45 protein-coding genes and 3 pseudogenes (2 of these 48 cut by a window edge) are annotated in these 57,671 nt (G+C 50.8%); 18 read left to right on the plus strand and 30 right to left on the minus strand.

What is annotated here, in order from left to right:
- Positions 1-1,022: the 5' portion of an isochorismate synthase gene (locus tag NDI52_RS11220; protein ID WP_190775885.1), read on the minus strand. It extends 385 nt beyond the left edge of the window; 1,022 of the gene's 1,407 nt are visible here — the first part of the coding sequence; it begins with the start codon at positions 1,020-1,022; the stop codon falls past the left edge of the window.
- Between the two features lie 387 nt (positions 1,023-1,409).
- Between NDI52_RS11220 and menA the strand changes: the two genes are divergently transcribed.
- Positions 1,410-2,279: a 2-carboxy-1,4-naphthoquinone phytyltransferase gene (gene menA / locus NDI52_RS11225; RefSeq protein ID WP_277874386.1), complete on the plus strand. Its 870-nt coding sequence runs from the start codon at positions 1,410-1,412 to the stop codon at positions 2,277-2,279.
- Positions 2,280-2,415: 136 nt separating this feature from the next.
- Here menA and NDI52_RS11230 read toward each other — a convergent pair whose 3' ends face one another.
- Both NDI52_RS11230 and NDI52_RS11235 read right to left on the minus strand, forming a co-directional pair.
- Positions 2,416-3,159 (minus strand): DUF561 domain-containing protein, encoded by a 744-nt coding sequence (locus tag NDI52_RS11230; RefSeq protein WP_190775887.1) that lies wholly within the window; start codon positions 3,157-3,159, stop codon positions 2,416-2,418.
- A gap of 312 nt (positions 3,160-3,471) precedes the next feature.
- Positions 3,472-4,059, minus strand: coding sequence for a chromophore lyase CpcT/CpeT (locus NDI52_RS11235; RefSeq protein WP_190775888.1), 588 nt, complete (start codon positions 4,057-4,059; stop codon positions 3,472-3,474).
- A 602-nt stretch (positions 4,060-4,661) separates the two neighbouring features.
- Here NDI52_RS11235 and ppk1 point away from each other — a divergent pair.
- Positions 4,662-6,803 (plus strand): polyphosphate kinase 1, encoded by a 2,142-nt coding sequence (gene ppk1 / locus NDI52_RS11240; RefSeq protein WP_190775889.1) that lies wholly within the window; start codon positions 4,662-4,664, stop codon positions 6,801-6,803.
- A gap of 104 nt (positions 6,804-6,907) precedes the next feature.
- Here the strand turns inward: ppk1 and NDI52_RS11245 are convergent, their stop codons facing one another.
- The gene (locus NDI52_RS11245) at positions 6,908-9,919 is read right to left on the minus strand and encodes an EAL domain-containing protein (RefSeq protein WP_190775890.1); all 3,012 of its coding nucleotides are present in this window, start codon (positions 9,917-9,919) and stop codon (positions 6,908-6,910) included.
- Between the two features lie 464 nt (positions 9,920-10,383).
- Here NDI52_RS11245 and NDI52_RS11250 point away from each other — a divergent pair, with 464 nt between their 5' ends.
- The 3 genes from NDI52_RS11250 to NDI52_RS11260 all read left to right on the plus strand — a co-directional run bounded on the left by NDI52_RS11250 (position 10,384) and on the right by NDI52_RS11260 (position 14,425).
- Entirely contained in the window at positions 10,384-11,208 is an 825-nt protein-coding gene (locus tag NDI52_RS11250) for a HEAT repeat domain-containing protein (protein ID WP_190775891.1), read from the plus strand.
- Positions 11,209-11,652: 444 nt separating this feature from the next.
- Complete coding sequence (locus NDI52_RS11255) at positions 11,653-12,438, plus strand: HEAT repeat domain-containing protein (protein WP_190775892.1); 786 nt, start codon at positions 11,653-11,655, stop codon at positions 12,436-12,438.
- Between the two features lie 316 nt (positions 12,439-12,754).
- A complete protein-coding gene (locus tag NDI52_RS11260; RefSeq protein ID WP_190775893.1) occupies positions 12,755-14,425 on the plus strand; it encodes a hypothetical protein in 1,671 nt (556 codons plus the stop codon).
- A gap of 125 nt (positions 14,426-14,550) precedes the next feature.
- Here the strand turns inward: NDI52_RS11260 and NDI52_RS11265 are convergent, their stop codons facing one another.
- Complete coding sequence (locus NDI52_RS11265; protein WP_190775894.1) at positions 14,551-15,174, minus strand: MarC family protein; 624 nt, start codon at positions 15,172-15,174, stop codon at positions 14,551-14,553.
- A 113-nt stretch (positions 15,175-15,287) separates the two neighbouring features.
- On the opposite strand from NDI52_RS11265, the gene gcvT reads away from it, so the two are divergent.
- Positions 15,288-16,391 (plus strand): glycine cleavage system aminomethyltransferase GcvT, encoded by a 1,104-nt coding sequence (gene gcvT, locus NDI52_RS11270; protein ID WP_190775895.1) that lies wholly within the window; start codon positions 15,288-15,290, stop codon positions 16,389-16,391.
- Positions 16,392-16,555: 164 nt separating this feature from the next.
- Entirely contained in the window at positions 16,556-16,945 is a 390-nt protein-coding gene (gcvH, locus tag NDI52_RS11275) for a glycine cleavage system protein GcvH (RefSeq protein WP_190775896.1), read from the plus strand.
- Positions 16,946-17,082: 137 nt separating this feature from the next.
- On the opposite strand, the gene NDI52_RS11280 is transcribed toward gcvH, so the two are convergent.
- The 4 genes from NDI52_RS11280 to NDI52_RS11295 form a co-directional block, all read right to left on the minus strand.
- Positions 17,083-18,897: a hypothetical protein gene (locus tag NDI52_RS11280; protein ID WP_190775897.1), complete on the minus strand. Its 1,815-nt coding sequence runs from the start codon at positions 18,895-18,897 to the stop codon at positions 17,083-17,085.
- 331 nt (positions 18,898-19,228) lie between these two features.
- Positions 19,229-20,014, minus strand: a complete 786-nt coding sequence (locus NDI52_RS11285; protein ID WP_190770322.1) for a methyltransferase domain-containing protein — start codon at positions 20,012-20,014, stop codon at positions 19,229-19,231.
- The gene (gene cbiT / locus NDI52_RS11290; RefSeq protein ID WP_190770323.1) at positions 20,011-20,613 is read right to left on the minus strand and encodes a precorrin-6Y C5,15-methyltransferase subunit CbiT; all 603 of its coding nucleotides are present in this window, start codon (positions 20,611-20,613) and stop codon (positions 20,011-20,013) included. Before cbiT ends, NDI52_RS11285 begins: the two co-directional genes overlap by 4 nt.
- 163 nt (positions 20,614-20,776) lie before the next feature.
- Positions 20,777-22,252 carry an aminotransferase class I/II-fold pyridoxal phosphate-dependent enzyme gene (locus tag NDI52_RS11295; protein WP_190770324.1) on the minus strand — a complete coding sequence of 492 codons (1,476 nt, stop codon included), beginning with the start codon at positions 22,250-22,252 and terminating at the stop codon, positions 20,777-20,779.
- Positions 22,253-23,394: 1,142 nt separating this feature from the next.
- Between NDI52_RS11295 and NDI52_RS11300 the strand changes: the two genes are divergently transcribed.
- Positions 23,395-25,038, plus strand: a complete 1,644-nt coding sequence (locus tag NDI52_RS11300) for a sialate O-acetylesterase (protein WP_190770325.1) — start codon at positions 23,395-23,397, stop codon at positions 25,036-25,038.
- Positions 25,039-25,191: 153 nt separating this feature from the next.
- On the plus strand, positions 25,192-26,835 hold the full coding sequence (locus NDI52_RS11305; protein ID WP_242035762.1) for an adenylate/guanylate cyclase domain-containing protein: 1,644 nt from the start codon (positions 25,192-25,194) through the stop codon (positions 26,833-26,835).
- A gap of 141 nt (positions 26,836-26,976) precedes the next feature.
- Here NDI52_RS11305 and NDI52_RS11310 read toward each other — a convergent pair whose 3' ends face one another.
- The 6 genes from NDI52_RS11310 to NDI52_RS11335 form a co-directional block, all read right to left on the minus strand.
- Positions 26,977-28,047 (minus strand): type I phosphomannose isomerase catalytic subunit, encoded by a 1,071-nt coding sequence (locus NDI52_RS11310; protein ID WP_190770326.1) that lies wholly within the window; start codon positions 28,045-28,047, stop codon positions 26,977-26,979.
- 199 nt (positions 28,048-28,246) lie between these two features.
- Positions 28,247-29,248 (minus strand): ribose ABC transporter permease, encoded by a 1,002-nt coding sequence (locus tag NDI52_RS11315; RefSeq protein ID WP_190770327.1) that lies wholly within the window; start codon positions 29,246-29,248, stop codon positions 28,247-28,249.
- On the minus strand, positions 29,245-30,795 hold the full coding sequence (locus tag NDI52_RS11320) for a sugar ABC transporter ATP-binding protein (RefSeq protein ID WP_190770328.1): 1,551 nt from the start codon (positions 30,793-30,795) through the stop codon (positions 29,245-29,247). Before NDI52_RS11320 ends, NDI52_RS11315 begins: the two co-directional genes overlap by 4 nt.
- Before the next feature lie 86 nt (positions 30,796-30,881).
- Entirely contained in the window at positions 30,882-31,895 is a 1,014-nt protein-coding gene (locus tag NDI52_RS11325) for an ABC transporter substrate-binding protein (protein ID WP_347280034.1), read from the minus strand.
- Positions 31,896-32,743: 848 nt separating this feature from the next.
- Positions 32,744-34,999 carry an FdhF/YdeP family oxidoreductase gene (locus NDI52_RS11330; protein WP_190770329.1) on the minus strand — a complete coding sequence of 752 codons (2,256 nt, stop codon included), beginning with the start codon at positions 34,997-34,999 and terminating at the stop codon, positions 32,744-32,746.
- Between the two features lie 101 nt (positions 35,000-35,100).
- Positions 35,101-35,784, minus strand: a complete 684-nt coding sequence (locus NDI52_RS11335; RefSeq protein ID WP_190770330.1) for an N-acetyltransferase — start codon at positions 35,782-35,784, stop codon at positions 35,101-35,103.
- 534 nt (positions 35,785-36,318) lie between these two features.
- Between NDI52_RS11335 and NDI52_RS11340 the strand changes: the two are divergent.
- Together NDI52_RS11340 and NDI52_RS11345 are read left to right on the plus strand one after the other, a co-directional pair.
- A pseudogene (locus NDI52_RS11340) lies at positions 36,319-36,413 on the plus strand (family 1 glycosylhydrolase); the annotation flags it as partial.
- Entirely contained in the window at positions 36,411-36,773 is a 363-nt protein-coding gene (locus NDI52_RS11345; protein WP_242035767.1) for a family 1 glycosylhydrolase, read from the plus strand. The pseudogene NDI52_RS11340 and the gene NDI52_RS11345, both read left to right, overlap by 3 nt.
- Positions 36,774-36,797: 24 nt before the next feature.
- On the opposite strand, the gene NDI52_RS11350 is transcribed toward NDI52_RS11345, so the two are convergent.
- Positions 36,798-37,625: an alpha/beta hydrolase gene (locus NDI52_RS11350; protein ID WP_190770331.1), complete on the minus strand. Its 828-nt coding sequence runs from the start codon at positions 37,623-37,625 to the stop codon at positions 36,798-36,800.
- 253 nt (positions 37,626-37,878) lie between these two features.
- Between NDI52_RS11350 and nth the strand changes: the two genes are divergently transcribed.
- Positions 37,879-38,544, plus strand: a complete 666-nt coding sequence (nth, locus tag NDI52_RS11355) for an endonuclease III (RefSeq protein ID WP_190770332.1) — start codon at positions 37,879-37,881, stop codon at positions 38,542-38,544.
- Between the two features lie 254 nt (positions 38,545-38,798).
- On the opposite strand, the gene NDI52_RS11360 is transcribed toward nth, so the two are convergent.
- From NDI52_RS11360 to NDI52_RS11385, 6 genes are all read right to left on the minus strand, one after another.
- Entirely contained in the window at positions 38,799-39,773 is a 975-nt protein-coding gene (locus NDI52_RS11360; protein ID WP_190770333.1) for an aldo/keto reductase, read from the minus strand.
- A gap of 279 nt (positions 39,774-40,052) precedes the next feature.
- Positions 40,053-40,439 (minus strand): type II toxin-antitoxin system death-on-curing family toxin, encoded by a 387-nt coding sequence (locus NDI52_RS11365; protein WP_190770334.1) that lies wholly within the window; start codon positions 40,437-40,439, stop codon positions 40,053-40,055.
- Positions 40,436-40,633: a DNA-binding protein gene (locus NDI52_RS11370; protein ID WP_190770335.1), complete on the minus strand. Its 198-nt coding sequence runs from the start codon at positions 40,631-40,633 to the stop codon at positions 40,436-40,438. Before NDI52_RS11370 ends, NDI52_RS11365 begins: the two co-directional genes overlap by 4 nt.
- A 93-nt stretch (positions 40,634-40,726) precedes the next feature.
- Positions 40,727-40,900: a hypothetical protein gene (locus NDI52_RS11375; RefSeq protein ID WP_190770336.1), complete on the minus strand. Its 174-nt coding sequence runs from the start codon at positions 40,898-40,900 to the stop codon at positions 40,727-40,729.
- A gap of 79 nt (positions 40,901-40,979) precedes the next feature.
- Positions 40,980-41,477: a DUF3368 domain-containing protein gene (locus NDI52_RS11380; protein WP_190770337.1), complete on the minus strand. Its 498-nt coding sequence runs from the start codon at positions 41,475-41,477 to the stop codon at positions 40,980-40,982.
- A complete protein-coding gene (locus NDI52_RS11385) occupies positions 41,474-41,722 on the minus strand; it encodes a UPF0175 family protein (protein WP_190770338.1) in 249 nt (82 codons plus the stop codon). The genes NDI52_RS11380 and NDI52_RS11385 overlap by 4 nt, the downstream gene beginning before the upstream one ends.
- A gap of 55 nt (positions 41,723-41,777) precedes the next feature.
- Here NDI52_RS11385 and NDI52_RS11390 point away from each other — a divergent pair, with 55 nt between their 5' ends.
- Entirely contained in the window at positions 41,778-41,969 is a 192-nt protein-coding gene (locus NDI52_RS11390) for a hypothetical protein (protein WP_190770339.1), read from the plus strand.
- Positions 41,970-41,981: 12 nt separating this feature from the next.
- Here NDI52_RS11390 and NDI52_RS11395 read toward each other — a convergent pair whose 3' ends face one another.
- The 5 genes from NDI52_RS11395 to adhE all read right to left on the minus strand — a co-directional run bounded on the left by NDI52_RS11395 (position 41,982) and on the right by adhE (position 50,087).
- Positions 41,982-42,740 (minus strand): hypothetical protein, encoded by a 759-nt coding sequence (locus tag NDI52_RS11395; protein WP_348256397.1) that lies wholly within the window; start codon positions 42,738-42,740, stop codon positions 41,982-41,984.
- Positions 42,741-42,790: 50 nt separating this feature from the next.
- Positions 42,791-43,048 (minus strand): hypothetical protein, encoded by a 258-nt coding sequence (locus NDI52_RS11400; RefSeq protein WP_190770341.1) that lies wholly within the window; start codon positions 43,046-43,048, stop codon positions 42,791-42,793.
- 340 nt (positions 43,049-43,388) lie between these two features.
- Entirely contained in the window at positions 43,389-44,522 is a 1,134-nt protein-coding gene (locus NDI52_RS11405) for an ATP-dependent 6-phosphofructokinase (RefSeq protein ID WP_190770342.1), read from the minus strand.
- A 22-nt stretch (positions 44,523-44,544) separates the two neighbouring features.
- Positions 44,545-47,319 (minus strand): acetate--CoA ligase alpha subunit, encoded by a 2,775-nt coding sequence (gene acs, locus NDI52_RS11410; protein ID WP_190770358.1) that lies wholly within the window; start codon positions 47,317-47,319, stop codon positions 44,545-44,547.
- A 110-nt stretch (positions 47,320-47,429) separates the two neighbouring features.
- Complete coding sequence (gene adhE / locus NDI52_RS11415; RefSeq protein WP_190770359.1) at positions 47,430-50,087, minus strand: bifunctional acetaldehyde-CoA/alcohol dehydrogenase; 2,658 nt, start codon at positions 50,085-50,087, stop codon at positions 47,430-47,432.
- 318 nt (positions 50,088-50,405) lie between these two features.
- Between adhE and NDI52_RS11420 the strand changes: the two are divergent.
- Positions 50,406-50,712 (plus strand): annotated as a pseudogene (locus tag NDI52_RS11420) (dihydroorotate dehydrogenase-like protein); the annotation flags it as partial.
- 62 nt (positions 50,713-50,774) lie between these two features.
- Positions 50,775-50,833: pseudogene (locus NDI52_RS11425) on the plus strand (hypothetical protein); the annotation flags it as partial.
- A 46-nt stretch (positions 50,834-50,879) separates the two neighbouring features.
- Here the strand turns inward: NDI52_RS11425 and NDI52_RS11430 are convergent.
- From NDI52_RS11430 to NDI52_RS11440, 3 genes are all read right to left on the minus strand, one after another.
- Positions 50,880-51,095 carry a hypothetical protein gene (locus NDI52_RS11430; protein ID WP_190770344.1) on the minus strand — a complete coding sequence of 72 codons (216 nt, stop codon included), beginning with the start codon at positions 51,093-51,095 and terminating at the stop codon, positions 50,880-50,882.
- A 166-nt stretch (positions 51,096-51,261) separates the two neighbouring features.
- Positions 51,262-52,686: a LuxR C-terminal-related transcriptional regulator gene (locus tag NDI52_RS11435; protein ID WP_190770345.1), complete on the minus strand. Its 1,425-nt coding sequence runs from the start codon at positions 52,684-52,686 to the stop codon at positions 51,262-51,264.
- Between the two features lie 156 nt (positions 52,687-52,842).
- Positions 52,843-53,043 carry a hypothetical protein gene (locus tag NDI52_RS11440; RefSeq protein WP_190770346.1) on the minus strand — a complete coding sequence of 67 codons (201 nt, stop codon included), beginning with the start codon at positions 53,041-53,043 and terminating at the stop codon, positions 52,843-52,845.
- Between the two features lie 229 nt (positions 53,044-53,272).
- Here NDI52_RS11440 and NDI52_RS11445 point away from each other — a divergent pair, with 229 nt between their 5' ends.
- The 3 genes from NDI52_RS11445 to NDI52_RS11455 form a co-directional block, all read left to right on the plus strand.
- Positions 53,273-54,133, plus strand: coding sequence for a pentapeptide repeat-containing protein (locus NDI52_RS11445; RefSeq protein WP_190770347.1), 861 nt, complete (start codon positions 53,273-53,275; stop codon positions 54,131-54,133).
- 232 nt (positions 54,134-54,365) lie between these two features.
- Positions 54,366-55,838 carry a CheR family methyltransferase gene (locus NDI52_RS11450; protein ID WP_206758163.1) on the plus strand — a complete coding sequence of 491 codons (1,473 nt, stop codon included), beginning with the start codon at positions 54,366-54,368 and terminating at the stop codon, positions 55,836-55,838.
- 879 nt (positions 55,839-56,717) lie between these two features.
- Positions 56,718-57,671, plus strand: partial view of a chemotaxis protein CheW gene (locus tag NDI52_RS11455; RefSeq protein ID WP_190770349.1) — the 5' portion only. It continues 84 nt past the right edge of the window; only the first 954 of its 1,038 coding nucleotides appear in the window; it begins with the start codon at positions 56,718-56,720; its stop codon lies off the right edge, out of view.

Below are 57,671 nucleotides of genomic sequence, written 5' to 3' on the forward strand. Positions count from 1 at the left end.
CCCTGAGGCGTGATAGTGAGTTGGGTCAGGCGATCGCTCAAAAAATCCACCACAATCTGATGCTCATGGCGTTCCTTCGGACTGTGCAGCAGTTGTTGCCCTAGAGCTGCATCTTCAATAAGGGTACGCCCTCGGGCAGCAGAACCAGCCAGTGCATCAGTCATCAGCCGCCCTTCACGAATGCGTACCAAGGTTTCAGGACTGGCCCCCAGAAATGTCGTACTCCCCCCGTGGTTTACGGAGAACACCCGGCAGTCGGGATGCAACTGCCGCAAATTTTGCAACGACTGCACAGCATCAAACGGGATGGGAGAAAACACATCCAAGGCATGGGCCAACACCAACTTATGTACCTGGTTCTGCTGGATTGCCTGGAGAGCTGACACGACAGCGCTGGGGAAGCTCTGCAATTCATCCGTCTGCCAGAACTGACTTAGAGGCGCAATACCAGGAGTCAGGCTGGGCCGTAACTCGGCCTGAATGATAGTTTGAAACTGATGCCAGAGCGTTTCGGTCAGCGGTTCCAGGTTGCCATAGGCCGGTTGAGGCAAGTGGGCGATCGCCTGGTACTGATTCTGCCGCCGAATAACCTGCCACTGGGGCAAGACCAGTTCCCCTGGCAGAAACCCATACTCTGGCGCGTCATTCTGATCAAAAAAAGTAAAACTGCCCAGGAAATATTGATGCTTTAAAGCCTCGGGCGATCGCACTGCTGCATTCCAGGCAGTTAACTGGCGTTGTATGGTTCGGAAACGCTGAGGACCGTCAGCCGTTATCCGGTGGGCAACCCCAAAACTGGCGATCGCCTCATGGGTAGATGGTTTTTCTAGATAGAAGTGAGCCGTACCATTTTGAATCGCAGTTTGGATCACCGCCAGGGGGTCGACCGGGTCAATGTCAAACACGACCGTTGTAATCGCTGGGGTATCAGTACTGAATCGTGATTGCTGAAACTCAGAAAGGAAACAATGGAGCGTTTTAAGGTCTTTGAAAGGATGTGTTTTATTGGGGAGAACTGGCATGAGTCCGTTGCTGGGTCAGGGATGCAGATCCCAGAATGGGGTACGACAACTGCGCTCAGCATTACCTTTTTGGAAAGGGCATGATCCAAACGTAGAAGCCACACAGCCATTCCGACGCGAATCTGTCTCTTACAGGTAACACAATTTCCCAGGTGCCCGGATCCATTCCCAATTGGAAGGGTCACAAGTCTTTACACTCCAGCCCGCAGAAAGCACCTGAGAGCGCTTCCATAAGCCTTAGAATGATGGGGTTTCAGTCTTTTATTATGGTTCTTTACTTCCACCGGGATGACCATTAAGCCGATTCGATCCCTCGCGTCTCCGGCCAAAGGGGAGGTGCGATTCTTTCAGAAAGAGGCTACGCCACCGCGCTCCAAAAAACTCTGGATGGCTGCCATTAAGCCGCCGATGTATAGCGTGGCTATCATGCCCATCGCCCTGGGCACAGCGATCGCCTTTTATCAAACCGAAGCGCTTCATCTTCCGATTTTTCTACTCTTTCTTGTCTCGGCCATTCTGATTTTGGCCTGGGAAAATATCACAAACGATGTGTTCGATTCGGACACAGGAATTGATAAAAATAAGCACCACTCCCTGGTCAACTTGACGGGTAACCGTCGCCTGGTTTTCATGATTGGCAATCTGTGCCTGACCCTGGGAGTTTTAGGGATTGGAGCGATCGCGCTGCTGCAACGGGATACGACCGTCTTGCAACTGATTCTGGCCTGTTGTGCCCTGGGCTATCTCTACCAGGGGCCACCCTTCCGCTTAGGATACCTGGGACTGGGCGAAGTTCTCTGCTTCTTTGCCTTCGGCCCCCTGGCAGTACAAGCAGCTTACTACAGCCAGGCTCAGCACTTCTCAGGCATGGCTCTGGCCGCCTCGGTGATTCTGGGCATTACCACCAGCCTGGTGCTGTTCTGTTCCCACTTTCATCAGGTGAACGACGATATTGCAGCCGGGAAGCGATCGCCCATTGTTCGTCTAGGTACTCAGCGTGGTGCAGCCCTGCTCCCCTGGATTTGCAGTAGTGTTTTCTTCCTGGCGGGCCTGTTTCTGGGATTTCAAATCTTCCCGTTGTGGACGCTGCTGATTTTGCTCAGTACGCCTCCAGCGGTGCAGTTGTGTAAGCATGTGTGGCGCTTCCACAACCATCCTGACAAAGTGAGCAACTGCAAATTTATTGCCGTAGCATTTCACTTTTGGAGTGGGGTACTGTTATGTGCGGGGTTTGCGATCGCGGCTCTCTCTACCTAACTCCCTCTGTAAAGACCTGCTGGATAAATCGTTTTTTGAGGGCGTAAATCGCTGCGAGCCAGGCAACAATTTACACAGAAGAACTAAAAGAGGCACGGTGCATTACACCGTGCCTCTTCTGTTTATCGAGTTCTCATTAACGACGAACAGGAACGGTGTTGGAAATCGCTTCTACCAGGCTCCGCACAGCGGCGATCATCGCCACTTCGCTGTTGAGTTGGTTGATAGCAGAACCAACACCGATGCCTGCGGCTCCAGCGGCGATCGCCATGGGAGCCGTGACGCTGGAGAGACCCGACGCACAAAGCACGGGAACGGAAACGGCCCGAGAAATTTCAGAAGCGGCTGCCAGAGTAGGAGCGGCTTTCTCGATCAGGCCCAGGGTGCCAGGGTGAGTGGGCTGACTGCTGGTGCCACCTTCGGTTTGAATAACATCTGCACCGGCTTCTACTAGAGCCTGGGCCAGGTCAACTTGCTGATCCAGGGTGAGGATGTGGGGCACGGTCACCGACAGGGTGATGTTGGGTAGCAGCGCGCGGGTTTCGCGGGTCAGAGCCAGTACTTCCTCGGCTTCAAAGCGACGGCCCTGAGCGTAGAACGCATCAAAGTTACCAATTTCAATCAGGTCAGCTCCAGCGTTAACGCAGATCACAAATCCCTGAGGGTCGACCGCCGAAACGCAAATGGGCAGAGTAGTCAGTTGTTTAGCCCGGTGCACCAGTTCAGGACGAGCAGCAATGTCTACAAAGGTTGCACCACCGCGATCGGCAGCCAGAACGACAGCAGCCACGCGCTCGATATCGTAATTGGTCAAACCGCTGATAACTTTGAGGGCGTTGCGCTTGTGGAAGGCACTGTGAAGCGTCGGATGCATGGTCATGAATGTCCTCGTTAATGACTCAAGTGAGGGGCGATCGCGATTGAAAGCTACCAGAACGGCACCCCAAAGACTCTAGAGCGAATCATGATTTGCCTCTAGCGCAGGGATTGTACCGTACGGGCTTTTCAAACGAACACCAGGTTGCAGAGAATAAGATTCGCAAACCGTAGGGATTATTGTGCCACACTCCATGCTTGCCCACCGTGTTTGAGCATTGATTCTAGTCTCGTTCAGTTTTGCTGCGATCGCAGCAAAACTGAACACAGCAAAAGAGAGTGGGATTGGCCCACTCTCTTTTGCAAAGATTGGCGACTAGACCGCAACTTCATCGGCAAAGCGTGTACGGGCTACAAAGTGGAACGGCCCCGCGACAGAACCCCATACCAGTTCATCGGTTTCTGGATCACGGCCCCGATCGTAGCTAATGAGGGTTTCACCATCCGCTTCAAAGGCGTTGTCCAGATAGGTGGTTTTATCCTTCCGCACGACTATACAGCCTTTACCAATCACCTGCCCCCGAAAACACTTGCCGGTCCACTCTACATTCATGTCGCAGCCGGACATTTTTTCGAGGCGATCGCCCGTCAATTTCTCCAACCGGGTGCGATCGCGGGAGGCTCCAAAGAATTCCGCTTCATCCTTAACTTTGTAGTTTTCTAAAAGGATGCGCCCGTCCTCCACCAACATTTTCAGCACCCGCACTCGATAGGGCTGATCGAGCGCCATGTCGTAAGCTTGCTCCAAAAATAATGCCGGGGTACCCAACAAATCTGTTGGTAAGGGACGCATGCACACCCGTATGTGGGCGAAGAAGGGAGGATTTTCAAAAGCCTGCTCTTGATTGCTGTAGTCCGCTGCCATCCAGCGCATCAGGGTGGCAACATCCGTCGCATGGGTCATGGGTATAAGGAGGTTTTCGTTAGAGTTTTGTGACAGTCATTATGATAAGGCAGAAGGCAGAGGGCAGGAGGCGGAAGGTGGGAGGGAAAATGGTGAAGTTGAGGGCTGTGGGAGAGGGAAGCAGAGATGGGAGTAGCCTATGAGCTGGGTCAGGAGTCATCAGGTGTTTTCTTGTTGGGTCATGCGTATGGAGTGGACATCACCCAACAAGAAAACACCTGATGCTTTTTAAGACCACGGCTTAGCGGGGAGCGGTAAATTAGAACTAGGGCAACTTGTTGAGAAAGAAGGGTTTAGCTTCTTAAGTAGAGGAATCAGAAACCTTTTGCTGGAGATTTTGCATGAATACTTTTGAGCGTTCAGCATGAGTGCCTAAGAGCTCCAACGCTAACCGCTAATAGCCCTATGTACGAGGGCAGCGTGCGGATCAACAAGCTCCTTGGAATAAGGAGCAGAAGCATTTCCCATCCAGGCCCTCTGGCGAACCTGTCTTTCCTTCGGCTCCTGCCCTTCATCCTTTGCTCTATCCCGATGTCTTTAACAACACCTCCATTCCTCAAAACCTTTTGGGATGATTTCACTAACGCAGTAGGGGCCGCACGATGACGACAACCGCGAAGGCAACACAAGAAAATATTAATCTCAGTAATCCGGCTTACTATCTCAACCGAGAGTTGAGCTGGTTGGAGTTTAACCGTCGGGTTTTGCATGAGGCGTTTGATCCTCGTACCCCATTGCTAGAGCGGTTGAAGTTTACAGCTATCTTTAGCTCCAATCTGGATGAGTTTTTTATGGTGCGGGTCGCCATCCTGAAAGAGCAGGTCGAGGCGCAGGTGAGTCGCTTAACACCGGATGGGCGATCGCCCAAACAGCAACTCATTGAAATCTGTCAACAACTGCGACCCATGGTGGTTGAACAGCATCGATTTTTTGAGCAAACCTTGCGGCCTCAGCTTGAAACCCATGGCATTTATTTACTGAATTACATCGACCTCAACCAGGAACAGCGGCTTTATCTGCAACAGTACTTTGAGAAGCGCATTTTCCCGGTTCTCACTCCTCTGGCAATCGACCCAGCCCACCCATTCCCCCACATTTCCAACCTGAGTCTGAACCTCGCCGTACTCGTCAAAGATCCACAAACCGATAATGAGCGGTTCGCTCGGGTGAAAGTCCCCAACAGCTTGCCCCGGTTCATTACCCTACCCGAGAACTTACAAGTATTTGACAAGGATGGTCACGCTATGGTGTGGGCAGGGATACCGCTGGAACAGGTGGTTGCGCACAATCTAGACGTGTTGTTCCCAGGTATGGCGATTCAGGAGTATTATCCTTTTCGCATTACGCGTGATGCAGACTTTGAGGTGAGTGAAGATGAAGCGGACGACCTGCTGCTGGCGATCGAGCAAGAATTGCGGCGGCGGCGGTTTGGCGGCTCGGTCGTCAGGATGGAGGTCTACCCCTCTATGCCGGAGAACATACGGCAGACCCTGATGGAGGAAATGGAGCTGGTTGAAGGCGACATTTACGAAGTGGAAGGGTTACTGAATCTCAAAGACTTATTTGCATTAGCTGGATTGCCACTGCCAGAACTGAAGGATGAACCCTGGCCTCCGGTGCTTCCCGCACGGTTGCGATCGCCCAACGACGAGCAAGAAGCACCGGATATGTTTACAGTGATTCGCAATGGCGACTTGCTCGTGCATCATCCTTATGAATCGTTCAGCGCTACGGTAGAACAATTCATCTACCAGGCAGCTCACGACTCCCATGTGCTGGCCATTAAGATGACCCTGTACCGCACATCGGGAGACTCGCCCATCGTTAACGCTCTGATTGCCGCTGCTCAGAACGGTAAACAGGTCGCGGCTCTGGTAGAACTGAAAGCCCGTTTTGATGAGGAAAACAACATCACCTGGGCACGCAAGCTAGAAGATGCGGGGGTGCATGTCGTGTATGGCGTTGTGGGTCTGAAAACCCACACCAAAGTAGTTCTGGTGGTACGCCAGGAAAATGAGGAAATTCGCCGTTATGTGCACATTGGCACGGGCAACTATAATTCCAAAACAGCACGGCTATACACGGATTTGGGATTGCTCAGCTGCCGGGATGAGTTGGGAGCTGACCTGACGGATTTGTTCAATTACCTGACGGGGTATTCGCGTCAGCATGCCTATCGGAAGCTGCTCGTCGCTCCGGTCAATTTGCGCGATCGCATGTCTGCCCTGATCCGTCGCGAAATCGACCATGCCCGTGATGGCCGCGATGGTCGTATCATTGCCAAGATGAATTCGCTGGTAGACGCCAAAATTATTGTTCTACTCTACGAAGCTTCCCAGGCTGGGGTAAAAATTGACCTGATTATTCGAGGTATCTGCTGCCTCCGCCCTGGCATTGAGGGGGTTAGCGAGAATATCCGCGTCATCAGCATTATTGGGCGGCTCCTGGAGCATTCCCGTATCTTTTACTTCGGCAATGGTGGGGAGGAGGAAGTCTATATCGGCAGTGCCGATTGGATGCCCCGCAACCTGGATCGACGGGTAGAAGCCATTACCCCCGTAGAAGACCCCGCTCTGATGGCGGATTTGAAGGAACAGCTTGATATTTTTATGGACGACAATCGCCAGTGCTGGGATTTACATGCCGATGGCACCTACACCCAGCGCCGTCCTGATAACGGCACTGTTTTAAACGCTCAGGAGTTTTTAATGCAGCGCGCGGTAGAAGCCAGCCAGATTCGATAAATTTAGGTTGATGGGGGTCTGTAGACACTCCAATCAACCCAAAAGCAAGAATCGTGAACGAGGCATGGTGGTGTACAACGCACACAACCATGCCTCAGTTCTGGTTAAAACAAAGAGCGGCCCTCCTGAAGCAACTCATAGGCTTTACCGGCGGGAAGCCCTCGGGAAAACAGGTAGCCCTGCCCCATTTCACAACCCATAGCCTGAATTTGGGCCAGTTGTTGGAGGGTCTCAATCCCTTCGGCGATCGCCTCCAATCCCAACTGATGGCTGAGGGCAATGATGGTGGCAGCAATCTGACAGTTTTTGCTGTCTTCTTGCATCTGCAATACAAAAGAACGGTCAATTTTGAGAGCATCAACGGGCAGCCGATGCAGATAGTTGAGCGAAGAATACCCTGTTCCAAAATCATCAATGCTGATATGTACACCTCGGACCTGAATTTGTGTCAGCACTTCAATCGTGGTTGTAATGTCTGCAATCAGCATGCTTTCGGTAATTTCCAGCGTCAGACAGCGGCTGGGAATTTGCGTCTCTGCCAGAATTGCATCGATATGATCGAGCAACAGAGGATTGTAGAGATCCTGAGCGGAAAGGTTTACGCTCATACGGAGGGCTGACCACTGGGGAAATTTCTGTTGCCAGACGGCGAGTTGCCGACAGGCTTCGCCCATCACCCAAATGTCGAGGGGCACAATCAAGCCGGTTTCTTCTAGCAATGGAATAAATGCGGCTGGCCCGGTAAATCCTTGAACGGGATGATTCCAATGCACGAGGGCTTCAAAGCCTACAAGATGGCCGGTGGCGACTTTGACAATGGGTTGATAGTGCAATACAAATTCTTGCCGCTCTAGAGCTTTACGCAAGTCATTTTCCAGTTGCATTTGTTTTAGCATCTGGGCATGCATAGCCGCATCAAATATGACATAGCGGGACTTGCCCTGAGCTTTTGCGCGATACATTGCAATATCTGCATCACGCAATAAATCAGATGCCTCAATGTATTGCGACGAGCCAATCACAATGCCAATGCTGGCACTCAACACCACCTCTCGACTTTCCATCGCCAGGGGCGATCGCAATGCGGCCAAAATCCGCTCTGCTACATCCACAATCGTCGAGTTCTGAGCCACATCATCCAGCAAAATTACGAACTCATCCCCGCCTAAGCGGGCTGCCAGATCCACCGGGCGCAGAATTTGCTGCAAGGTCTGAGCAACCGAAATCAGCAGTTCATCCCCGACCAGATGTCCCAGACTGTCGTTGATAACTTTGAAGCGATCGAGATCCAAAAACAGCACGGCAAAGCAATAGTCTGCGTTCATCCGTTGGCGCTGAATAGCTAGCTCTAACCGTTGCATTAGCAGAGCCCGATTGGGCAAATCGGTCAGGGCATCGTGCAGGGCGTTGTAGATGAGTTGGTGCTCGGCTTGTTTGCGATCGCTAATATCCTGAAAAGCAGCGATCGCATACTGCACTGCTCCTTTGTCATCAAGAATCGGAGTTGCCCATAGTGCTAAAGGGATAACGCTGCGATCTGGACGGTGAATTTCTAGATCTTCAGCCCAGGCAAATTCTCCGGCGATCGCCCGCACATTAGGCAGCTCATCATTTGGGTAAAGCTCCTGGGTGTTCTCTCGAAACACGCGCATGCGGTAGTTCAACCCCTCCATCCCCGTCGCCGCTGTATCCTGGAGTCCCAACAAATCTTTGCCAATCTGGTTAAGGTAAGCCAGCTTACCCGTTGGGTCATGTACAGCGACACCAACGGGCAACGCTTCCAGAAATTGCGTCAGGCGGTTTTCGCTATCCGTGAGAGCCTGGTTCAAAGACCGGAGCTGTTTGAACGATGACTGAAGCTGAAAAGCCATCTGGTTAAAAGACGCTGCCAGTTCATCCACCTCGCGGATGGGGCCTGCCGGCACTGTCGCTTGCAAGTCTCCCTGGGCAATGGCATGGGCTGCCTGATTGAGTTGTAGCAGCGGGCGAGTCAACCGTTGTGTTGTCATCACTCCCGAATAGGTTGCTAACCCCAGAGCTGCCAAACATAGCAAAATCGTGTTGCGGTTATTGGCCTGAATCTGCGACATAAAGTCAGACTCTGGCACGACCACGACCACCAACCAATCCAACCCCCATTTGTCCTGGTAGGGCAGCACATCCACCATGTGGGGCTTGCCATGGATGGACAGTCTCAGGTTTTGGGTCGTTTGAACGGCATCAAAAGATTGAAATTGTTGCAGCAGGGCCAGGGATGTGTCCCGTAACAGCTCATTGTCGCTTTTTATGGCCTGGATGCGTTCTGTCTTACCATCGGGTGCGACCACAAAGGGCTGAGGTAACGCAGAACTAGCTACCAAGTTGCCATTCCGCTCCAGGATAAAAATTTGTCCCGTATGCCCAATTTCAATTTGTTGCAGAAACTTACTGATCGCCCCCAGCCCCAAATTATTCCCGACCACCCCTTGCACTTCCCCCGTGTGATCAATGATCGGAACACTGGCAGGCAGATCGATGCGGGGGGTTATTTGCAGGGGAAAGATATCGCCCCAGGTAAATGTACGCTGCCGTAATGCCTCGGTGTACCAGGGCCGCTGTCGAATATCAATGAAATTGGGAAGAATCCGTTGAAACGCGCCCCATTCTCCATCGGGCCCCGACTCAAAAATGCGATTGGGGCCCGGAACTTTCTCCCGTATAGCCAGCACGATTGTATCGGGCTCAAGCCGCTGAGCGGCGACAAACTGTCCGGCTGGATTGCCATAGTAAATGACCCCAATCGAGGGGTAGCTCTTGAGCTGATGCCAGAAGTACGTACCTAAAAACTTCAGATCCTGATTAGACCAGTGATTGGCAATGAGCTCTAAATTGCTCTGATTGATGAGTTGGGCCGTTTCTAGCTGGTAATCTAAATACTCTTGAACTCGAGCCAGGCTCTCGGAGCGCACATGAGAGGAAAGCTCCTGCACAGTTTTTGCACTGTTTTGGAAGGAGAGCCAGCCTGTAATGCCGACAGCGATCGCCATTTGCGTCACGAACGGCACAATCAGCACCCATCGCAGGGGAGCTTTTTGCCGAGAAGATTTCAGGCTTGCATCAGCACTGTTAGACTGCATACTGCGTCGAGGAAGATCCGAAAAGGCAACAGCTCCAAAGACAGGAGGGTAGAACACAAGGTGAAGTTCTGGACAAGGCGAAACAATGGAATGTGGCGGGAAAGTCAGAAGAGCCTGGAGTCAGAAGTATTCCTGCTATCACACCATTGTGCCCGCATCATCGCAGGATCTTGCCCTGCTACCCCTTAAAGGCTGAACCCGATTAAGCCTGCTTCATTAACTAACTATAAGCAGAGGGGGATGCCGGGTTTCTCTTTTTGTATCCTTAAATAACGGCAGGGCAAGCAATCTTGCCTTTTGCCTATTGAAAAAATTTTATTAGGAAGACGACCAACTTACTTCGTCTGAATGCATGAGGGTAGAACCTCTAACCGGGCGAGAGGGCTATCCCCTAGAACGGATCGTCATCCTTTCAACCTTTTTCAACTCACAATCAATACTCAGGAGTAACAGGTCTGAAGGTTATGGCACAGGGCGAAAGTCAAACAGATGGTACCTTGACAGTGGAGCGGGCGATCGCCAACCTGCGCGGAGACGACTTGGGGCTTCGGGTCTATGCCGCCTGGTGGTTGGGTCGTTTTCGAGTGAATGAACCCGAAGCGGTAACGGTACTCATTGAGGCGTTATCGGATGAAGCTGATCGAACGGAAGCAGGTGGCTATCCACTGCGCCGGAATGCAGCCCGAGCGTTAGGGAAACTGGGCGATCGCCGCGCTGTCTCCCCCCTTACCGAGTCTTTAAAGTGCACCGACTTCTATGTACGCGAAGCCGCGGCCCAATCCCTGGAAATGTTAGGCGACCCGGTCTGTGTACCCGCCCTGGTAGCGCTGCTACAGGACGAAGTACCCGGAACCCTACCGTCTCCAGAACAGCCAGACTTCATCCAACCCTACGACTCCCTTCTGGAAGCACTGGGTACTCTACAGGCGGCTGATGCAATCCCCCTGATCAAGTCATTTTTAGAGCACCCCATTGAGCGGGTACGCTATGCAGCAGCCCGCGCGCTGTACCAGCTCACCCCTGATCCGAATGAGGCGAGCCAATATGGCGATGTGCTGGTGCAGGCCCTGTCAGGACGCGACTTGCAACTGCGACGGGCGGCCCTGGCAGATTTGGGGGCTATCGGTTACTTAGGAGCAGCGGATGCGATCGCTGAAACCTTGGCCGAAAATAGCCTCAAGCTGATTGCCCTGAAAGGTTTACTGGAACACGCCATGCAGCAAAGTGAGGGCGATACACTTCCGCCAGAAGCCGTACGCGTGATGCAATTGATGGATGCTTTGCTGTAGTCACCTCTACAGCATCTTCCAAGCCGGTTATAGGAGAAGGATATGAGGCAAAGTTTATATCCTTCTCTCACAACAGAGCGGAAAGGGATACAAAAAACTTTAGTCCGAGTTAAGGGACGTTTCGCACTCACCAACCGGAGAGCCCGGAAAAATCAGGCATCGTTTTTCGCGGACTCAAGAAGAAACGTTCCAGGGGTTTTGTAACGAAATCATTGAGATAGCGATCGCATCGAAAAGCGTCTAATCGTTGCATTTTGTCACATATTTGAAATTGATCCCTATCCGCCCCACAATCAAATATAGAGATTCTATAAACACCCCGTTCGATTCAATTTAAAGGCGACGCAGTTTCAAGTTCGAGTGCTTTTCCATCTCGGTGGATCTCAGTGCTCCTCTGGCTCGATGACCCTGTTTTTATTCCATTAACAAATTAAATTACGCATCATGACGAATACCCAACCTCAGGTTTTAATTCGTGCGGTTCAAGATGCTGACTCTCCTCTTAAGCTGATCAAGGCGGTTAATGCTCTCGCTGAGGCCCATCACCCCGAAGCCATTCCAACCTTATTGGAAGTGCTGGGCTACAACAACCCGGGTGCCGCTGTAGCCGCTGTAGACGGGCTTGTGCAATTAGGAGATATGGCGGTAGAGCCCCTCCTGAAGCACCTGGATGGGCACAACTACACGGCTCGGGCCTGGGGCGTTCGTGCTCTGGCTGGGATCGGCCATCCCAGCGGTCTAGAAACCTTACTGACAACCCTCAAAACCGACTTTGCCATGAGCGTGCGTCGGGCCGCTGCCCGAGGTTTGGGCAACATTCGCTGGCAAGAAATGCCTGAAAGCGATCGCCCCGCTGCGCAAGCTGCCGCCATGGAGACCCTTCTGGTTGCCAGCCAGGATGGAGAGTGGATTGTGCGGTATGCGGCGATCGCGGCATTACATGCCCTGGCAACCGCCCTCTCTGACCCTAAAGCGATCGCACACATTCAAGCCGGTTGGCAGCAGCAGCTTCAGGTAGAAGAGACGCTGGCCGTGCAGGCGCGCATCCGTTTGGCTCAGCAGAGCCTTCACAGCCACACTCCCAGCGATGGCACTCCCGAAGGCGACTGGTACGCGACCCTGGAGCGGCTCTACCACCGCAAATCAGAAGAGCGTCCTATGGCCGAAGGCGACCCACGCAAATTCCGGGAAGTGGCTGCCTCCCTGAGCGCTCGCTACAACGCTGAATAAACTCTTCTCTGGTATCCCGCCATGTAGCCGAAACGTTGATTTTTCGTGGGTAAATCCACGAAAAATCAACCTCAGCTAGCATAAACATTCTTGAGGAGCCGAAGAGCTCCGCAAAAATTCTTGACAGACAGTGAGTTGGCGAAGATTCCAGGAAATATTACGGTAGACTGTTGAAATTTCAAGCCTTTCTGACATTTGCAGTTTGACATATCACCGTTCACAGCCAAATCCTAGTGATCCGTCTGGGCACAATAACCCACATTCTGACGGGGTACCACCTTCCTCAGAAGGGCGGTCAGGATCTTTTGAGCATCCTATGGCTGCGCTTCTGGCAGGAGACGGTGACTCCTTGGAAGTGGGCAACCTGGCCCTCACAGTTGACTACCTTAAAAACGAATCGACGTTTCTGGATGCCATCACCATTCAGCTTTACCAGAAGCTGCTGGAACGCTATGGCGAAGAACTCGATCAGGAAATCACCAGCGACACCATCTTCACGAACATCAAGGACTTAGCCGACGACTGGCTGGAGCAACAGCATCGCTGGCCACAATTGGTGCAAGAGTTGCGCTCGAATCTTGTCATGCGCGCCTTACAAGATATGGAGCGAGACCTGGGGGATGCGGTGCTGCAATCCCTTGACTGGGAAGCGTTTAATCGGATGCTGTTGCAGTATTTGGGGAATGGCGATCGCGATCGTCTCAACGCCCGTTTGGCCCAGTTAGAATCCTTTCACGGTCAGCGGATTGCAGAGCAGATTGTCCAATCCCTCAATTTAGAGCAACAGCCCTTCTCAACTATAAAACGGATGCTACGGCTGGGCACGGAGGCTCCCCGCATTGTCTCCACCCCCGAAGTCGAGGAAGTGGGAACCGGGCCGATCGCAGAAATCCCCAGTGAGTTTCCTGTAGTCAGTCAGGAAGATGCAGAGGGCGTTCTTTATTTTTCCGATCGGCTACAGACTGATCTGTGGGATGCCGATCTGCGTAACGTTGCCTTCCTGCGATACCAGTCGCGACATAACCGCAATGCTTATCTGGAGCACTATGTCACCAATCCATCCGATCTGATCTACTTGCCCTGGGAAATGACCGAGCAGCTCCTGCAAAAGTTTGGCCTCAGTGCTACACGCCTGCATTTGCTGTTCTGCGCCTTTGCGATGCAGCATGAACAGACCTGGCACGGTAGTTTTCAGCTCGATATGGATGACATCCTGCCGCTTTTGGATGGCACCCGTCCTCCCCGAATGGGCCGCGCTACCCGGCAAAACCAGATCGCAGGCTTAGCCTATGCACTGTCATGTCTGCTGGTGAAAATGATTTGGGGAGAAACGGCGACCCCGCTGATTCAAACCCCCGTTGCCAAACTTTGGGACATTCTGATTGAACCCCAGGGCAACCTGGATTGGAGCAGTGGCCGCATTGAACAACCGGAAGCGATTCATGTATTAGTACGCCCTGGCCTCTGGGTTGAGGGCATTGCCCAGCGGTCAGAGGGCCGATTGGGAACAGCACTGCAACACTTTGGACGAATGGCTGTCCTTCTGTTACAACGGCAGGCCTTTACCAATGATCTGGCACTACGACTCCTGATTTATTTGATGCTCGATACCCGGCTGCAAGCCAGCTCGTCCAATCCCCATGAGTACGAGGTGCGGCGACTGCTGTCGATCGGTCTATCAAGCACTGAACCCATCGATGACCTCAGCTTAAGTGAAGCTCAGGGACTCTTTGATCAGTGGCATCAAACCCTCTCCATCTTTGCAGCATTGGGCTGGCAACCCCGCCCCAGTGGCACGGGGGCCGTGACTAAGACAGTGCTCAACCCCAGCCACTTCTACCGTAGCCCCTACCCCCGTTGGCTCGACCCCACTCAGGAAATCCGCAAACCGAAGGGTTGGGTCGGTAACTGGCTGGATCAACGGCTGGCCCTGTATCCACCGTTGGAGGCGACCGCCCTGGGCGGCAACCGACTCGAAGTATCTTAAGGGAATCTTTAACTCAACTTCGGGTTCAGGCCTTTTTCGAAGGGATTGCTTCGCATTTCCCTTGAAAAAGCCCTTTTCGGCGCGCTTCGGCTTATCCCAACCTGAGGCAGCATCTTTCCCCGCCGTTATGCAAGAGACAATAAGCCCGGAAGCAGACTCCCAATCCCGACCAGAATAAATTTGACGCCAAAAGCCGCTAGAATCAGGCCGCTGATACGAGTCACAATGCTTAAGCCGTCATTGCCTAACTGCGTCGCCAGGGTTGGGGAGAAGTGGTAGGACAAGTAAATAATGAACGTGGCGATCGCAATAATCACTGCCATCAACAGCCACTGCACCGGATTCCGGTAAAGGCTGGCGTAGACAATGAGTGTACTAATAACCCCCGGTCCCGTAGTAACGGGCAAAGCCAGGGGAACGACGGCGATCGACTCTCCCCGATCATCCACAGGTTGATGCTTCTGGTTACGTCCCTGGGCCATGCTCAACCCCATGTTGAGGAGCAACAGCCCACCGGCGATCTGGAAGGCGTGAATGTCGATACCCAGAAATGCCAGCAGTGTATTGCCTAACAGAAATGACACCAGCATGATGATGCCAGAAGCGATCGCCCCCTGAATAGCCACCTCCTGGCACCGCCTGGGGCTTTCCCCTGCCGTCAAACTCACAAAAATCGGTGCAATGGCAACGGGATTAATAATCACCACCAACCCCACCAGTAAATTCAAAAACTCCGTTGGACCTGCCATAGCCGCCCCTGATTCAGCTGGATACGTTCAACTTCAGTCTATTCCTTTGCCTTCTGCCACCCATCATAGGCAGATAATGATAGCGTTAGGAAGCACAGTTATTCCTTACGGCAATGGCTGAATCCCTTCAACAGACACCGCTCTACCCTCTGGAACTGGAACTAAAAGCCCGTATGACTCCCTTTGCCGGGTGGGAAATGCCAGTTCAATTTAGCGGCATCACCCAGGAGCACCAGGCGGTACGGCAACAGGCCGGCATGTTCGACATCTCACACATGGGTAAGTTTGCCTTACGGGGAAAAGGTGTCCTGGCCCTGTTGCAAACCCTCGTCCCTTCAGATCTCAGCCGTTTACAATCCGGGCAGGCGCAATACACCGTATTTCTAAACCCCCAGGGTGGAATTATTGACGACCTGATCGTGTACTTTCAGGGCACCGACCGCAACGGGGATGAGCGGGTACAACTGATCGTCAACGCTGCCACGACCCAGAAAGATCGCGATTGGGTTTTGGGAAATGTAGGCCACGCCATTCAGTTTGAGGACCAATCCCTCTCTCAGGCCCTGCTGGCTGTGCAGGGGCCTGCTGCTGTTGCCACCTTGCAAAAGTTTGTACAGGAAGATCTCTCAGTCATTCCCCGATTTGGACATCTGGAAGGAACGGTACTTGGTCAACGCAGCTTTTTAGCTCGCACCGGATATACCGGGGAGGATGGCTTTGAAGTGATGGTGGCACCAGAAGTAGCGCAGGAGTTGTGGCGATCGCTCCTCGCAGCAGGCGTTACCCCCTGTGGTTTGGGGTGCCGTGACACTCTCCGCTTAGAAGCCGCCATGGCCCTTTACGGCCAGGATATCGACGATACCACCACTCCCCTGGAAGCCGGGTTGAACTGGCTGGTGCATCTGGACAGCACACCGGAATTTATAGGGCGAGCCGTACTGGAAGCGCAAAAGCGCGAAGGTGTCGCTCGACGGTTGGTGGGGCTACAACTGGAGGGCCGAAACATTGCGCGCCATGACTATCCGGTGCTGTATAACGGGGAAGTCGTGGGTAAGATTACCAGCGGCACCCTATCGCCAACTCTGGGTTACCCAGTCGCGTTGGCCTATGTGCCCGTGGCTCTTAGTAAAGTGGGACAAGTCGTGGAAGTTAGTATTCGGGGCAAAACCTTTCCGGCAACGGTGGTTAAGCGTCCTTTTTATCGAAGCGCATTGTGAGATAGAAATACCCGACGGAAAAGTGCTGAAGGAATTCAAAAACCTAGAGGTCAGAATTCCTAGAAATAGCGCAAAATCGGTTTGAGCGATTTTCGTTGGGTCGGCAACGCCGCATACCCTCCCATCGTGTCTACAGCAGTGCTTGTTACAAGGAATATCGAATTATGTCCTTTGACTACCCCGAAGACCTGAAATATACAGATACCCATGAGTACGCTCGCGTCGAAGGCGAAATCGCCACGATTGGCATTACAGCTTTTGCCATTGATCAACTGGGCGACATCGTATTCCTGGAATTGCCGGATGTAGGCGCAGCCCTTGAGAAAGGTGAAAATTTTGGTACCGTCGAGTCTGTAAAGGCGGTCGAAGACCTCAAATCCCCAGTAACAGGGACCGTCATTGAACGCAATGATGCGGTAGTCGATGCCCCCGAACAACTGGCCGATGATCCGTATGGCGAAGCCTGGTTACTCAAGGTGCGTCTGGATGCACTGGATGAAATGGAAGATGCGATGTCAGCCCCCGAGTATCGTGCCCTGGTAGAAGGCGAGTAGGACGCTACCTAGGCAGAGGTGTGCGATGCAAGATGCCGCACACCTCCGCTAATTGGATAACCCTGGGCAATCTGCCAGGGTTGCGAAGGCATGTATTGAACAGTTCTCCACACAAGGACAAAGAGGTGCCAAAGATATTACACAACCAAATCTAATTGATAGCGTGTGGAATCATAAGCAGATCCTCCGACACTGATGTAGTAAACACCTGGCGTTAATGCTTGAACCAGACTCACACTTGTTCCGGTTCGTGCTATCAGTTGCTCACCATAATCAATCACTGCATTATTATTTGTGTCTCGATACAGCGTTACTGTAGCACTATCATCCAAACCGATCAGTGTTGCAGTAAAGCTCCGATTACTATCTACCTGAAAGCGATAGTAATCTACCTCATCGAATTTACCCACGTAATCTTTCAACGTTATGGATTGAGAGAGGAGCCCTAAATCACGACCAGTATTTGCCTGACTACCCGGATCAGAAGAAGTCGTGTAATCAGGGTAGGCTGTTGCGTTTAACGTGAGATCATAGCGGGTTGAATCATAGATATAGCGTTTAACACTCAGGTAATAAACTCCAGGTGTTAGCCATTCGCTAAAGCTTTCCGTCACACCACTCTTACTCACAACCGACTCACCACTATCAATCACACTGTTATTGTTGATGTCTTTATAAAGGGCAGTGTTAATCCTACCTTCTAAACCATTAAAAACGGCACTAAAACTGCTTACAGAATCGACTTGGAAGCGATAGTAATCTATATCATCGAGATCACCAACATAGTTTTGCAAAGTTGTTGTGGTAGACAGTGCATTTAAGTTTTGCGCCAGGTAAGCCTGATTACCCGGATCAGGCGTCGAGACATACCCTGGATAGGTTGTTGAGTTTAGAGTGAGGCTATAACGGGTTGAGCTCGACAAATATTGTTGAACACTAATGTAATAACTACCGGGTGTTAACAAGGCACTGAAGCTGCTACTCGTACCAGCACTGCCGTTCGCAACGTTTTCGTTACTATCAATCACACGGTTATTGTTCAGGTCCTTGTACAATCGCGTCCATGTACTGCCATCCAAACTTTCCGTAATGGCATTAAACTGCGTGACCTCATCAACTTGAAATTGATAATAGTCAACATCATCTAAAGCACCCACATAGTCTTTGAAAACAGCGTTAGCGGGCAGAGACCCAAGCAGGCGTGCTGTGTTGGCCTGATTTCCTGGATCAAGACTTAGCGTATAGCCTGGATAGTTAATTGAACTGAGATTGAGGGTGTAGCCTGCAGAACTATAATATGAACCCTCAACCCTCAAGAAGTAGAATCCAGTGGGCAGTAAATTGCTGAAACTAATGCTACTGCCATAACGACTCGTAACCAGTTCATTGTTGTCAATCGCCCGATTATTGTTAATATCCCGATACAGGTAAGTGCTCAAACTTCCGCTGGGACTACTGATGTTAACACCAACATTGCTCAAGGCACTTCCTTGAAAGCGATAGTAGTCTGCCGCATCCGTGCCCCCGACAGACTCTCGGAGTGTGAGGCTTCCGGGCAAAATTCCTAAATTGCGGGCTGAAGATGGAGTATTTCCTGGTTCCGGTTGCACGACCAAGGCATTGAGTTTTAGCGTGTATGAAGTATTGCCGCTAATTCTGCCAACCCGGATGTAATAGAGACCGGTATTGAGGGTGCGAGTGATCGCCTGCCCCTGCCCAGCAGGAGGTTGGTTAAATTGGGTAATTAGAGTACCTGACCGATTCAGCAATTTCAAGTTGGTTGATTGCTGCAATTGATTTAGAGAAAACGTCAGACGGCTACGAGTTCCTAATTGAAACTTCACATAATTAACTCGATCCAGGCTTGTGAGGGAATCTTGCAGGCTACGGAGACCCGAAAGTGTACCGAGATTTCGAGCTGTGTTGAGGGTATTATCCTGCGTTGAACTCATGTGTATAGAAGCAATGCACAGGTGCAGCGAGACATTTTGCCGCTAGGATTATCTCTAACTTTCAGGTCTTAAAGCCTCAGCACTCCTCCGGAATTACCGTTAGAAATTCGAGTTTTTTTGCGTACTATTCAGGTCGGCACTTTGTTGTGCGATCGCCATTTGTATGCAGACAACTATAAACATTAGTTCGGACAGTTTTTCTGAAACCGTTGATTTTGCGTGCGCTTCGCGCACGCAAAATCAACGGTTTCAGAAAAACTGTCCAGAGTATTGTATAAAGAAGCTATGAAGATGAATTATTACCCAGGCTACTTTGTTCTTTCAGAAACAGCTACTTGATGGTACACAGGTAATATAACCACATCTCTACATTCGCATCTAATTCAAGCTGGTTTTTAATTTCTAATCCAGTACTCCAAGAATAGATTTGAATATCGTAGAAGTTTTCGGCAAGTTGTTTTAATTGATCAGCGGGGTTGATGTAATAGGTTTTTAGACGAAAGTTATGGGATTCGTCTTTGATAATGGCGTGATCTAATTGTTGTAGTTGAGCCAACGTGAGCGATCGGTTCGCCAAGCGCAGAATCGCCAGCATAACTAAATTCACGTAAGTTTTAAGGGGATTAAAACTGAATTTGTTTTGTAGTTTAAATTCCCGTATCATCCCCTGAAGGCTATGAGTTGAGAAGAAGAAATACCCTCCTGACTTTCCCACCCTGGAAATTTCTTGTAATGCCTTTAAGCGCTCTTCGTGAGAAATATAATCAATCCCATTAAAGCTAAATAAAATAAAATCAAATGTGTTGTCGGCGAACTGGCTCAGGTCACGGACATCGCAAACCTGAAAGTGCATTTGTGATGTACTCGGGAAGCGCCGTTTACAGGCAGCAATCATATCGGCAGAGTAATCAATTCCCACATATTCTGATACCAGTGGGGCAAAATGCTGGGTTGTTCGCCCACCGCCTACACCAATATCTAAGAGTTTGATTTGCGGCCATTCAGGCTTGAAGCGGCGCAAAATAGTAGCTTCTGCGGGCTGGAGCTGACGTAATTGGGCATAGTATGACACAACATCCGAGGCTGTGTAGGTTTTCTGATTGCGGTTCGCGATCACTCAAACTTCTCGCCACTAACAATAAACATCGGATCGAGGGCTGCAAAGATTTGATTAATACCTCGAGTTTCTAAACGGTTGAGAGCTGATTGAACCACTTCAATGTTTCGCATTCGCAATTCTGAAAGGCACTCAGAAATTGCATAAAGTGACTCAAAATTAGTCGCGGTTGCAACGACACGTCCTCCACTTTTCAACCGCTTCCAAGTTGCCTGCAAAATATCTTTGATAGAACGGCCTCCCTCAATGCAAACGCAATCCGGAGCTTGTTTCAAATCCACCAAGCACTCCGGAGCACTCCCTTCAATAACCGTGACATTGGTGACAGAGAAGCGATCGCAATTCCGCCGAATCAAGCTTGCCACTTCTTCATCTCGCTCAATGGCAAAAATCTGCCCTCGCGGGCAGAGAAGTCCCACTTCCACCGGAATTGTCCCCGTTCCTGCGCCGATGTCCCACAAAATTGCATTCGATTGAAGCCGCAGTTGTGACACCAGCAGTACACGAATTTCGCGCTTGGTGAGGGGAATACCGGGGAGCTGTTCGAAGAGTTCGTCAGGTATGCCGGGGGTGCTGTAGGGCCAGAGGGAGGGGGACATGGGGGAGGGGTGAATGAGTGGGGGCAGGCACGTTGTTTATAACACCCTACACTAGACCTCCTGCATGAATCGTTTTTTCAGGGCGTGAATCGTTGCGTAGCTCCGCCACGCAACGATTCACGCAGGAAGTCTACTGTAGAATTCTCCGAGTGCCAAGGGATGACTATTGAATCACACGGAATTTTTCCAGGGTGGGATCGGTGCTGCCAGTCAGGATGCCGCCAGCAGACTGGATGCCCTGGAGGTAGGCGATCGCTTCTTCCGTGACGATTTCGCCAGGTACCAGCACGGGAATACCGGGAGGATAAGGGCAGATGAGGTCGGCAGCGATATGGCCGGGAGCCTGCTCGACTGGAATGAGGTTGGTATCCGCAAAGAAAGCATCACGGGGGGTGAGGGCAAGGGGAGAGTGGGGTGGGGTAGGGGTGGGGGAAAAGGGAGACAGGGAGGGAGAGGGATGGTGTTGATTTAACAAAGTCTTAAAAGCGTTAATGAGTTGCTGAATGTCGGTTTCGGTGGTGCCCAGGGTGAGGACGAAGGTGAGGCTGTGCAGACCCGGAAGTTCGCAAGTGACCTTGTACTCCTCGTGGAGAATTTCGTCAGCTTCGAAGCCTGTAAGCCCAAGCTCACGAATGTCCACAGTCAAGCGGGTACGGTCAAAAAAGACTGAATCTACGACGTCTTGCAGTTGTAGATCTGGCAAATCTAAGACTTTGAGACCGGGAATAGAGGAAAGGCGATCGCGCGCCATCTGAGCCAAGGCCAACGTCCGTTCCATTAAGACAAAACCAGATTCCGCCATTTGCAGGCGGGCAGCATCCAGCGAGGCTAGCAGCAAGTAGCTGGGGCTGGTAGATTGCACAAGGGCTAGGGCTTTTTGAATACGATTGGGGGAAACACGATCGCCCTGGGCGTGGAGCATTGCTGACTGGGTTAGGGCTCCCAGGGTCTTGTGGGTGGACTGCACAACCACATCTGCTCCGGCGGTCAAGGCAGGAGTTGGCAGGTCGGGATGGAAGGCGAAGTGGGCTCCATGCGCCTCATCTACTAAAAGGGGAATGTTGTGTTGATGGGTCAGGTGCGCGATCGCCTTCACATCGCTGCATACGCCGTAGTAGGTCGGAGACACCAGCATCACAGCCTTGGCATCCGGATGCTGCTGCAACGCCTCTGCAATTCGTTGAGGGGGAACACCATGGGCAATCCCCCAATGGGGATCTAATTCAGGGGTGACGAAGATGGGGACTACTCCCGAAAGGATCAGGGCGGCGATCGCAGACTGATGGCAGTTACGCGGCAGAATAAGCTTGTCTCCGGGGCGGCAGGTGGCCAGCACCATTGCCTCAATGCCCGATGTAGACCCGTTTGCCAAAAACCAGGTGCGATCGGCTCCAAAGGTTTGAGCCGCTAACTCCTGTGCTTCACGAATAACCCCTTCAGGAGCAAATAAATTATCGAGATCGGGCAGTTCCGGCAGGTCGACCCGGAAGACGTGCTCTCCCAAGAGTTCGGCCAGTTCTGGATGGACGCCGTGACCGCACTTGTGCCCCGGCACGTAGAAAGGAGCGTGGGGGCGATCGCGTAACGAGCGAAGTGTTTGCAGTAAAGGAGCCAGAACGTCAGGAATAGAAGGTGGCATGGATGAGGGGTTATACGATCTCCAGTTAAAGAACGATGAATATGCAGTGGTACGGCCCAACGCGCCACCGCATATCATCGTTCTTTAACCGGATCTGATATGAGTTGACCGCTCCTACTTTAACCTGAGTTCGGGTTAAGGGCGTTTTCGAGTGCCGCGCGTTGCGCGGCACTCGAAAACGCTCATTTTGGCGTGCGCAAAGCGCACGCCAAAATGAGAACTTCGGCTTATCCCGAAGTGAGGTTACTTTACATTACACTCAGCAAACACAGGCTTTTGGGAAGCAGTTTTAGGAGATTTCTGCATAAGAATTTACCCAGGATGTTGGTGTTTTGCCCGCGAAGCGGGCAAAACACCAACATCCTGGGGGGCAATTTCATTGCTGGAAATCTCCTTAATCCCTACTAGCCGATGGCTCAGTGTCATTTCCGGGTTCGTGACCAAGCTTGAAAAATGAATCAATAGCTTACAAATGTAGCGGTTCTGAAACGATCTGCCGTTCTTCACGAAGTAATTTGAAGCTCTAATACAGTCTGTAATCAAAGCTCGTCAGCTCAATTTTGCTTCGGTACTCTAGAAGTAGAGTTAAGTATAAGTACTCATGAATGAATTCGAACTGGCTCTGTTCTCTCTACTTCAAGTTCTTCCTTAAATTCTCTCTGATCATCCCTGTAGCCTCTAGGAACTCGTCCAGGAATCTGCCAGGCAGTTACGTCAACCCATTCAAGAAGTTCTGGCTCCATTTACCGAAGCACTCCATACGCTATCCCAAGCAGGCACCGTTCATTACGATCGCCAGCACAATCAGGTTTACTTGTAGAGGTTGCCCATCACCTGAAAGGGTAGACAAGCACAGATTCATGGCGACAAGACTGAGCCATAGATTATGGAATTTAGCCTCCTCTGGGCGATCGCAAATCCATAATCATCTCCATACACAAACCGAGGCAGATTTTGTGAAATTGATTTTACAAACGCTTCAAATCAAAAGAATTAATTCCTTCACAAAGTCTGCCTAAAATAATGATAACGAGCTTGTTTCAACTATCCCCTACTGAATGGCCTCTGTAATTCGCCTCCCTAAAATCAAACCTTCCTCAAAAATCATTCAAAGTATTGTTACTCTAGTTATCGGTTTCGCAATGGTACTGATGCTAAATAGTTGCAATGCTTTAGTCACCAATCAACTTCCCAATACATTGACCCTGCCCTCTATCATCAACCACCACATGGTGCTTCAGCAGCAAGCGAATGTGGCGGTTTGGGGATGGGATCGGCCAGGTACCACTGTGCAGGTTGAGTTTCGTGACCACCAGCAATCTGCTCAGGCAGGATTGGATGGCCAGTGGATGGTGCAAATTCCCAGTGGCCCTGCAGGAGGTGCATTTTCCCTCAGCGTTCGTGGCACCCAAACCATTGTCTTAGAAGATGTGTGGGTTGGGGAAGTGTGGGTTGCAGGTGGGCAAAGCAATATGTGGTGGGCGGTACAGGCCAGTTGGAATGCCGAGCGAACCATCCCGGCTGCCACCAACTCGGCCATCCGCATCTGGGACGCGAACACGGGCGATCGTGCTCTGGGCTGGAGTTCGGATACCCCTCAAAAAACGGTACCTACAGAATGGAAAATAACTACCCCTGAAAGCGTTGGGGCATTTCCTGCAACACCCTACTTCTTTGCCCAGGAGCTTTATCAGGCTCTCAAAGTGCCCATTGGGATCGTTCATCTGGCCGTACCCGGACAGGACATCGAAGCATTTCTCAGCCGCGAATTTATGACGGCCCACGTACCGCCGATGGTTGAAGCGGCCGGCTCTAAAAAAGAGGTGCGGTCCAGTGGCTTATTCAACGGCATGGTTTACCCCGCAGCTCCTTTTACGACCCGTGGTTTTCTGTGGTGGCAGGGTGAAGCGAATGCCGATCGCGCCCTCCAATACCGGGTTTTATTTCCTGGATTAATCGAGGAGTGGCGACACCTGTGGCACCAGGAAGATGCGCCATTTCTCTTTGTCGAGTTAGCCAACTTCCTTCAGCCCCAAACCTTCCCCGTTGAGGATGCTCCCTGGCCTGCACTGCGCGACGCTCAGAAGGAAGCCTTGCGTTTACCCAACACAGCCATGGTTTCCACAATTGATATTCTGCTACCCGGGGAAGACACCACCGGACATCCCAGCAATAAACAGTTGGCTGGGCATCGGTTATACCTGGCCGCGATCGCCCAGGTCTACAACCAATCAGATCAGGAGTGGAGCGGGCCAGTGTTTAAATCGGTGGAATTTCGAGGCAAGGAGGTGATCGCGACCTTTGATCACGTTGCCGAGAGGTTAGTCACTCAGGATGGTCAGCCCCTCAGAGGCTTTGCCCTGGCAGGGACAGATCAGCGCTTCTTCTGGGCAAAGGGACGCACCGTAAACAATACCGTTGTGCTGAGCAGTCCATCGGTCGAACAACCAGTTGCTGTGCGCTACGGTTGGGCCAATAACCCCATTGGCAATCTCTATAACTCTGCGGGGTTACCAGCCTTTCCATTCCGGAGTGATAACTGGGTACTACGAGTCAGAAAGTTGCAGCTTCAACAAATGGACTGGCGCACATTAGCGACAACCATCGATCGCGAACTCATACCTCAGCAATCTACCTTGCGCGATCGCTGGAACCTGATCTATACAACTCTGGCCCAGCGCCCTCAGGTCGTCAAACCTCTGATTGAGCAACTGCTGCAGCAACCGATGGAAGAAGAAATACTGCCGAACGCATTGCTTGCACTTCTTAAAAAACTAGAGTCCTGATTGCCCATTAGCGAAGTCACGCGTTCCGGCTGCGTTGCATGCAAAGGTCCAGTGTTTCCCAAAACACTGGACCTCTAAAGTTTCAGCCTCTCTGCGTCCTGTTCACAACTCTCCCGGCCAGGGAAACCTAGACCATGAGTTCCTGGCAACACAATGGCTTCTAAGTCTTCTAACGCTTCAGCCTGTTCCTCATCCCAACCGATGACTGACCGCACCCAGGCAACCCGCCGCCTCACTATTTTTTATGTGTCGTCGTTGAGTGCGATCGCCGGTCTTTCCATTCTGGGTCAATTGCTCATTCAAAATGCACTGAAACAGCAGGAACTCGACATTCAAGTCATTAGCGAAGCTCAACAGCAAAAAATGCTGATTCCGCAGATGACGCGAACCGCAATGCTGATGCAGATGAGCAGCGATAGTACAACAAAAACCCAGTATCAGGAGGAAATGGAGGAGGCAATCGCTAACGCGAATTCCTGGGAACAAACCATGGGTACGTTGGCACGAGACGGACGGCTGTCTCAGTCCCGACGGCAGCAAATTCAACAAATGGTCGATCAGCTTGCACCCACGCATCAACAGTTGATTACGACAGCGCAGCAAGCGATGACAGGGCAGAAGGGGCAAGGAGGGCAGGACAGAGGAGCTGGGGGGCAAGAAGCTGAGCCAGGTGGAAACAGCCGAGGTGCGGTTCCGCTGCCGGGACAGAGACAGCCACCACCCTTGGGACAGCGTCCTGGCCAAGACCCACAGGCTCAAGCTGGGCAGCAACCTCCTCCTCCAAGGGGACAGCAACAGCCACCAGCACCTGAACAACGTTCTGGGCAGAGGCAGCCACCCGGAGCGGGAGGGCAGCAGGGGGGTGATCCCATGGAATTGGAACACAGATTTATGCGGGATTTGGATCAGTTGATTCTGACCTACAACCAGCAGGTGGCCGCCAGTACCCAGTATCTCAAGCAGTTGGAGTTGGGGCTTTTGGTGGTGACGTTAGGGGTGCTAGCCATGGAGGGCCTGGTGGTATTTCGCCCGGCTGTCAACAAAATTCGTGAAACCATGAGGGCACTGGCAGAGTCCTTGCAAAAAACTCAAGCCATGGCTAAACGGCTAGAACAGGAGCAGAAGAAATCGGAAAAACTGTTGCTGAATATCTTGCCTCGGCCTGTAGCCCATCGGCTGAAAGAGAGCCAGCAGGCGATCGCCGATGGCTTTGCAGAAGTCTCTGTTCTATTCGCTGACATTGTAGGCTTCACACAACTCTCCACCACCATGCCGCCCCAACAACTGGTGGGGTTACTCAACGAGATCTTCTCTACCTTTGACGAACTGGCAGAACGACACGGCCTGGAGAAAATCAAAACCATTGGCGATGCGTATATGGTGGTGGGAGGCTTGCCCACGCCCCGGGCCGATCATGCAGAGGCGATTGTAGCGATGGCGATCGATATGCAGAAGGCGATCGCCACCTTTAATCAGAAAAACAAGCAATCTGTTCAGATTCGTATTGGCATCAACTCTGGCCCCGTCGTTGCTGGAGTGATCGGCATCAAAAAGTTTATCTACGATCTCTGGGGTGACACGGTCAATACAGCTAGCCGGATGGAAGCCTATGGCGTTCCGGGTGGCATCCACATTACAGACAGTACGTATCAACGGATCAAGCACAAGTACCAGGCCGAGTCTCAGGGCATTATGCCCATCAAAGGAAAAGGAGATATGGAAACCTACTTAATCGTCGGCCCTAACAGCGACGTGAAGATTCCTACAACCAGTGCACGAAGGGTTCAGCGTCCCTAAACAGATCCTCAAGAGCGCGTATCAAATCTTCTGAGCATGGACCAAAACCAGAAGGCTATTTTTCTGTCACTTCGCGGCAGAGCATAGCCTTCTGTTTTGGTCGGCCAGATGCTTATAAAAGCCAACCAAAATGCCATCCAACTAATGAACCGCAACCTCCCCTAACTGCTGAATTTGTTCATCCTCATAGCCAGCAGCCTGAAGGGGACCAACCACATCCATAGCCATGTCTGGCACATAGCAAACGACCAGGCTCGCCTCCCCTTGAGGCACAATTTGTACTTGCCCGATCGCCGCAGGCAAGATACAGGACTCTCCGGGAGGCAAAGATTCAGTACCGCCCGCGAACTGTAGCTCTACAGCATGATCACCTACATTCGTCAGCGTGGAGCAACGGTGGGGGTGGGAAGGTTCGGTGTGAGGTGCCGTCAGCGTCCAGCGTTCCATGGCGAAGTAGGGACCAGCACAGCAGAGAACACGACGGTTAGGTTCGCTCTCCAACACCAGGCCTGGGTTTGGGCGGGGATGATAATGATTCTTTAGCTCATCCAACGTCCCATTGATGTTGGCGTGCCATTGCTCGGTTGAGAGCGGTTGGCCATACAGGTCGTGAGGCATGACAAATTGCCCTAAGTCAGAGGTTTGCTGCACCTCAAATACCAGGGCATCTGGGCCAAAGGAGTGGATAATTCCCCCTGGCACATATATTGTGTCTCCAGCCTGGATGGGATAACGGTGAATGACGGCATCGTAGTCTTTATTAACGAATGCTTCGAACAATTCTTCCCGGCTGAAGTCGCCTTTTAATCCAGCCAAAATGGTTGCACCGGGTGCGGCCCAGAGAATGTGCCAGGCTTCTGTTTTACCGTTGGGTTCGTTGTATACCCGGGCTGCAATTTCGTCATCGGCATGGAGATGGACGGGGAGCATGTGGGAGGCGTCTAGAAACTTTTCTAGCAGTGGGAAGTGGGGCCCGCGCCAACCCTGTCCGACCAGTTCATCGGGGTCACTCTGAATGAGGTCGTGGAGGGTTTTTCCGGCGAAGGAGCCGTTGGTGACGGTGCCGGTGGTATCGCGGTAGTCGCTAATTTCCCAGGTTTCAGCGATGATGCCTTCGGGCATGTTCTGCTTGTGAAGGCGATCGGGGATGAGACGTTCACCGAAGGCATAGTGACGAACGTGGGCGGTGAGTTTGATGGGATACCAGTTCATATAAGCTCGTCCTTATTAACTCTGTGTGACAACTTTAAGGGTTGTTTTTTAGTTGCAAAGCGCCTAAAAAACAACCCTGGAAATATATTCGTCAAAGATGGAGATATTTGGCGAAGACCTGGCTTGGGGGCACGTCTGGGGTACATATTAGGGGAGTTGTTTTTGGCTCCTAGGAGCCAAAAACAACAAAAGAAAAAGCCTAGCGGGCGGCGGAGCGGGTGCGGAGGCGGTCGATGGCGACGGCGATGATGATGACCAGGCCTTTGACTACTAACTGCCAGAAGAAGGACACGTTTAATAGGGTAAGACCATTGTTCAACAGGGCAATGATTAATGCACCGAGGAGGGTACCCCAGATGGTGCCGATGCCGCCGGAGAAACTGGTGCCGCCTAAGATGACGGCAGCGATCGCATCCAATTCATACCCCTGGCCCAACATACCGGTGGCGCTGTAGAGGCGGCTGGCGCTCATTACCCCAGCCAGGCCGGAGAGTAAGCCGCTCATGCCATAGACAAACAGCAACACCCAACTGACTTTAATACCAGTCAAGCGGGCGGCTCGGGCGTTACCTCCCACAGCATAGATATAGGTTCCTAACACGGTGCGCCTGAGGATGAACCAGCAGACGGCGATCGTGATTAGGGCAATGATAACCAGGGTGGGAATGCCGGCGATACGGCTGTTGCCAACCCAGGCGAAGTTGATGTCTGGGTTAATGACAGTCGTACCATTAGCCAGGAGGTAGGCCAGCCCTCGCAAGCCCGTGTAAGAACCCAGAGTCACGATAAAGGGGGGCAAATCCAGGTACGCAATGAGCGAACCGTTCAACAGTCCTAAGCCCAGGCCTGCTAACAATGCCACTGGGATCGAAAGGGCACCCAACGGCGATAGCGACGTCAGCATCCCCACCACCGCTGTGACTCCGAGGATTGACCCCACCGATAGGTCAATCCCTCCGGTCAGAATCACGAAGGTCATCCCCGCTGCCAGCACGATATTAATGGAAGCTTGCCGAACAACGTTGATCAGGTTGCTAGCGGTAAGAAAGTTGGGCGTGAGAACCGTGAATAGAATGCAGATAATCAGCAGGATGGGAAGGATACCTGCTACTTGAAAGAAGGTTCGTAAGGACTCCCGCCGATCCGCTTTGCGGCGATCGCCCCCCTGCTTCCGCGTGGTATGGGTCTGTAGTTGGCTCATGCTAAGTTCATCTCCCTTGCGCCCGTGGCGTAAACCATAATGTTTTCCTGGGTAATCGCTTCACCCGTAGTGCCGCCCACTTCGCCGACCAGGCGGCCCTCGCGCATGACTAGAACGCGATCGCTCATACCAATCACCTCCGGCAGTTCACTCGAAATCATTAAGATCCCGACTCCCTGAGCCGCTAAGTCGCTGATGATGCGATAAATTTCACTTTTCGCGCCGATGTCTACACCTCGGGTCGGTTCATCTAGCAGCAACACTTTGGGTTTAATCGCCAGCCAACGAGCCAGCAGTAACTTTTGTTGGTTGCCACCGGATAAATCCACCGCCCGCGTATTGGGGCTGGCAAGACGAATGCCCAACTGCTCAATGGCATCGGCAGCAATGTTTTTGAGGAACCCCAGGTTCATTACTCCAGCTTTCGCTCGCTGCCCCAACACGTTCATAGTGATGTTGTTGTGCGAACTCATTTCCAGGAACAACCCCTGGTCTTTGCGATCCTCTGGAACGTAAGCAATCCCAACGCGTAAAGCATCGACCGGGCTGTCAATATGCAGCCTGCGCCCTTGCAAGTAAACCTCGCCCCCCGATCTCGGGTCTGCTCCAAAGATGAGGCGCGCCAGTTCTGTACGGCCCGCCCCTACCAATCCAGCCAACCCGAGGATTTCTCCGGCATAGAGATTGAAGCTGGCTGGCCCAATTTCCCGACCATCGGTCAGATCAACGACTTGCAAGAGCGGTGCCTCATCGGCAGCCATTGATGCATGGGATTCATGCTCATAAAAGTCTTGAAGTGGGCGACCTACCATCATTTGTACCAGGCGATCGGCGGAAATAGTTTGATGCTCCAGGCTGCCTACATATTCGCCATCTCGCAACACACTGACGCGATCGGCAAGGGCGTACACTTCCTCCATGCGGTGGCTGATGTAGATGATTGCGATGCCATCATCCCGCAGCCGCCGGATCAGACCAAACAGCCGCTCTGTCTCCCGATCAGACAGAGCGGCTGTCGGCTCATCCATGACCAAAATGCGGCTCTTATCTTTAAGGGCTCGTGCAATCTCAATTTGCTGCTGCTCGGCAATGGAAAGGGTCGAGACGGTCGTTTTAGGGGAGAAACTGGCTCCCAAACTCTCTAGAATCGCCTCTGCCTCCTGATACATTTGATCCCGCTGCAAAAACAACCCTGCCCGAGTTCTTTCCTGCCCCATGAAAATGTTTTCGGCAACGGTCAGGTTAGGGGCGACATTCAACTCCTGATAAATCAGGGTGATGCCCGCTGCCCGTGCCTCGCTTGGGTGCGTAATCTTGGTGGGTTGCCCGTTAATGAGAATTTCACCGGAATCTGCACTATAGGCCCCGGCCAAAATCTTCATCAAGGTACTCTTGCCCGCACCGTTTTCCCCCATCAAGGCATGGACCTCGCCAGGATACACAGTCAGATTGACATTGCGGAGGGCGGAGAAACCAAAAAACTGTTTACTAATACCCCGCATCTCCAACACAGGAGCCGTGGAGCCGAGGTGAGTTGCATCGGTCATAGTGTTTTAGATAGCTCATTAGAAGGAATTGATATTGGATGCGTCCTGCGCACCCAATATCAGCGTCTCAAACTGGAATTAAAACCCTACTTACCACTGTCACTGGTCCAGCCCTTGTACTCGTTCACGTTCTCCTGAGTAATCAGTTGAACCGGAACTAGCACTCGGTCTTCAGCGGGTGGATTGCCCTGCAAAATGTTATTGCCCACATCAACAGCAGTTTCAGCCATCTTGAAGGGATCTTGGGCTGCCGTGGCAATGAACAAACTATCAGGACGCCTCAGCACTTCCACCGCTTCTGGTGCGCCGTCTACACCGACAATGAAGAAATTACTGCGTCCTGCTTGTTTCGCCGCCAGCTCGGCTCCAATCGCAGTGGGGTCATTGATCGAAAACACCGCATCAATGTCTGGGAAGGAGGTGAGCAAATCTCCCATCACCCGCAGGCCACCCTCGCGGCTACCCTCAGCATTCTGGTCACGCGAAAGAACATTGATGCCTGGATTCTTCTCAAACACACTTTCGCAACCATTCACCCGGTCAATGACGGCAGACACTGGAGGGCCGTTAATAATTACCACATTGCCCTGACCGTTGAGCCGTTCAACAATGAACTGGCACGCCAATTCTCCCGCCTGTATGTTGTTCGATGTCACCGTGGCATCCACACCACCTTCAGCATCGACGTCAACCGCTACAACAGTTACCCCAGCCTCTTTAGCCGCTCGTACTGCCGGAGCAATACCTTTAGAATCTGCAGCATTGAGCAGAATCAGGTTGACCCCAGAGGAAATAAAGTTTTCCATCTGGTTAATTTGTTGGTTCAGGTCGTAGCCACTCGACACAACGGTTGCTTTAATGGCACCCCCACCCAAGCGCTGGGCAGCAGCTTTAGCCCCTTCCCCAACTTGAACGAAGAAGGGGTTGCCTAAATCCCCAACAGTAACGCCCACAGCCTTCAGCTCTTTTGCCTCACCATTTCCACCAGCTGTCGTTCCAGCCTGGGGATTGTTAGCCTGACCTGAATTCTCCATCGTGCAGGATCCCAGAGTCCCACCGATAAGCCCAAATAGGCCAAGTGCGATCGCTAACTTTCTCACAACGTATCTCCTTTCCTACAGTTCGGATCAAGCGGAGGAGCAGGAAACAAACCATCTCGACATCGCAAAGCTGGAGCTCGGCTTAACCAGGCTCTAACCTAACCAACTGAAGTAACTCTCGGTTTCCTTAACTTTTTTGCGCTAGCTCTGTTTTGACGTCAAGGTGCTTTGCTATTGATTGCTGCGGTAGCGAGCAAAGCTTGTTCATCCAAAATACAAAGCTGAGATGTTCCTACAGTGTTGTGTTTGCTTAAACGGATTTAGCCCAACATATTAAAAGCAAAACGCGTCAATGGTTAGGAACCAAAAACACTTTGAAAAACTAGGGTTATTCACAGTAAACACCCATGAGGAACATAAAACCAATGGCAATTCGTCAAGAAACCCATGAAGCTCGGGTCTTCAATCAGCGTTTTATTTGCTCTCCATTTTCTAATCCTATACGAGGCGTTTTTTTCACTCTCCTCCGAATAGCGTACGACCAAAGAAATAGGTATTTTTACAGCTCAAAATAAAAGGCTTACCAATCAAGCATTTTCAGCCTTAACAAAGCATTTATTACACTATAAGTTTTTAATAAAAAGTAACCTTTCAAAGATATACTTCCATTGATCTTTATTCGGATACTTAATGTTCTCAGTTAAATCAGAGTAATTTGTATTTTTGTAAAAGAGAACGCACGGCAACTAATATCTTTTTAACCTTACAGCGCTTTTCAAACGCTTAAAACTTGGTTGTTTTTGTGAGAGCCGCATGGAGCGCGGCTCTCACAAAAACAACCGTGGCTGATTCAAGCGCAAAGCGCTGTAGTACAGGACAAAACCTTCAGAACCCAGATTTTTTCAAGGTTAATAGACCAGAACAGGCACTCGTTTGTAGGCGGGAGTACGCGATCGCTCATCCACCTGCGCTGTCATCAACACATTCGCCTCGGGGTAAAACATCAATGCCGCACCCCGGCGCACCGCCCCACAAATAATCTCAATCTGCTCCAGCTTGCCTGCATCGCCCTGTACCGTAACCAGCTGGTGATCCACAAAGCCACCTTCGCGCACATCCTCCGGGTTCATCAAAATGCAGTGACGGTGAGGCATCCCACGGTATTTGTCAGCAGTACGATAAACGACCGTATTGTGCTGAGTATAGCTACGCCCCGTCATGAGAGCTACGACAATCCCCTTGGAGGCACCAAAATCTGCTGGAGTCGGTAGGGTGAGCTGTGGGAGCGGTGTTTTCTGCATCTGCGCTTTGCCGGACGGGGTGTTGAATCGGGGTGTCGTGAAGATGCGCCCGGATATGGTAAATTCCGCTTCCGTTTCGTCGATTTGCCCGATTTTTTCGTAACCAGGAATCGTCTGGGCAATCAACTGACGAACGTAGCGGGTGTCTTGCAACCGACGCCAATTAACAGGTGTGTCGCCGTGAATGCGATGGGCCAGTTCTGTTATGAATTCCACTTCAGAAACCAAATCACCTTCCGTCAGGTGGGTTTTGCCTTCGTCGTTCAGCCGCACAAAATTATTACCCGACTCTGTCGTCGTCTTATGGGGATTCTCGAAGCGGTTCAGAACCGGAAGAATCAGTGTTTCCTGCCGTCCCAAGCCGTGGAAATGGCCGAGATTCGGCTTGGTTGAGAGGTAAATAACCGTATCAATATTACCCAGGGCACGTTTAGCCTGGGTTAAGTCAGGATTAGCCGCATAGAGATTGCCTCCTAAACACAGCAAGGTGTCCACCTTACCGGCATCAGCGGCATCAATGAGCGATCGCGCATCATACCCCGGCACCCGGTTGAGCGATCGCCCCAAAAGCTTTTCCAACGACTTCTGCAATTCCTGACCCAACACATTCGACACCCCCATCGAGCCAAATCCCTGCACATTGGAGTGCCCCCGAATGGGCATCAACCCGGCACCCACTTTACCGACATTACCGGTCATCAATGCGGTATTGGCAATGCTGAAAATGGTTTCGACACCGTTGAGCTGCTGAGTTACACCCATAGCCCAGGCAAAGACAATGCGCTGCGATCGACTTATCAGAGCTGCCGCAAGCTCAATCTCTTCCTGAGATACGCCGCAGGTTTCTACAATGTCTTCCCAGGATGTAGCATTGGCCTGTCGAATCACCGCTTCCCAGTTTTCCGTATAAGCCTTGAGAAAATCGATCTGAACCAGACCTCGCTCAAGTAAGAATTTTTGAATACCAACAAAAATAGCTAAGTCGCTACCCGGATGAGGCTGAAGGAATAAAGACGAAATATCAGAACCAGGCAGCAGCGATTTCAATGGAAACGCCGGAGAACCGAATTTGATTAACCCAATTTCTTGAACAGGATTGATCACGATGACAGTACCACCGCGATCGCGCAATTTAATCAAATCATTCATCAAACGCGGATGATTCGCAGGCGCATTTGAGCCAATTAAAACAACACAATCTGCCTGGTGTAAACTCTCCAAACTCACGAGAGATGTCCCGGTACCAAACACCGTTTTTAATGCCACAGAAGATGCACGATGACAGAGGTCTGAACAATCAGCGAGATTGTTCGATCCCATCGCACGAATCATCAGTTGCAACAAAAATGCTGCTTCATTGGACGATCGCCCGGAGCTATAAGATGCAACCCGTTCTGCAGGCCGACGAAAAGCCGTTTCTACCCGGTCATAAACTTCAGCCCAGGAAATCCGTTCGTAGTAAGACTGCCCTGTCCGTAGAATAACCGGGAAACTCAGCCGTCCCAGCCGATCGGCTTCTAGAGAGGTGAGTTGTTGTAATTCTCCAATACTGCGATGGTCGAAAAAGTGGGATTTAATGCCCGGTTGGAGTTCGGCGGCGATCGCCTCTACACTTTTCGCGCACCGTTGCAGCGTTTCCCCCAGTTCGTTGCTAAAGCCACCTTTTTGCCCTCCCGTTCCCCAGGCACAAGACAGACAGGCGCTCTTATGAAACAACGTCTTCCAGAGGTGTGGCCCTTCTGGGGTAAGCGTGTGGCTGACCCATTGCTCAATCACAGGCAGCCCGCCCCCAATGGAATGACCGAGATGGGGCAACGGCTCCCGCTCAAGCTCCGGCTGTACGTCTGAATGCGTCGGTTCCATAGCGCTACCCAAGGAATAATAAAGCCGTTCTCTAGCACACAAGGACAAGAAGCAACGTCCTTACTGTTCTATGGTGCCACTTCTTATCGGGTTACAGGGGGTTATGTTTCAAACTGTGGAGGGGATGTGGAAGAGGCATTTCGTGTCCCTTCCATATCTTTGCTGGGATGCTCAAGAAATAAGGTGCGCGAGCCAACAGCCGTTCCCAAAATTGTTATTGTGTTGGTTGCTATCACTTGAAATCCCAAAGATTCATAAAGCTTCTGAGCCCTGGGATTATGAATATCAACACTGATATAAATAGGACGTGAAGCCACTACAGCATCGTTGATGCATTGCGAGAGTAACTGACGACCAATTCCTTGATTACGATACTCGGCAGCAACAGCAAGGTTGCCGACATAAAAGCTTCCCGGCGGGTAATCCCGATGCAAAACATGCCGCAAAATGAGCCGATCTAATAGTTTTAACCAGAGCCGCTGCCCCCGGCTGAGGACGGCAGGACCGTCTGTATCATCGTCTGGATGAAGCACAGGCAGCAGGGTTACAATGCCCACAACCCGCTGAGCTTTTTCGGCAACACGGATATATTGATGGCCGAATCGATTGTGCGATCGCTCTACAAACTTCGTCAAACATGAAATTGCCCACGGCCCATACACTACAGTAAATAGCTCTGGGGCTGACTCATAAATTAACGCGGCAACCTCACGGGAACTGTGATGCGCGAGGGACAATGGGATAAACCGAATGTCATCGTGTATTGAGCTGTTATCACTAACCATCTACACATTCACCCTGCTGAGGAGATTTGCACCCATACTCACATCCTATTTTCCCTCCTGGTTGAGGAGTCAGTTGAGAAGTTATTGAAAAGGTTGATTTTTTGTGACCTTGGAGCACAAAAAATCAACCTTTTCAGACCAGTTCTTGTTTGCAATCTTAATGCTCCCGCATTCCACATCTGCAAAGTGGCAAAATTCAAATGCTTCACATGAACCGACAAGCTGATTGTGTTTTAGTGGGCATCCCACAAACTTTCCTCTCTCTACAGGAATAAGTTAAAGGATCGAATTGCGCTTACTGGATTGGGGAATCCCATATCATCCTTAAACGCCCTGAAGGATAACAGAATTCTATCTACAATGCAGTTATTTGGTGCAGCATGACATCTTCATGTTGCCTTAACTATACGTCAGTTCGGGTTAAGGGCTTTTTCGAGTGCCGCGCTTCGCGCGGCACTCGAAAAAGCCCATTATTGTGTGCGCGTCGCGCACGCAATAATGGGCGGTTCGGCTTATCCCGAACTGACGTTAACTATGGACCTTCCAAGTGATTTTCTCTGGGGAGCCGCTACCGCCTCCTATCAAGTTGAGGGGGCTTATCAACAGGATGGGAAAGGGCTATCTATCTGGGACGTCTATTCCCATCTACCGGGCCCAACTTATCAGGGCATCAATGGAGACATCGCTGCCGAGACGTTGCTGATGCGTTTGCTGGTTATGCCAGAACTTGTTTTGAACAGTTTGGCGATCGCGTCAAATATTGGATCACCTTCAATGAAGTGATTCATTTCATCATGCGCGGCTATCGAGATGGCATTCATCCACTCGAAGTCAAGGATGAACGGAGAGCCGTTGAAGTCTCTCATATTGTCAATGTTGCCCATGCGAAGGCGATCGCTGAGTATAGACAATTAGTCCAAGAGGGCGACATTCTGGAGGGGAAGATTGGCATTGCCCCATATCCTGTTACCTGGCTTTCCAATCAATGATCAGAAGGTATTTTAGACTGATGTTCAGGAATGGTTTGCGATCGCATCGGCACGCTCAACCTGGCGAATAAAATCAAGCATCGTTGACGTAAATTTTTCGGGGTACCAGAGCGCCCATTCGTGGAAACCTTCTTCTACAATCGTTAGGCTAGAATTTGGAATTATTGCAGCCATTTCCCGAGCAGCCGTTAGTGGTGTCGTCAAGTCTTTTTCTGACCATAACAACAGACAAGAAGCCTGAATTTCAGGTAACAAATGTTTTAGATCTACCTGTAATGCAAGTAGTAATGCTTGAATAACGTTTCCTGTATTGAACAAAAGATTAGAAGAAAAGATCTGAGGAATATCAACCAATTTTAATCTCAGCCCTGGAAGTAGAAGCTGAGCAGTCATTTCAAGAGCCCGACGAGGTAAGAGTTCTGGAATAGATACACAGGGAAGGCCTGTACTATCCACTAAAATCAGACTTCTTACTCGATGTGGAGCAAGAGCAGACAAAGCAATTGCAATGCCTCCACCAAATGAGTGCCCAATTAAATGCACGTGTTGGAGATTGAGTGTGTCCAGAGACGAAAGCAGAAATTTAGCATAGCTGTCGTAGTCTGGAATCAGTTTGGAGTAGGACGAGCGGGCAAAACTGGGTAGGTCAGGAGCCAGCACACGATGCTGCTGTGCCAGGAGTTTCAGGATTTTATGGTAAGGCTCAGCAGAAATTCCCCAACCATGTAGAAAGAGAATAGGCGTTGAGTCTGACTCTGACCCAGTTTGCGTGTAAAAAATACTGCAATCCCCCAGATCAACACAACAGTAATTCATGTGGGATTGCGATGTTGAAACCCGCTCAGAACTCATGTGCTTATCATCCTGACCTACTCTGCAACTGTAACGAATCTTAATAACTAATGAGATACTCTAAAGAGAGATACAGCATTTTCCAACCCGATGAAGTACGAAGCTCTGTTTTAAGGGTTATTTTTTCGCGTACAAAGCACGCGAAAAAATAACCCTTTCAGCAAGCTTTAAAGCAAGCCCTAGTATACATTTGTGATGATTAAGATAGGCGGGAAGAGTTGCTACGATCAGGAGGCATTTGAGCAGTTCTCTCATGTCAAAACAATCGTTTGATATTGATCTGGCAATTAGCAAATTACGGGAAGCGGTACATCCGTTTCCTAAAGCAGCCATGTTTGCTTTGGCAGAAGAGGGTCATCGATCGCTCTTTGAACAGCTCATTGCCTGCATCCTATCCATTCGCACCCGTGATGAAACCTCGCTACCCGTTGCCAAAAAGCTGTTTCAGCGTGCGAATACCCCAGAAACGATGAGGCAGCTATCGGTAGCCGAAATCGAACAGTTGATTCAAGCATCAACCTTTGCCGACGCCAAAGCCAAACAGATTTGGGAGATTAGCGATCGCATCCTGCACGAGTTTGCGGGAGAACTTCCGTGTGATCTCGAAACACTCACTTCGTTTAAAGGAGTGGGCCCCAAATGTGCGAATTTATCTCTAGGTATTGCCTGTGATTACCCATGCATCAGTGTAGATGTGCATGTTCACCGGGTAACGAATCGTTGGGGCTATGTGCAGACTCGCACTCCAGAGAAAACGATGGCAGCCCTGGAGGCCAAATTACCGAAGGAGTACTGGATCGAAATTAACGCTCTCCTGGTTCCGTTTGGAAAGCATATCTGTACTGGCGAAATGCCCCATTGTTCCACCTGTCCTCTCTTGGAAATGTGCCAACAGGTCGGGGTTAGTGAGCATCGATAAACAGCCTGAGTACAACGTGGAAGGCGATGATCTCTGAGAATCCGTTTGCAAAGCCCCGGAAAGGGGTAATGCTGTGTATGCAGCTCCAACCCTTTCCGGGGCTTTGCAAACCAGTTCCGAAGATGAGGATGAGTTTGAGGGGAGCGATCGCAAACCCCTCAAACTCAAGTGAACCGCTGCCTGCGCTGATGCCAAATAGTAAGGCCGTGGTGTTGAGTTCGGTGGAGTCTCGAAACTCCTAACTTCTCACTTGTTTAGGGAACCCGTTCACCCCTAGCTGCTGTAAACATTGCGTACCACTCTTCCCGTGTCAGGGCGACTTCATCTGCTAAAGCGCACGCTGCAATCCGTTCTGGTTTCGTTGACCCCACAATGGGTTGAATGCCCGCAGGGTGGCGCAACAGCCAAGCAAGAACAATGGCCTCAGAAGTTGTCTGCTTTTCCTCAGCCAACTGACTCACTAGCTGAGCCGTCTTGCCCAATGCCGTATCTGCTTCTACATTAGGCTTAAAAAGCTTGCCACCGGCCAGTGGAGCCCATGCCTGTATCAGGATTTTGTGGTTACGGCAGTAGTCCAGCGTTCCTGTTGCCAGGGCTGAGCTAACGCCAGGTATGTTAGCAACAATGCCCTCATCAATCAAATACGGGTGCAGCAGGCTCAGCTCTACCTGATTGATCAGTAGTCCTTGCCTCAAGCTCTTTTGCAATAGCTCAATCTGCCTTGCGGTATGATTGCTGACACCGAAATAGCGCACCTTGCCCACTGAATGCAATGCATCAAAGGCTCGCGCTACCTCTTCGGGTTCTGCCAGTGGGTCAGGGCGATGCAGCAGCAGAATGTCGAGGTAGTCGGTTTGCAGTCTTCGCAAACTGCCCTCCACTGATGCAATGATGTGCTCATAGCTGAAGTCATAGCGCTGCGGGTCGCCAGGTTGAGGCTCTCCCGCAAAACGAATACCGCACTTTGACTGAAGCACCATTTGCTCACGCAAACCTGGCGAGGCTTTAAGCACATTACCAAACACCTGCTCTGATTTGCCGCGTGTGTAAATATCGGCATGGTCAAACAGGGTAATGCCTGTTTCTAAGGCTACCTGAATGGCCCGAGATGCGGTTTCCTGCACATCTGTAGAAAGCGGTGCATCATCCCAGGTGCCACCAATATTCATGCAGCCATAGGCAATTCGCGAAACCCTCAAATCAGTGCCCGGCAGCGTGTAGGTATGCATCAGCGTCTAGAGCTAGGTGGAGTGATGATGAAGCTGGAAGGGACAGCTCAAGCTTCGTTTGTATTGCTTAGGTTGTATAGATTTGGGCGATCGCCCCCTTACCAACAACTGCCAAATGCCTCATTCCCAATACCGAATTTTCTACACAAACTTCCAATGCTGGCAGTTCACACGTCCTGAATTATATACACGAAGAACCTAACTCAGACACAGGTGAAGCTAGTCTCATAAGCACTCTGAACGAATTTGAAGGGGATGGTTGACCACTTTAATGACTTGTTAGCGAGCGGTTGTGTTCTGTTGCAACCATTCTAAAAATGCCTCGCGTCTTAGTTCACCCGATGTAATCGCCAACACCAGATGTTCTTGTTCATCCACAGAGGCGTTAATTTCCATTCCATTCAAGACAAGAAAAGTTTCTGTCGCAGCATGACCTGTACGTTTGTTACCATCCACAAATGAATGATTCATGATGATAGAAAATCCTAATGCGACTGCCTTCTCAAGCAATCCTGGGTACAAATTTTCTCCACCAAACGTCATTCGGGGCTGAGCGATTGCTGCCTCTAGCAACCCAATATCTCGGATACCTAATGCTCCACCGGATTGCTCAAGAATTCTGCGATGCAGTTCTAATACCTCAATGAGCGTCAAATAGCGGATCATGCCAAACGTCGATACAGTTCAGCATTCTTGTTCAGCACATAATCAGCTGCACTAACAAAACCACCTTTCTGCAGATTGAGCCAATCCTCCAGGCTTGCTTTCAAGAGCACCTCAATTGCAATGCCGTGTACCTTTGCTAAATCTTGTAGCTGTTGGAATTGGCTATCTGAAAGATCAATGGTGATAGAAGCCACAGCGATCGCTCTCCTCATATTTCTGAGTAAAGTCTAACACCCACAACTGACCAACAAGTTTGCTGTGCAGTCGCAACCAAGAAACAAAGCTAGCTAACAGCAGTTTTCAGGGTCTCTCCTGCACAGCAAGCGGCTTCGGGGAATCCGCTGTACCAGGAACGTTAGCGACTCCCAATCTTCCCAAATTTGACTAGCCAGGGATTTGCAGCGATCTCCCTCATATCCCTGGCTTCCCTCGGCAGCGATCGCCTCCTCTTGGTCACGCAAGCGAGCGCCCCCTTTCCCTCAGCATAAGCTTTGGAGAAACCTCTCTATAAGAGAATTGACATTGCTCTCTTGCAAAGGCTTATTCGATTTCATCTACTATGTTCAGGATTTGATTGTATAAAGCTTTGGATACTCTGAAATCGGAAGTTGCTATTAATGCATCCATTAAGGGTTTAACCGCAGGGATAACATTCTTTTGCTTGGCTTCGACCAGGATACCTAACAGCCCAGTAATTTTGACTCCGAGGCGGTTTGCTTCTGCTCTTCCGCGACGCTCATCGATCAAGAGTAAGTCTGCGTTGAGTTCAAGAGAGAGGGCGATCGCCTCAGATTCTCCAGGATCTAACCTCACTTCATTCTGGAGGCGTTCAACAACCTCTCGATGCGTAACTTGTCTAATTCCCAACCAGGAAGCAGTTTGAACTTCAAGGGTTCCCGGAACAGGCGGATCAAGATCTGTAAGTTCTCGGTATACCGCTTCTGGGATGATGACTTGTTGATAAAGCTCGGGCAGGAGTTGCAGATATTGAATGGCTGCCAGATTTGTAATCGCTGATGTGTCGCTAATGACGATCACAACCGTCCTAACTCCCGCAGGTTTTTCAAGTCCAGTTCAAAGTCTTCAACATCGTAGGAGTAAAGGGGGATGTTGCGCTGCTTCAGGAGTTGGCGAAAGGCGTTCAATGGCATGTCGGCTAGCTTACTGGCATAGCCTACGGTCAAGCGGCCTGTTTGGAATAGGTGCAGCGCAATTTCCTGGCGAAACTCGCTGGGTGTGAGCTGGGATGCTTGCAAAATCTCGTCTGAGATAACAACACTCATAACGACGTTACCGACAGTTACTCTTTGAGGATAACCTAAAAAACATAAGGCTTTCTTGGGGCGATCCCCTCCTCTTGCTCACTCAAGCGATCGCCCCCTTCTTTTAACCCAAGCGATCGCCCCCTCTTCCTCAGTAAAAGCGATCGCCCTCATAGCCCCGGTTCTCCTTAGCAGCGATCGCCTTCTCTTGGTCTTACAAGCGAGCGCTCAATCCAAAATTTTGGTGAAGGCGATTCTTTCACCCTAAAAGTTCGTGAATTTATCTTTTATGCTTTGCCAAAACTACTAGGAACTCATCAACTACTTCTCTTGGTGAACTATAACATCGTTCAGCAGAGTAGTGCTGAATACATAGAATACCTGATTTCTTAAACCATATATCCTTCTCAGAATCCTTCTCATATCTACCTGGATGATACGAAACTTCTAAAATACCCCAGACACAATCCTGGCAAATGAGAAAATCTACCTCGCGATGATCATTGTAGAAATTCCCTGTATCCGCACGAACTCCTAAAGGAAGAGGAAAGAATAAAACTCTTCGTACCTCTAATTCCTGAGCGATTCTAACCTCAGAATGAGAAGCAAACTTCATTTCATTGTAAATATAAATTTGCCTTTCCTTCTTTAAAGCTACTTTCTCGCTTATCAAAGCCTGATTAGAGCTTTGTGCATTGACAATTAAATTTTTAACAATGTTTTTCCAGTCATTCTCTATTTCTAAGAGACGAACTCGGTAGACGAAAGGCAAATCTTCTACTAGAACATCGTTGTTATCATAAATATATCCTTGACTAACAGTTTGCATTGCACGTTCCATAACCTTTTTTATCCGCTCGTCATTTTTTATATAGACATAAGCAGAAGTTGAAACATCAAATGCAATAGCTTCAGGGTTATAGCCACTATATACAAAAGATACTTCGGTTTCTATGGCAATTGCTGCAATCTCTTTGTAATCATTATCAACGAGAAGCTGAACCCAAGTGCGATGCAGTTTTGCTTCAAACTCATTCATTGTAAGCCCTAACTTCCCAAGAATACTTGTCTCTTGAATCGCTGCTGCCTCTAGAAAGTTTTTGTTAGACTTATTCCATTAAGCTTAAGTTGCTTGTATAGGTTTACCATTTTACTCAATTCGGTTTTGAATGAATCGCTCAAACCTAATTCCTTCATAACCTCAGCAAAATCGAGAGATTGAAGTATTGGGGCATGAATTAAAAATTGCATATTCATTTCAGCCGTTTTTGTTCCATCACCTTGCGCTTTCGCGAGTTCAATCCTTGCTCGGATGGATTCAAGAATGGCTTTTTGCTCATCTGTCATATCTTCACCAAAACTCGATACAGTAGTTTGGAGCAAATCTTTAGAGATGCTAGTCTGATAAAAGCTACACTTCTACCAGCCTGATAGAAGGAAAACTGATCCTAACTTGTTTTCTTTATAACACTTCTAATTAGTTGACCCACAAGAATTTCTCTAAAGATTATTTGGAGCCAAATGAATTTCTGAAAAGCTTAAGTATTTGCGAATCTTATATGGTGAAGCAAGGCAAAAAGCCGGGGAATCATTACCTATAACACGCTAAGTGTTCTTAATATTTTTAGTTTATACGGAAAGAGAATATTAAAGCTGGAAGAGACAGTTCCAGCTTCGTTTGTATGGTTTATGTTGCCAGGGCTGGGGCGATCGCCCCCTCACCCACAATCTCTGGATGCGTCGTCCCCAACGCCGGATTACCCACATAAATCCCTAGACCACGGGCGGTTTGCACCAGGAAGCCAGTGGGGTCTACCAGGCGAGGGCTTTGGGAGAGGACGTATTCCAGGGGATGCACCTTCACCTGGGCACCTTGCCAGGTCACCATGTGGTCAAAGCGACCCTGAGCAACGAGGTCTACCGCTGTAGTCCCAAAGGCAGCGGCGACCAGGCGATCGAGGGCTGAAGGCATACCGCCTCGCTGGACATGACCCAGGACGGTGACGCGGGTTTCCACCGGGACGGAGCGGAGGAGGGCGATTTGATCCGCGATGTATTGACCCATCCCACAACTGGGTTTGTCATCTTCGGTCGTACAGATGGGAGCACCGGGAACCGCCTGGATGCCTTCGGCAACGACGACGATCGCAAACTTACGGCCCCAGCGATCGCGCATATTATCCAGGTGATTGCACACTTCCTGAATGGAGTAGGGAATTTCGGGAAGCAGAATCACATCCGCACCCCCTGCAATCCCTGCATTCAGGGCCAGGTGTCCGGCTTCACGGCCCATTACTTCGACCACCATGACGCGATCGTGGCTAGCTGCTGTGAAGGTAAGGCGGCTAATGGCATCGATCACCGTATTGATAGCCGTGTCGAAACCAATAGAGCGTTCCGTTACACCGACATCGTTATCAATGGTTTTGGGGATAGCAACCATATTCCAGTTACCCTGGTGAGCCAGTTGGCGCAGAATGCCAAGACTCCCGTCGCCTCCGATGGCAATCAGGGCATCCAGAGCCAGGTCGTGATAGCTGGCGATGATTTCCTGGGCCTCTGCCAGGGTGTTGCCCCGGTTAATGGTGCCCAGGATGGTGCCACCCATCGTCAGCAACGGGTCCATGCCTCGTAGAGCCGTCTCGTAAAGGGTGAGGGGGATGGTTTTGCGTTCTAATAAGCCCTGTGTCGCATAGGGTATGCCAACTACCTCCCAGCCATACTGGAGGGTAGCGTGGTGGACGACCGCCCGGATAACGCCATTTAGGCCCGGGCAATCCCCCCCGCTGGTCATAATGCCAATGCGCTTTTGTTTGCTCATATAGTGCTCCCGCGATAGAGGTTTATGAAGCCGAGTGCAAATCCAGGTCGGCTCTGACCACGGATGGATCGGCAGTGCGATGAATACTGAAGCCTAACTTTTCGCAGACCCGCTGCATGGGAATGTTATCCGAGAGGATGTCTGCGGTGATGGTATCAAGCTTTTCATCGACGCCGACCTGCACCAGACGGCGGAGCAGAGCGGTACCAAGGCCGTGGCATTGGTAGCGATCGCTCACCATCATGGAAAACTCTGCTGAGTTTGTCCCGTGCAGTCTGCTCAACCGTCCGGCGGCCATTATTTCAGACTCGCCTGTGGCTGGATCTTGGCGCTCTGCCACGAAGGCCATTTCCCGGTCGTAATCGACATAACAAATTCGGGTAAGGCGTTCGTGCGTTGTGCGCTGGCTCAGTTTCATCATGTGGAAGTAGCGCATATATACGCTTTGTTCCGACAGGGTTTCGTGGAAGCGCACCATCAGGGGTTCGTCTTCGGGGCGAATGGGGCGCAGTACAACAGGGGTGTCCTCATAGAACCAGTCGGTAATGTACTGGCTGGGATAGGGACAGATCGCGGTTTTGGGTAGTTTCTCAAGCGGTGTTTCCGGAGGATGCAGCACAACCCGTGCATCCAGAGCCACCAGACCCGTGTTCGTCCCCGCCTGAACGGGAGAGGCCACTAATGGGTTAATGTCCAGTTCCTTAATCCAGGGCTGCTCCACAATGAGTTGGCTGAAGCGGGTGAGCAGTTGCTCCAATCCAGCCAGGTCTACGGCAGCACGACCGCGCACTCCTTGCAGGGCTTTGTAAATCTTGGTGCGTTCCATCAAACGCCGAGCCAGTGTGCTGTTCAGGGGCGGCAGACCGATCGCCCGATCCTGATACACTTCCACCAATTGACCACCCGAACCAAAGAGTAACACCGGGCCAAATTGTGGATCTAAGCTACTACCGAGAATGAGTTCGTAACCTTCTAATTTCAACATCGGTTGAACGGTTACGCCCAGAAAATCATCAGGGTTGGAAATGGCTTGGGCGATCGCCGCATACGCATTCCGCACCGCTTCTGCATTCTCTAAATTCAACTTCACACCACCCACATCCGTTTTGTGAGTAATAGTTTTGGAATGCAATTTGAGGACAATTGGATATCCAATCGCATCTGCATAACGAACAGCTTCGTCAACGCTGGTAGCAACGTGTGTTTCAACGGTGGGAATATCATAGGCCGTTAATAACTGCTTGGATTCCGCTTCCGTCAGAAGTGTACGCCCTTCCTTGAGCGCTGTTTGGATGAGGGATTCGACTAGAGTGCGATCGGGTGCTTTGTCCCCTCGGGAAGGCAACACTGGCGTTTCATACAATCCCCGTAGGGCATCACTATAACGCCACATATTACTGAACACCCGCGCCGCTGTATCGGGGTAGCGGTAGGTGGGAATCCCTGCATCATTCAGCAAATTTTCCCCCGGAGTGACATCGTCGCCGCCCATCCAACTCGCAATGATGGGCTTGGCGTTGCGAGAGGCAAACGGCCTCGCTTGAGCGGCCTCAACATACTGCTTCAGTTGAGCAGCAGTTGCCGTGGGGTTGGTCATCGCCTGGGGTGTCAGGATGACTAACAAACCATCACTGTTGGGATCTTTTGCCGCCACTTCCAACGCTTTTGCATAACGTTCAGGTTCGGCATCCCCAAGGATGTCGATAGGATTCGCATGGCTCCAGTGGGTGGGCAGAAACTCGCTCATTGCATCCACAGTTTCCTGGGGCAATTCTGCTAATTTGCCGCCTGTCGCGATCAGGGTATCCGTTGCTAATACACCAGGCCCACCGGCATTGGTAATGATGGTCAGTTTCGGGCCTTTGGGTCGCGGCTGTTTCGCCAGAACTTCCGCCAGATCGAACAGGTCAGAAATGCGGTTAACGCTGAGGACGCCGCAGCGACGGAATGCGGCTTCTAAGACCGCTTCACTACCTGCTAATGCGCCTGTGTGAGATGCAGCAGCTTTCGCAGCGGCTTCGGTACGACCCGCCTTCAATACAATGATGGGCTTGGTAAGCGCCACTTCCCGCGCCGCCGAGAGGAACGATCGCGCATCCCCAATGGATTCCATGTAGATGACAATGCTTTCCGTGTTGGGATCATTCCCCAAGTAATGGATCAGGTCGCCCCAACTCACATCCAGCATAGAACCGATGGAGACAAATGCACTAAACCCCACATTCTCCCGGAAACTCCAGTCGAGAATGGCAGTACACAACGCGCCACTCTGGCTGATAAATCCCACGGTACCAGGCCGAGCCATACTACTGGCAAACGTCGCATTTAGCCCACTGATCGGATTCATCACGCCGAGGCAGTTGGGGCCAATCAGCCGCATCTTGTAACGGCGGATTTGCTCCATCACCTGCCGTTCCAACTCAATCCCTGCTGCTCCCGTTTCCTTAAAACCAGCGGAAATAATGATCGTCCCCTTAACACCGGCTTCCCCACATTCCTGAATCACGGAAGGAACGGTAGGGGCTGGGGTGGCGATCACCGCCAAATCCACCTGTTCAGGGATGGCGGCGATGTTGGGATACGCGCGAATTCCCAAGACGCTATTGCGCTTGGGGTTCACGGGGTAAACAGTGCCACCAAACGAAGTGCTGACTAAATTCCAGAGGAGGGTACGACCGACGCTGTTGGGGCGTTCACTGGCACCAATGACGGCGATCGCCTTCGGAGCAAAAATCGCATCTAGCGGACGATACTCAACGCGCAGCAGATCGTGGGTGGGGTCGCTTGTCAGGGCCATAGGATTGTGGAGTATTGCACTCGACATAGGATATCCCTTCTTTTTCGTCGATGGGGCTCGCGCAGAGAAGATGGGATGGAAGTTTACACTCCCATCCCGTGGTCATTCGATCAGGTTGTTAGCAGTTCCGAGGGATCAGTGTGTGCCTCATCCGTGTAGCGAGGTGTGGCATCGGGACGGCAGCCTAGATAGCTCAGCACATACAATTCCTTCAAATCACTAATTAACGGATAGCGGGGGTTGGCCCCGGTGCACTGGTCGTCAAAGGCTTGCTCAGCCATTTCTTCCACCTGCTCATAGAAGGTGCGGGCATCAGCAGGAATCACTTCTGCCAATGTACGGGGAATGTTCAAGCGGCGTTTTAACGCTTCGATCGCATTCACCAAATTTTCCACCTTCTCATCTTCGGTGATTCCGCCCAGATTCAGATAATCTGCAATCCGTGCGTAACGGAATTTAGCATTCGGATACTTATATTGAGGAAAGATGGCTTGCTTAAAGGGCGCATCTGTGGCGTTGTAGCGAATGACATGAGAAATCATCAGCGCGTTTGCCAAACCGTGCGGTACGTGGAAAGTTGATCCCAGCTTGTGCGCCAGCGAGTGACAAATACCCAGGAATGCGTTAGCAAAAGCCATCCCGGCGATCGTGGAGGCATAATGTACCTTCTCACGAGCTTTTATGTCAGTCGCGCCACTCTCGTAAGCACTGGGCAGGTATTTGAACAGGAGCCGAATCGCTTCCAATGCAAGACCGTTGGTATACTCCGAGGCCAGCACTGAAACGTAGGCTTCGATCGCATGGGTCAAGGCATCCAGACCACTGTAAGCGGTCAAAGTCTTGGGTAGATTCAAGACAAGTTCGGGATCAACGATCGCCATATTCGGTGTCAACGCATAATCCGCTAGAGGATACTTGATCCCCGTGCGATCGTCCGTTACTACTGCAAACGGTGTGACTTCCGATCCCGTCCCCGAAGTCGTGGGGATCGCCACCAGTTGAGCCTTCGCACCGAGAGGCGGCAATTCGTACACCCGTTTGCGAATGTCCATGAACCGCATCGCCAACCCATCAAAGTTGGTTTCAGGATGCTCGTACATCAGCCACATCACTTTAGCGGCATCCATTGGGGAACCGCCCCCGATCGCAATAATCACATCAGGATTAAACTGACGCATTCGTTCCAAGCCACGATTGACTGTGCTGAGAGACGGATCAGGTTCTACATCGTAGAACACGTCATACCGCATCCCGATTTCTTCCAACACATCGGTTACGCGATTAGTCATGCCCAAATCATACAGCGGCTTGTCCGTGACAATAAAAGCCCGCTGACGGTCTTGCAAATCCCGCAATGCCATGGGTAAGCAACCATACTTGAAATACACCTTCGGCGGAACGCGGAACCACAGCATGTTTTCTCGCCGCTCCGTCACCGTCTTAATATTCAGCAAGTGTTGCGGGCCAACGTTACCGGATACGGAGTTACCGCCCCAGGTGCCACAACCCAGCGTTAATGACGGATCAAGCTTAAAGTTATAGAGGTCGCCGATCGCCCCCTGCGAAGACGGTGTATTAATTAACACACGCCCCGTCGTCAGCGTATCTTTGAACGTGCGAATGTGCTCTAAATTCTGTGGATCGGTATAGAGAACAGACGTGTGACCCTGCCCACCAAACTGAATGAGTTTTTCAGCCAGATCGACAGCTATATCAAAATCAGGTGCGCGATAGAGGGCGAGAATGGGTGAAAGCTTTTCGTAGGCGAAGGGTTCGTCACAGGTAACGGATTCGACTTCGCCAATTAGGACACGGGTTCCAGTAGGGATGGTGATGCCAGCGAGTTGAGCGATTTTCTCGGTAGATTGGCCCACAATATCCGCATTAATCCGCCCATCTTTCAGGATGACTTTGCGAATTAAATCCTTCTCTTCGTCATTCAAAAAGTATGCCGCACGTTCAGCAAACTCATGTTTGACTGCATCATAAACTGCATCTTCGATAATGACCGACTGTTCACTAGCGCAGATCATACCGTTATCAAACGTCTTACTCACCAAAATGGAGTTCACCGCCATTTTGATGTGTGCAGAACGATCAATCACGGCGGGTGTATTGCCTGCACCCACACCCAGGGAGGGGTGACCTGACGAGTAAGCCGCCCGCACTATACCGGGGCCACCCGTCGCCAGAATCAGCTTCACATCGGGGTGACTCATCAGCGCTTGCGACAATTCCACCGTTGGCTCATCAATCCAGCCGATAATATCAGCAGGGGCACCCGCCGCGACAGCTGCATCTCGCACCACACGCGCCGCTTCCATGGTGCTGCGACGGGCGCGAGGGTGCGGAGAAAAGATAATCGCGTTGCGGGTCTTGAGACTAATCAATGCCTTAAAAATGGCGGTAGAGGTGGGGTTGGTGGTGGGCACAATTCCCGCCAGAATCCCGACAGGCTCCGCCACACGTTGAATCCCGTAGGCCGGATCGGATTCGACCACGCCGCAGGTCTTCTCATGTTTGTACTTGTTGTAAATCATTTCGGAAGCAAAGTGATTTTTGATCACTTTGTCTTCAACAATGCCCATCCCCGTCTCTTGAACGGTGAGCTTGGCGAGGGGAATGCGATGGGCATTGGCAGCTAAAGCAGCATACCGAAAGATGGTATCCACTTGTTCCTGGGTAAACGTTGCGTATTGCGCTTGAGCGGCTTTGACCCGTTGAATCAGGGCCTCTAGCTCTTGCAGGTTAGTAACAGCAGTAGTCATTACAGGTAAGTCCTTGTGGGTGACACGTTGCAGAACGGGTGGAACAGTTTGGAACAACTGAGAAATGCCCGAACGGGGCGCCTTCATGGACAACGAACATCTCCATCCCCAGTTCTAAGAAAAGATGTTGAGGAAGTTGTGAGGATGTACTCACCGGGATTTTTAAGCCCAGGGCGAAGTGAGCCGTTTGTTTGCATAGCAAACAAACGGCTCACTTCGCCCTGGGCTTATCTACTTTTCGTAGTGCGATCGCACCCACGAGTTCTGGGTAGGTGTAGGAACATTTTGCCTCAGATCCACAGGTCTAGAACACCAGCGATCGCCATCCTCTATCCCTGATTTGGCAGCAACAGGCGGCATCAGCCACGGACAGGATTGCATCAAAATGCTCATGGCTGGCGCAAAAGTCACCCATGCCTGCTCTGTGTTAATGCGCCATGGCATCAGCTATTTACGAGTGTTAGAACAGGAAACGGTACACTAGATGGAAGAAAACGAATACGAATCCGTCAAGCAAATGTAAGGCAGTATGAACCAAATTAACTGCCCTAACGAAAGCGCTTTTGAACGAGTGCAATACATAAAGGGGATTCAGTCCTATCACCCAGAATCCTTTGCACCATAGAAGTAAGCCTCGCGAAATAGGAGAGACATTCCATAGAACGTCTCCCTTTTGCCATACCTTCTATCAGCGACGATGGTCAAACTCTGACTAGCGGCAGCTTAGACCAAACCATCAAAGTATGGGACTTAACTACAGGGCAATTTGTGCGTACGCTAGCAGAAGCTCAATCACCCATCAATGGAGCAGTTTTCTTCATTGCAGGAAATGCTGGCAGCCGCCTCTTCAGGAACGATGGTGAAGCCACCGACGCGGATACCTTCAAACCCAAATTGCTCCCGCAACACCTGGCTAAAACTGGCAATAATTGCAGGCAGTTGTTGCTCGATTTCAGCACGTAACTGATCCGCTTCGGGAGGGGGATTTCCAATGGCTTGTACAGACATAAAACGAAAGTTCTATTAAAGTGGTTCCCCTTATTCTAGGTGGAAAGATGAATCTGGGTGACAAGATGAACCCTCAAACAGCCATTCTCATTTTGAAATTAAGCTCGGAAACGGCCCGCCGTCTGAGACGGATTCCGAGCTCCACTGAAAGTGACAGGAAATAAACTCATACCCAGCCGCGAATAGCAGCCTGATACACGGCCTGATACCGATTCTTCGCATTCAACTTGGTGAGGCTATTGTTGATGTGAAACTTAACGGTGCTTTCACTAATAAAGAGATGCTGAGCGATATCGCGATCGCGCATTCCCTGCACTAATAACCGCATAATCTCCTGCTCCCGCTCCGACAACTGCTGATTATCTTCAGCCGTGTGACAGGGGGCGCTCTTGCCATGCTGCACTTGCTCCACCAATGCCCGTAATTGATTCGGCTGAATCGAGAGATCAATGATAGCCAGGGCTGTGGGAGGCACTGGGCCAGCAGAACCGCAACGGAGCCATATCAAAGGGCGCTCTGGGGTAGTCGCGCCAAAATCATCTGTGAGCAGCAGTACATCGAGTTCTGAGGATTCGCAAACCGATAATCCAGCCAGGTAAGCGAGATGGGTGAGAGCCGCTTGTAGGGCCGGAGCGCTGCATTGAATAGCGATCGCTGGCCCCACAGTACATGTAGGGTAGGGCAATGTTAGTAACACTTGCACCACAGGCCGCGGGCTCCCCAATTGCGTTTTCAAGGTTCCTCCCAGACAGGTAACCACCAGCCGGAGATCCTCGAAGTGCGATCGCACCCATGCCGTTCCAGCCTCCGCTAAGTGTTTGGGAACGGGGGCGATCGCCTCCAAAGAAACTGATTGTGGGCTGTAGATTAAGCGGCAGTAGTTACATTGCAGCCGATTCAACACTTCCGCCACTTTCAGGAAGATATAGGTGGACGCAGGCGGAAGGGGCTGCTCAGTCCCCACCAGCATCGGACGGGTAGAGCTGAGCACCGTGGCCAGATGCTCTGACAGGGCCAACACCTCATTTATAGGAAGCGCAGGAGTTGGCCTGGGCTGCATTTGCTGTATCTGTACTGCTGCATCCAGAGCAATGCTGGTGGTCATGCAAAGCACTTGTAACACTTCTAAAAACTCTGGGGCGAGAGGGCGATCGCTGAAGGTAGCCAGCACCCCAATAACCCGATCGCCTGCCAACAGAGGGTAGCCCGCAAACCCCTGGATATTATTAGCGATCGCCCACTCCCGATCTTTTACCCAGGACTCGTCGGCCAAGTGGTTGCTGAGAAACGGAATGCGATTTTGGGCAATTTTGCCGACCTTGTAGGCCCCCATGGCTATTCGGGCAAAAGAGCCGTTGATATGAGTGTAAAGACCCGACGAGGAAACCAAGCGCAGGGCGGCCTGGTCAGGCTCCACCAACCAAATACGGGCGAAGACACAGTCGAATTGCTGAACAAGAGCTTCCGTGACATGCTGAGCGATCGCCTCCGGTTCCAAGCACCCCGAGATCGTCCGGGCAATCTCATTGACGTGCTGGAGTTCGAAGAGGAGACGAGTAGAGTCAAGAAGTGGAGCAGCGAGGTCAACCACAGAGACCGTGCGAGAAAAACGACAGCGAAGAGAAAAGGCAGCAGTTGCCCAAAAATACGCAACGGGCTCGAAGACAGAAAGAAACACAGTTCTGGATATTTCCAGTTGAATATAAAATTGGTTTTCGCTTTGTATCGAACAGTACAACTTAGTCAATTAATAGATCATCAAACGTTGACGTGCGCCGCCAGGATTTTGGACTGAGAACCGGTTCGCAAAGGTTCCTACACCGAATTCCATGGATATTGGACAGGGTAGGTAAAACGATACCTGACTGGCAGCTTCATGTTGAGCCAGTTTGCCTACCTCTATGCCTGCTGTGTAGGAGGAGCGATCGCCTAAATCGCAAACAAACATGATCAGTTTCTTTTATCAAGCGCATTTGCCCGGATTTAAAGACAGTTAACCCCTTTTTCTGACTGAGTCCTATCTATCCGGCAATAGCTATAGAAATATTGCGAAAGCCCTGTGATTGTCTTGCTCCAAGCCCACCGGGGCACTCTAGGGTTGTCACCCCTCATACAGTATGTTGCCGTACAGATGGCTGTAGGTTTCATCAGGGGGCTGGGGGGATAGGGGCACTATCATGGCAAACTTGGAGCAACTGGCAATCGTTCAACGCAGTGTACCAGAGTGGAACTTTTGGCGGCGCGATAATCCGCTTGTTCGACCTGACTTGAGGGATATGGATTGGTGTCGGGCCCATCTGCGGGGCGTCAATTTGGCAGGAACAGATTTATGTCAGTCTAGTTTGAGGGAGGCATCGCTTTCCCAGGCGAATCTGAGTCATTCCATTCTGTATCGCGCTGATTTTTGTATGGCAGATCTGTACCAGGCTGATCTGCACGAAGCCGATCTTTACAAATCCAATTTTTATACGGCGACCCTCGTAGAGGCGCAACTGAAAAACGCCATCTTTTATGAAGTTGATTTGCGGGAAGCGGTGCTATACAAGGCCGATTTACGAGAGGCTATCTTTTACAAATCTGACTTGCGGGAAGCAACTCTGGAGGGAGCCAAGCTGGTCGGTACTACCCTGTACCTGGTCAATTTGGCTCACTCAAACCTGGAACGGGCAAATCTTTGTATGGTCAGCGCTGTAGATAACAACCTGGAGCGCGCCAACCTGAAGATGGCCAATCTGGTAGGAGCCAATCTCTACAAATCAAATTTACGTGGAGTCAATTTCAGCCGGGCAGATCTGCGGGAGGCGACGCTGAGCCTGACAGATTTACAGGGAGCCGATTTTCGAGACGCAACCTTGTGCATGGTCAACTTCAGCGGAGCCAACTTGAATGGGGCAAATTTTACAGGGGCCAATGTATCGATGGCTAATTTTTGGAACGTTCAACTCGATGACAAGGCGCTCTTGAAAAAGCTCATTCGAGAGTCTGAATCATCTATGAAATCGTCAGCCCACGGCTCAAATGGGCTGGTAATTCTGTGATGAGAATTGATATAGAACTTTAGTTTTATATCAATTCTCATCTTGAGTTTTCGATGCATAGGGGTGAGCTAAATCCGTAGCAAGTGACTGTTTCAAAATCACTCTGGATGGCAATTCAGCCGGTTAAAAGGGAAAAGAGCAATGCGGCAGGATACGGGAGCGTGTAACGGTGAACCTTTTTAACTACTGGCGGCATAGTGCATCTAGCACCCCAAATGGAACGGATACAGCAATGCAAACGCAGATGATGCGGTTGATCACCACAACACTGGGTCTTCAATTGCGACCCCAGGATGAGGCAACGATCGCGCACAAACTCAATGCGCGATCGCAAACCCTTGGTCTCCCCAGCCTGAGCGCCTATTACACACTATTAACAGCTTCTGATTCTTCCCGCCAGCAGCAGGAATGGCGTTGGTTAATCGAATCCCTGACAACGACTGAGAGCTATTTCTTTCGAGATAAGGGGCAGTTTTCGCTACTGCGCCATCAAGTGCTGCCCGATCTCATAGCCCAGAAGCGCCAGCAAGTTGCTGCTTCGATTACCACACGGCCTTCCCTCCGGGTCTGGAGCGCAGGCTGCTCCAGTGGCGAAGAAGCGTACTCCCTGGCAATCCTATTACGAGAACTGATCCCTGATTTTGCTCGCTGGGATTTGACAATTTTAGGAACAGATATCAATCCGGCCATGCTGGAACAGGCTCGGTCAGGAATTTACAGCAACTGGTCATTCCGCTCCCTAGACCCGTCTATTCAACAGCGATATTTTCATGCCCATCGGGATAGCTGGCGTATTCGTCCTGACATTGCCGCAATGGTGACCTTTCAATCCAGCAATCTCGTACAGGATAGGTATCCCGACCCTATCCGTCTGTTAGATCAGGTAGATTTAATTATCTGCCGCAATGTTTTCATTTATTTTCAGCCGGAAGCGATCGCCCAGGTTCTCCAAAAGTTTTACACGACCTTAGCCCCCCGAGGCTACCTGTTAGCAGGGCATACAGAACTTCAAGGGATAAATTTGGGCAACTTTCAGATTCGTAGTTTTACAGAATCAGTCATTTATCAACGGCCTGGAGAAGTAGCGCTTCAACCCTCCCATACGAGCGGGTTACTTTGTATGGAATATTCGGGTCAGCCACGTCCTTCTTCCCCGACGATGCCTCTGCCCCCAGTCCCATTGGCCTCCACATCCCCTACAGCACCAGCTTCCACATCGCTATCGTCTCTTGAGGTTATCCGGCCTTTGCTATTAGAAAAGGCCTATGCTCAAGCAATCCAGCAGCTTCAGCAAATCGTGCGGAATGAACCCCAAAACGGAGCAGCTTACCATTGGCTAGCACAGGTATACGCCAATTCAGGGCAGCATGAGCTGGCGATCGCGGCCTGCCAACAAGCCATGCAGTGTGATCCTCTGGCAGTCGATCCCTGCTACCTCCTGGCCCAAATCCGTGAAGAGCAAGGAGATGTCGAGGCAGCAAAAATTCTCTATAAACGTATCATTTACGCCGCGCCGGAATTCATTTCCGCTTATTTAGAACTGGGGTCATTATACGCGCGGGAAGGAAATCGTAAGAAAGCCATGAGTATATGGCAGTCGGCGCTAACCCTGGTACAGCGATCGCCCCACCTGGCCACAAGCACCCCATTCCATACCAATCATATGGACTTAGAAACCGACTTGAAGATGAAGCTGGGTCTTTAACAAGGGCTAGATAGCGGTATTCAAGCTGATTACAGCGCTTTGCGCTGTAATCAGCCAGTTTTTTTGTGAGAGCCGCGCTCCGCGCGGCTCTCACAAAAAAACCAGATTTTAAGTGCTTGAAAAGCGCTGTAAGCACAGTGCTGTGTAAAAACGTTAGATTTCCATTTTCTTGAAAAATTTGGAAATCCAAGCTTTTTTATTTCAATGCTGCCGAGCCATACTTGTGCATCGATAGAATTACGGAAACAGCAAAAAAATAAAAGCCTTTATCAACAGTTATGCGCGTAGATTCCACCAATATTAATTACACTTTATCTGACATTTAAGACATACCGCATGTATCACTTTCCGATTTAGTAGGGTATAAGAAAGGCACATGCGCAAAGCCCTATGCCCTTCCCCCATACCTTCCTGAATTGGAAAGGGATATACCATCTTCAGCAAAGAGAGACATTGACGATATTTCAAAACTTAACCATTGATTAGATTCCGTCAAAAGTCCCGCCTACAAGGATTATAGCCCCGCATTTATCTAGCTTCAGCCATATAGAAATCTATTAAGCACAGCCCTAATTTAAAATTTAAAGTTTTCCCTTAAAAAGAGCTCCAGACTTTTTACAAAACTCGATTTACCTTGTATTTTTATATCGACTTTGACCCAAATTGCAAGGTTTGGGAAAAATAGGCTTGGGTTAAGAGAACTCATTTCATTGTTGAACAACACAGATATTGAAGGCTGCCGTTGCAGGCTGTATGTACATTTAATAAAACGATAAACCCATTAATCTCCACACTGTTGAAGCAAATTGTTTCTGCGTGCTTTGAGATAACTGTCTAACCTTCTCCACGTGACGACTCTCCATCTTTGGCAACTGTGCTATGGCTGATACGTCTTACCTCATTTTTGATTCCGGCCAAAACCGCTATGGCCTGGCGGCAACCGCTGTCCAGGAGCTATTTTTTCTCCCCGAAGTGACCCCGCTTCCTAATCTGCCTAGATGTGTTGTTGGGGTCATCGATTTACGAGGAGAAATTCTACCTATTCTTGATCTGGGGCTGTTTTTAGGGCAGGGATCACGCCCCTATACCCTTACCAATAGCGTGATTGTTCTCCGCAACGACCGTCAGGCCTTAGGGTTGGTCGTAGAGCATACCCATGAGGTGGAGGCGATCGCCCCCAGCTACATTACCCCTTGGGCTACAACGGAAGTTGATAGCGATCGCCCCCCGGCATTTTTGGGTATTGCAAAGCGAGCGGGAGAAATCGTCACCATCCTCAACCCGACCGCTTTTACAGCCATCACAATGCAGGCCATCCTGGGTACCAACCTGGAGGAACAATGGCAGGCAGCTGAAGCTACAACAGAACTGCTTTCAGACCCCTGGGCTGAGCTATCTAAAGATGAGCGGCAAGTGTTGCGGCAACGACGGAATGGGCTGGCTCAAGCGCTTCAGTTGGAAGACTCTCAAAGCCTTACAGCATTGGCCGTCATGGGGTTGCAGGGTGAGTACTTTGGGCTGGGACTGGATACGATTCACGAATTTACAGATATTCATGCCATCACACCCATCCCCTGTTGCCCACCCCATGTGTTGGGCAACATTAACTTGCGTGGGGAAATCGTGACTCTGGTAGATATTAGCCCCGTTATTAACCTGACGTCCAAAAACCAGCATCCGTGGCAGAAGGCGATCGTCGTGCGCATGGATGACATTGTGGCAGGCATTGCCGTAGAAGACATTTTCGATGTTGTGCATGTCCACCCCGGCCAAATCAATACGGCTCCTATCGCTACTCAGGGCAACCACAATGACTATCTCCAGGGAGTTGCC

Origin of the sequence: Leptolyngbya sp. PL-A3 (genome assembly GCF_039962325.1) — a bacterium.
Lineage (GTDB): Bacteria > Cyanobacteriota > Cyanobacteriia > Elainellales > Elainellaceae > Vacuolonema.

Excerpts from the sequence above, each read along its gene's own strand:
- NDI52_RS11450 (WP_206758163.1), top strand. The coding sequence starts at position 54,366 with ATGCAAACGCAGATGATGCGGTTGATCACCACAACACTGGGTCTTCAA.
- adhE (WP_190770359.1), bottom strand. The coding sequence starts at position 50,087 with ATGACTACTGCTGTTACTAACCTGCAAGAGCTAGAGGCCCTGATTCAA.
- NDI52_RS11400 (WP_190770341.1), bottom strand. The coding sequence starts at position 43,048 with ATGACAGATGAGCAAAAAGCCATTCTTGAATCCATCCGAGCAAGGATT.
- NDI52_RS11265 (WP_190775894.1), bottom strand. The coding sequence starts at position 15,174 with ATGGCAGGTCCAACGGAGTTTTTGAATTTACTGGTGGGGTTGGTGGTG.
- NDI52_RS11235 (WP_190775888.1), bottom strand. The coding sequence starts at position 4,059 with ATGACCCATGCGACGGATGTTGCCACCCTGATGCGCTGGATGGCAGCG.
- NDI52_RS11260 (WP_190775893.1), top strand. The coding sequence starts at position 12,755 with ATGGCTGCGCTTCTGGCAGGAGACGGTGACTCCTTGGAAGTGGGCAAC.
- NDI52_RS11280 (WP_190775897.1), bottom strand. The coding sequence starts at position 18,897 with ATGAGTTCAACGCAGGATAATACCCTCAACACAGCTCGAAATCTCGGT.
- NDI52_RS11310 (WP_190770326.1), bottom strand. The coding sequence starts at position 28,047 with ATGAACTGGTATCCCATCAAACTCACCGCCCACGTTCGTCACTATGCC.
- NDI52_RS11350 (WP_190770331.1), bottom strand. The coding sequence starts at position 37,625 with ATGAGTTCTGAGCGGGTTTCAACATCGCAATCCCACATGAATTACTGT.
- NDI52_RS11315 (WP_190770327.1), bottom strand. The coding sequence starts at position 29,248 with ATGAGCCAACTACAGACCCATACCACGCGGAAGCAGGGGGGCGATCGC.
- cbiT (WP_190770323.1), bottom strand. The coding sequence starts at position 20,613 with ATGTCCCCCTCCCTCTGGCCCTACAGCACCCCCGGCATACCTGACGAA.
- acs (WP_190770358.1), bottom strand. The coding sequence starts at position 47,319 with ATGGCCCTGACAAGCGACCCCACCCACGATCTGCTGCGCGTTGAGTAT.
- NDI52_RS11300 (WP_190770325.1), top strand. The coding sequence starts at position 23,395 with ATGGTACTGATGCTAAATAGTTGCAATGCTTTAGTCACCAATCAACTT.
- NDI52_RS11335 (WP_190770330.1), bottom strand. The coding sequence starts at position 35,784 with ATGGTTAGTGATAACAGCTCAATACACGATGACATTCGGTTTATCCCA.
- NDI52_RS11385 (WP_190770338.1), bottom strand. The coding sequence starts at position 41,722 with ATGAGTGTTGTTATCTCAGACGAGATTTTGCAAGCATCCCAGCTCACA.
- NDI52_RS11430 (WP_190770344.1), bottom strand. The coding sequence starts at position 51,095 with ATGTCTGTACAAGCCATTGGAAATCCCCCTCCCGAAGCGGATCAGTTA.
- NDI52_RS11365 (WP_190770334.1), bottom strand. The coding sequence starts at position 40,439 with ATGATCCGCTATTTGACGCTCATTGAGGTATTAGAACTGCATCGCAGA.
- nth (WP_190770332.1), top strand. The coding sequence starts at position 37,879 with ATGTCAAAACAATCGTTTGATATTGATCTGGCAATTAGCAAATTACGG.
- NDI52_RS11445 (WP_190770347.1), top strand. The coding sequence starts at position 53,273 with ATGGCAAACTTGGAGCAACTGGCAATCGTTCAACGCAGTGTACCAGAG.
- NDI52_RS11305 (WP_242035762.1), top strand. The coding sequence starts at position 25,192 with ATGGCTTCTAAGTCTTCTAACGCTTCAGCCTGTTCCTCATCCCAACCG.
- NDI52_RS11360 (WP_190770333.1), bottom strand. The coding sequence starts at position 39,773 with ATGCATACCTACACGCTGCCGGGCACTGATTTGAGGGTTTCGCGAATT.
- gcvT (WP_190775895.1), top strand. The coding sequence starts at position 15,288 with ATGGCTGAATCCCTTCAACAGACACCGCTCTACCCTCTGGAACTGGAA.
- NDI52_RS11250 (WP_190775891.1), top strand. The coding sequence starts at position 10,384 with ATGGCACAGGGCGAAAGTCAAACAGATGGTACCTTGACAGTGGAGCGG.
- NDI52_RS11405 (WP_190770342.1), bottom strand. The coding sequence starts at position 44,522 with ATGAGCAAACAAAAGCGCATTGGCATTATGACCAGCGGGGGGGATTGC.
- menA (WP_277874386.1), top strand. The coding sequence starts at position 1,410 with ATGGCTGCCATTAAGCCGCCGATGTATAGCGTGGCTATCATGCCCATC.
- NDI52_RS11245 (WP_190775890.1), bottom strand. The coding sequence starts at position 9,919 with ATGCAGTCTAACAGTGCTGATGCAAGCCTGAAATCTTCTCGGCAAAAA.
- NDI52_RS11320 (WP_190770328.1), bottom strand. The coding sequence starts at position 30,795 with ATGACCGATGCAACTCACCTCGGCTCCACGGCTCCTGTGTTGGAGATG.
- NDI52_RS11395 (WP_348256397.1), bottom strand. The coding sequence starts at position 42,740 with ATGAATGAGTTTGAAGCAAAACTGCATCGCACTTGGGTTCAGCTTCTC.
- NDI52_RS11440 (WP_190770346.1), bottom strand. The coding sequence starts at position 53,043 with ATGTTTGTTTGCGATTTAGGCGATCGCTCCTCCTACACAGCAGGCATA.
- NDI52_RS11255 (WP_190775892.1), top strand. The coding sequence starts at position 11,653 with ATGACGAATACCCAACCTCAGGTTTTAATTCGTGCGGTTCAAGATGCT.
- NDI52_RS11230 (WP_190775887.1), bottom strand. The coding sequence starts at position 3,159 with ATGACCATGCATCCGACGCTTCACAGTGCCTTCCACAAGCGCAACGCC.
- NDI52_RS11330 (WP_190770329.1), bottom strand. The coding sequence starts at position 34,999 with ATGGAACCGACGCATTCAGACGTACAGCCGGAGCTTGAGCGGGAGCCG.
- gcvH (WP_190775896.1), top strand. The coding sequence starts at position 16,556 with ATGTCCTTTGACTACCCCGAAGACCTGAAATATACAGATACCCATGAG.
- NDI52_RS11295 (WP_190770324.1), bottom strand. The coding sequence starts at position 22,252 with ATGCCACCTTCTATTCCTGACGTTCTGGCTCCTTTACTGCAAACACTT.
- ppk1 (WP_190775889.1), top strand. The coding sequence starts at position 4,662 with ATGACGACAACCGCGAAGGCAACACAAGAAAATATTAATCTCAGTAAT.